The sequence below is a fragment of the Erythrobacter sp. genome (assembly GCF_039988855.1).
Taxonomy (GTDB): Bacteria; Pseudomonadota; Alphaproteobacteria; order Sphingomonadales; family Sphingomonadaceae; genus Erythrobacter.
Window position 1 is genome coordinate 54,151 of sequence record NZ_JBDXIY010000020.1, and the last position, 57,671, is coordinate 111,821.

Genomic DNA, 57,671 nt, shown 5'->3' on the forward strand with positions numbered 1-57,671 from the left:
GTGCGGTCTCGCCCAAACAATAAGGGCGCGCATCACGTGATCTGGTTCGGGAAGAAAAGGGGAGCGTAATCCTCCCCTTCGTCAAAACCCGTAAATCACCGTGATGCGGCTCAACGTGTCGGTCTTCACTGCTCCGGCGGGCGGATCGGTGTCGTGTTCGATAGTGTAGGACAGGCGCACAGATACGGCTTCGGAGATTGAAGCTTGAAGGCCCGTGTCCGAGGTGAATGTGCTCGAGCCGCTTTGGATAAAGGTGCTTGCATCTTGCGTGAGGGCAAGATTGTCAGAGATTGCCCAGTCAAAATCGAGCGCGGCCAGGCCCGCAAGATCGTTTGTGCTGGCACCGCCGATAAGCTCGGTCCGTCGCCATGCGGGACCCGCTTTGACAGAGAGGGTCGGGCCATCGGTCAGCACGTCATAGCCAAGGCCGCCTGACGCGGAATAGCGTGCTGAAAACCCTTGGAAACGGTCGCGCTCATATTGGGCAAGGCCATAGGCATAGAGGCGGTCGGTGAACTTGTAGTTGAGCTCATAGTTAGCGAGGAATTGTTCGCGGGTCGTGACCCCTTGGGAGCGCTGGTAATCAGCGCGCGCGCCAAGCTTATGACGCCAGTTGATGCCATCCTTGGTAAGAGCAAGGCTGGCAGTGATCCCGGTGTTATCGGCATTGCCAGAGGACATGAATGCACCAAGTTCGCCTTGCCCGGACCAGTTTTCAAAGAGGCCAGCAGAGCGGATCGCATCTTCTTTGGCGGCCGTTTCTGCGGCGTTTGCCGCGGCAAGCTTGGTTTCAAACCCGGCGAGCAATTGGTCGAGCTCTGATCCATCATCTGGGTTGGTCGTCCGAGCAATATCGATGACGTTACGCACTTTGGTCTCATCGCCTGTGGCAATGGCCGCATCGATCATTGCGCGCACCGGTTCTGGCAATTGGGCGAGGGCTGCTGATGGCATGGCGAGCAGTGTCAACGCCGCAAGTTTTGCGGGAAGAAAGGTGGAATTTGGCAAATCTGGCTCCTTGGTTGGGACCTGGCTCAAGCGCCAAGGATGCGCGGGATCCCTGTAAAGTCCCGCTTACCAAGGGCGACGCCTTTGTGACGCAAAATGTCGTAAAAGGTGGTCGCGTGGAAGAAGAAATGGTGTTGGTTGAAACCAAGAAGGAAGTTCTGCCCGGTCATTTCAAGCAGGCGTTTCCCGCCCAGTTCAAAGCCAATGGTCTTGTCAGAAATCTCTTCAAGAAACTCTGGCGTAACGGCTTCCAATTGGGAGACCGCGTCATCAACCATGGCGCGCATCGCGTCCCAATCGCCGGGAATGTCGGTAAGGTCGGGCGAGAAATACCCCTCTTGATAGAGGTTTATCGCAAAGCCCGAATGCGTCCAACAAGCACGTACATGCCATGGCAGCGACCACATATCGTCATGAAGCTTTGCCTCGATCAGTTCGCTATCGGCAATGCCATTGTCGCGGCAATGGCTTTGCGCTTTGTCAATAATACCGCGCATCCCACCAAGGATTTGGATTGCATTTGGAACGAACGCTTCGTGAAGGGTAAGGGCCATGGGTAACCTTCTTGTGGGTGATTTCTCTCAAAGAAAAAGACCCGGTTGCTTTACCAGCGACCGGGCCTTTGGAATTTGTCTCTTAGCGTACCCGAGGTCCGCCAAAAGGCAGAGGCGGCGGGGGTCTGCGGGCACCACGCGGCAATTGTGCTTGATAAGCCCGGCCACAGTGTTCGACACAATATGGGAAACCCGGGTTCACGGCAGTGCCACAAAAGTGGAAGTCCGGTTCGCCAGGGTGACCCATTGGCCAGCGGCAGACCTTGTCGGACAAATCCAGAATGCTGGTCTTGTCTTTGATCGACGGATCGGGCTTAGCCGGCACAAGGCGTCGCGGCGGTGCGGGTGGGATCGGGGCTTGTTGATCGCCAGGCCCCTGTCGCAAGAAGCCACCTGGACCAACGGAGACGATCTTTGGAAGATCAGGCGTTGGATTAGGGACCGGCTGGCTATTGACCGGAGCACTAGACTTTGCTGCCGGAGCAGACGGAGTTGCCGGTGCGGGTTTAGCCGCAGGCTTGGGCGCAGCCTTCTTGGGAGGTGCTGCCGCTTTGGCCGCGGGCTTCTTCGCCGCGGCTTTCTTCTTCTTGTCGCCGGACTTCACCGGAGAGGGCCGCGATTTGAGCCCAAGACGGTGCGCCTTGCCGATAACGGCATTGCGGCTAACTCCGCCCAATTCTTCTGCAATCTGGCTAGCGGTGGATCCGCCTTCCCACATCTTTTTGAGCGTATCGATCCGCTCGTCAGTCCAACTCATAAAACGTCCGTTCTTTCTTGGCGTTCTTCGCCTACTGCCTATAGATAGGTAGCTTGTCACATCTCGCCATAGGCACTAGGCGCATCTGTCATGGAAAGAGACCTTTCAGCCACACCAGACGGTGAGACGGCTCCCAATCAGAACAATGCAGCCGGGAGTACCCGGTTTCCCCCTCGCGGCGTACCGATGATCACCGGAATCAATCGCGTGGGGCTCTTGGCGCTCTATATGAAGGAGGTCCGCCGGTTTCTCAAGGTCCAGACGCAGACGATTTGGGCTCCTGCGGTAACAACGCTGCTGTTTTTGGTGATTTTTACCGTCGCTTTGGGGCGTGGCGGGCGAGAAGTGCTGGGCGTGGACTTTGCAAGCTTCGTGGCGCCAGGCCTGATTGTGATGGGAATGATGCAAAATGCCTTTGCCAATTCCTCGTTCTCGCTGCTCGGTGGCAAGATCCAAGGGACGATCATAGATTATCTGATGCCACCGCTTTCGCCCGGTGAACTTATGGCGGCGATCGTCGGCGCGGCTGTGACGCGCGCTGTCATGGTAGGCGCCGCCGTTGCTCTCGCAATGCTCCTTTGGCCCGGCGTATCGCTTGGCGTTGAGCATGCCTGGGCTGTTATCTGGTTTGGCCTGATGGGTGCCGTACTGCTTGGCCTCATCGGGCTTGCAACATCAATCTGGGCAGAAAAGTTCGATCACAACGCTGCGATCAGCAATTTCATCGTCGCTCCGCTATCGCTCTTGTCTGGCACATTCTACGTCATCGACAACCTTGCCCCGGCCTTTCAAGCGGTCAGCCGGGCAAACCCGTTCTTCTATGTGATTTCGGGCTTCCGATACGGCTTCTTGGGGCAGAGTGATATTGGCGCAGGCGATACAGTGATGGTTGCAGCAGTTGGACTAGCACTGTTCAATGCAGCGATCGCATTGGTTGTTTTTTGGGTGCTGCGCTCAGGATGGCGCCTTAAGAGCTAATGGCTCAGTGAGTGAGTGATCGGCGCATACGATAGCGACCGTTTTTAAACTGCTCAAAAAGTTGAGGAACCGTCGGGTGGTCGACTGGACCGCCCACGCTGTCATCAAGCAAATTGCCTTGGCTGACATAGGCGACGTAACTCGTTTCCTCGTTTTCGGCGAGGAGGTGATAGAACGGTTGTTCGCGCGGCGGGCGCATGTCTTCGGGGATCGATTGGTACCATTCTTCGCTATTTGCAAAGACAGGGTCGATATCGAAAACCACGCCGCGAAAGTCCAGCAGCCTGTGCCGCACCACTTCACCTATGCCAAAGCGGCTCTTGGTCAATCGAGGTGCATTGATATTGCGACCTGCTTGACTGGAGAAGAAGTGTGAGCGTGCCATAGTCGAAACAATATGGCCCCTCAAAGCGGCAAAACAAGCGGTTTACAGCGCAGCGTCCCAGATATGCCCGCATTTTGTCGCACGATAGGCCGGGTTTGCGATGCGCAAGGGCTTGGCATTTGCTGGCACGTAAGGTAACGGGCGCGCTCCTTGTGCAGGTTTGACCTTTTTGCAGTTGAGCAAGGACAAGCGGAGAGATGCCGGAGTGGTCGAACGGGGCGGTCTCGAAAACCGTTGTGCTCTCACGAGTACCCAGGGTTCGAATCCCTGTCTCTCCGCCACCCACCCCCAGCACTGGTCTCTGATTATTTTGGCTTCCCTGTAAGCCCCAGTTTGCGCAGGTTTGCGGCGCAAAGGTCTTCACTATCGCTAGTCTCTGCGGGATCATTTGCCTGTTTATGGGCGCATTTTGCGTGGCCGTCTCTTGGCCAACCTAACAAGGTTGGGTTTCCCTGATTAGGCCCGATTTACAGGGAAAATCTTCAAAAAGCAGGCAATACGCGTGCTAATTCGACCATTTCATGCAAATCGCTTTCCGTTTTTCATCACGAAAACAGCGCTTTGCAGGAGGTAAAATAGCAATTCCCTGATATCAAAAGAACAGGGAATTCAATTTGGGTATCAGGGAATTTTTCTAAACTAACAGGGAATGGATCAGGATGATCAGGGAGCTGCTGTTTCAACCCAACCAAGGGCTGAACGCTGTTCATCCAAGCATAGCGGAACATGCACCTGTTTGAGCCTTTGCAGATTGAGTGAAGGCGGTTGCAGCCCCTTCATGATGTCGCGTTGGATGTCTGGTGCTAGGAATGCCATTCGCAGTATTTTGCTTTCGTGGAGAGAGGCTGGCGCCCGCTTAACAAGGGGTAGGCCTTTTTGCATCTTGAGCATCTGGTGTGCCTTGCGCAAAGATGCGACGAGAGTTTTGTCTATTCTTGGTTTGCGTATCTGTGATGGGACAATCGTGCGCTGGCCACCACGCTTTGGCAGGCTGATGGCGATTGCAAATCGGGTGACCTGTTTGTTTTCGAAAACGATAGTCTCGCCGCTCTCCAGTTTTGAAGGTGTGCCATTCAGAGCATCTGATGCTAGATCGATTTGGATCCGATCGTAGTGGAGATGAACAGAAGTGACCTTATCGAGTGGCCGCTTCTTCGCATTCGAAACCCGCGAAGCAAACTCCCTGACGAGGTTCTCGATCTCGCTTGCTGGCACGCGCTGCGTGATACCGGCAGCCGACTTTGCGCCTTGCTGGAGTGATGCAGAAACATAGTAGCGGTAATGCTTGCCCTTGCTTCCTCGTGAAAAGCTCGGTGTCATGGGTTCGCCATTGGCATCGAACAGCTTGCCGGTCAGAGGAGATCTGACAACGCGGCGATTGGGACCGGCACGATGTCGCCTTGCTTGTGCATCAAGTTGGGGCTGAACCTTGTCGAAAAGTTCTTGCTCCAGAATGGCCCGATGCTCTCCTTCGTGGACCTCTTGCTTGAGACGGATGAGACCCAGATAGACCGGGTTGCGCAGCAGATGGAACAAGGCGCTGCGGCTGAATGGCAATCCTTCCATCACTTTACCCCTTAGGCTGGTCCAGTATTTCGAAAGTATGCCTGCATCACGCAGCTCGAGCTCAAGCGCATGGACCGACTTCAGCTCACAATAGCGCTTGAATATATGCCGGACTGTCTGCGCTTCAGCCTCGTTCACGATCAGAGTATGAGTTCCCTCCTTTGGCCGGTCATAGCCCAGCAGGGTGTTGTCAGACTAAATGTACCTGATTGAAAATCAGGCACGAACGGGTAGGGCAGAGAACATGCCTAGACGCATGAAACCGGCCGGTCCGTTCCGCTATTTCAACTCGTCTCCCGAAGTGATCCGCTTGGTCGTGATGTTGTATGTCCGGTTTCCTCTCTCATTACGGAACGTGGAAGATCTGCTTTCGGGACGCGGCATCGACATTTGCCATGAAGCCGTCAGGCATTGGTGGAACCGATTCGGCCCTATGTTCGCGTCGGACATTCGAAGACAGCGCATCAACCGAATGCGAGGCTTTCGGAATTGGCGCTGGCACGTGGATGAGGTTTTCGTAAAGATCAATGGTGAGACCCATTACCTGTGGCGGGCTGTCGACCACGAAGGTGAAATTCCAGAGAGCTATTTCACTAAGAAACGGGATAAAAAGGCCGCGTTTAAGTTTCTACGCAAGGCATTGAAACGACACGGCCAAGCAGAAGAAATCGTTACTGACGGTCTCAAATCATACCCTGCTGCGATGCGTGAACTTGGCAATCTGGACAGACAGGAAATGGGTCGCTGGAAGAATAATCGAGCGGAAAATAGCCACCTTCCGTTCCGACGAAAAGAGCGTGTTATGCAGCGTTTCCGGCGAATGAAATCGCTGCAAAAGTTCGCTTCGGTTCACGCCAACATCCACAACCATTTCAACTCGCAGCGTCACCTCGTCGACAGACAAACCTTCAAGGAAAGCCGCTCAGCTGCATGCGCTGAGTGGCAAAACCTTGCTGTCTAAATTTAGTTCGACTTTGCCATAGCTGTGCCAATCGGAGACAAGTTGCGATTAGACTGACAGCACCTTGAGTGTGGAAGGCGAACCTTATGGCCTGACATGCGCTTGGGTAAGCGCTAGCCGGACCAATCAGAGATGGGTTCCAGCTAGTCTGACAGCACCGCGCCAAACTTCAATCAGGTACGTTTAGTCTGACAACATCATCTGACAAGATCCCGCGCTGCGTGTTCACAAGCCGAAAGCCGATATGATCGGTGCCAAGATCTCTCTCTTGGAATTGACGAGCGGCCGGGCGATAGCGCGCGCAATAATTTGCAGCGCAAAGGAATGAACCACCCTTTATCACATTGACTGGCGCCATAGTGTCAGTTCTTCCCGCGCTACTCGTGGTCCATTCCCAGACATTGCCTATCATATCATGAAGGCCAAAGGCGTTGGGTTCAAAACAGCCAACTGGCGCGCGCGAAGTGTAGCCATCCTCACCCAAATCTCTGGCTGGGAAAACTCCCTGATAGTAATTTGCTTGAGGTTTCCCGGAGGAGTTTTTGGGTTCTGGAAAGGTCGCTGTTCCGGCCTTGGCAGCATATTCCCATTGTTCTTCGCTCGGCAAACTCATGCCAGCCCAATCAGCATAAGCAAGCGCGTCGCGATAGGTCACTTGAACCACAGGATCGTTGCCACGGCCTTCGATCGTGCTCTCAGGCCCCGAAGGCGACCGCCACTGCGCACCGATCGACCAAATCCACCAGTTGGGATTGTCCCTGCTTGGCACCCGAAATACCGCTGATCCCGGCTGCAACATTTCCTGCGTGGCTCCCGGTATTTCCGGTGGGTCACGTTCGGCCTCTGTTACATAGCCAGTGTCTGCAACGAACTCGCCAAACTGCGAATTGGTGATTTCGGTGCGTGATATCCAAAAGCCATCAAGGGAAACTTCGCGCGGAGGGCCTTCTTCGCGGTACAGTGGATCATCGCCCATGGTAAAGCTGCCGCCATCCACCCAAACCATTTCGGAGTTCGAAATGCCGCGGCATTTGTCTTCACCAGATGCAGCTTCACGCTCGTTCCCTGCATCGGAGCATCCCTGCAGCAGTAGCACGGCTATGACCAATGGACGCATCATGATAGGCTTCGCAAACGTTCAACTATGTCCAAAACCACCTGCTTCATAAGGTCGATTGCCACGTTAATCTAACACGGTCCTCTCTTGCACAAATAAGCCATATTAGTTGCGCCCTCTGACAGCAGCTTCTGCCCATGGTGAACGAGTTTCTTCCGCTCTCGCTTCATAATCAATGGCGGTATTGCGCGCTGATCGAGAACCGCTCTTAGCTGCGTCATTGACAGCTCGCCTTGTCGGAACATCGGGCATAGCCTCAAGCACAGCCGCCAATTTGGCAAGAATTTCAGGCTGCTCCCGCGCCAGATCCTCTTGCTCATACGGATCGTCTATAACGTTGTATAGCTGATGTTCGCCATCCGCTCCCATGCGCACCAGCTTCCACGGCCAGTCAAATACCGCCCTGCCGCTGCTTGAACCTAAAATCGTTTGAGCTCGGTCAATCTTAACCCCGCGGTCTATTGCCTGCCACATGCTCTGCCCATCAAGCTTCTCTAGATTTGATGAATTGCCGCCCACGGCATCAAGCAAAGTTGGCAGCCAATCTTGTACAACTATCTGCTGAGTTAACACCTCGCCTGCTTTGATATGGTTTGCCCACATAATAAGTCCCGGCACACGCACACCACCTTCAAAAGACGAGCCTTTGGCACCGCGCAAATCTCCATTGCTGGAGCCTAGGCTTAAAGATCCACCGTTGTCGCTAGAGAAAACTACAATGGTGTTTTCCAGAATCCCTTGTTTTTCTAACTCGTCAATTAATTGGCCTATGCCATCGTCGAGTTGGGTGACCATTTCGGCATAAACATATCTATTGCCTGGCTTAATCTCGGAGTTGAGGCCGCTATCTTCCGGTGTAGTCTGCAACGGCGCGTGCGGCGCGTTATAGGCTAAGTAGAGGAAGAAAGGGCTGGCAGTATCCCTAGTGTCAATTACCCGCTTGGCTTCAGCCGTGAATAGGTCTGTCGCATGGCCTTCTTCTCGGAGAGACACCCCATTTTTTTGCCAATCTAGCCCACCTGCATACACGTGGCTGTAAAAGTCTATAAAACCTGACAAAAACCCGTAATGGGAATCGAACCCCCTAGAAATTGGCCAATAGTCGGTATTGCTTTTACCCAAATGCCACTTACCAACCATAAAGGTCTGGTAGCCCAATTCTTTGAAATACTCGGGCATGATTTTTAGGTCGCGCGGCATACCAGTGTCGGCGGCCATTGGGCCGTCGATGCCGTAATCCAAAGGATTGCTTCCCGTTAGAAGGCCGGTTCTGGTTGGACTGCAGATCGGGTAAACATAGTTTCGATCCAGGGTCATACCGGCACTGGCCATCTGATCCAGATTAGGAGTAGCAATTTCGCTACCGTTGTAGCCAACGTCACCAAACCCCATGTCATCCACCAATATAAAGATCACATTGGGGCGGCTGACGGTGTCCCGATCAAGGCTGGCAATCGGGATCGGCGGACCTGCCTCAGTCTCGACAGGCACAGAACAAGCCGCTAGAAAATTGCCTGCGGCAATTAACAAAACAAAATTGCGCTTCTTCAAAGTCAGTTACTCCGTGATGAGAATGCATGGCTTCAACGACAATTGGGATGGAGCCGTCAGGCTAAGACACACATGTCCCCCATTGGCGCACAGATGGCAAGCTTGCGCCAAGGTCTGGAAATGGCACTGTCAAAGCAAATGCATCTAATTGACGACTGACGCACTTGGGGTAGACCGGGCGATGCCCAGCCCGTCCAGCGTCTGCTTTGCGGGCAGATGTGAGGGTGTTGTCAGACTAACGAGGCATTTCTTATTTGCCGTGCTACGGAACGGCAATGAGCCGCAAATCGAGAGCAAAACCTCCTAGCCCTTTTCTCCGTTTCAACTCATCGCCCGAAGTGATCCGCATGGCGGTGATGCTGTATGTTCGTTATCCGTTGAGCCTGCGCAATGTTGAAGATCTGCTGTTCAAATACGGCGTCGACATTAGCCATGAGAACGTCCGTTTTTGGTGGAACCGTTTCGGCCCGGTATTCGCGTCAGACATTCGAAGACAGCGTATCAAACGGATGCGGGGCTTTCGAAATTGGCGCTGGCACGTCGACGAGGTGTTCGTAAAGATTGATGGGCAAACGCATTACCTTTGGCGCGCCGTGGATCATGAAGGTGAGATTCTCGAGAGCTATGTTACGAAGAAACGGGACAAAAAGGCAGCATTGAAGGTCCTTCGCAAGGCGCTGAAACGGCACGGTCAGGCTGAGAAGATCGTGACCGATGGTCTCAAATCCTACCCTGCAGCGATGCGTGAGTTTGGCAACGAGAACCGCCGCGAAATGGGGCGGTGGAATAACAATCGTGCCGAGAACAGCCACTTACCGTTTCGACGACGAGAGCGGGTGATGCAACGATTTCGCAGGATGAAGTCGCTTCAAAAGTTCGCCTCAGTCCACGCCAACATCCACAACCACTTGAACTCCGAACGCCATCTAATCGACCGACAAACATACAAAACCGGTCGCTCAGCTGCATTGGCTGAGTGGCAGTTTCTTGCTGCCTAAACTCAGCGCGACCTCGCCACAGCTCTGTCAATCGGAGACAAGTTGCAGTTAGACTGACAGCACCAAGAGAAGGGATCAAACGACAAACACTCGAGAACAGGCGCTTGCTTCACAGAAAGCTTGCCGCCTAAAACACATCAACCAAATGAGACCAGACACTCGCTAAGCCAAACACTCAGCGTGTCTCAATTTATCTGACGACGGACAAACTGAAGTAGAGGCCAGGATGCTCTATCTCCAACGGAGGCAAGTCTGCGTTATCAGGGAAGGTCGTTCTGAGATACCGTTACTACGATGATGTCGTGATCATTGCGCGCGTTTGGCATGCGCGTGAAGATCGCCAGATCTGACTACTCGGGTCTTTTCTGAGATTCTCCTATCACTCTTAGTGTCTGAACAGAATGACTTTCTAGTGCCTTTATGGACTTGCCTTTGTGATGCCAAAAAAAGTCGAAAAAAGCTAAACTTTTTCACGACCCGATGGACCCTCTGATTGAGGGTAGTGCCGTGCTTTCTGTCCTCGAGCTTTTGATGTGATCCGAGGATGGAATAGATGGTCGGGATTTTCACTGGGTTTGGTGCTGGCGTTGAGCGGGGTTCTGCCAATATCTTAGGCGGGGCTGGCCAGTTGGGCGGTGCAGGACTTGGCCGAGGCGGTGAGAATGTCTCCGTCAATGCGGCGACCGGTAACCTTGTAATTTCTAGGCGCGATGAGTTTTTGACGGGCATTGGGCCTGATGCGGCAGTCTCGCGCAGCTACAATAGCCTTGTCCATACAGGCGACCGGGACAATGGCGATCAGTGGCAGCAGTCCACCACTAGGCGCGTCTTTGGTCTTTATGGTGATGTGAACACTGCAGGCAGCACTGTTCAGCGTCTTGGCGCAGATGGTTCTGTTATCAATTATGCCTATTCAGAGCGTGATGGGGAGCTTGCGTATTGGGCGATTGATGGTGCGGGCGCGCATGACCAGCTTGACTATGATGGCGCTAACAACCGTTGGACTTGGGAAGATGGCGATAGCCTAACACGTGAGTTCTATGATGCGGCAGAGGCGGCGGGTGAATATCGTCTGACAGAACTGATTGATGTAAGCGATCAGAAGCTGACTTACAGCTATGAGGCGAATAGCGATCGACTACACCGTATTACCACGCAAAATGGTGAGTGGATCGAATACAAATGGGATGTGACCAGAGGTCATATCACGCAGATCGATACGGGATATCTCGATTCTGAGAATGGCAATACTCAGAAATATCTGACCCGGGTTTATTACGGCTATGAGGCGAGTGGTGCTTACCGTCTGACCAGCGTAACCACCGATTTGTCGCCAGAAGATCAGGTTAAGGCCGATGGTGATATTTATACCATCTCATATCAGTATGTTGATGCAACTAGCAATCTGATCAGTAAGGTATCGCAAAGCGATGGTTCTGAGCTTTCGATCACCTACAATGCTGATGGCCGAGTTGAGACGCTAACGCAGTTGGTTGTGGCGGCTGATGGATCGACCCCGGCGATTACGCGTACCACCAGTCTTGCTTACCATATTGGCTACACGGTGGTGACGCATCCTGATGCAACCACTACGCGGATGGATTACGATGCGGGCGGCCGCCTGCTTCAGATCACCACCACCCCGCCGGATGTAGGTTTACTCAAGCAAATCCGTCAGTTTGAATATGATGATGACGGCAATGTTACTCGCATTATTGAGAGCGAAGGCAATGCGCCCTCTGATACGTCTGCGACGGGCGGGTTGGATGTGGCGCCTGCGTTAAGCGCAGGAGGGGGGTCTTCTGCAACATTCACCTCTACTGGGAGGGGCGATAATGAGATTACTGGAATAGAGCTTAATCCAGACCCTGGTCACGGCTTGGCAGATGGCACCTTGCCCAGCGGATGGGCGGGATGGAACCGCGCTGAAACGACATGGCAGACATTGGATGGTCCCTATGCTGAGGCGGGCGCGGGCAATGTTTCCGCACTAGCGCTGACGAACACGGGGAGCCCTGCCTCTGGCACTGATCACAACGGCAATGCGAACCTATCGCAGTCTGTCACGTTAGATGGGTCGAAGGCGTATGAATACACCTTCTATTTCCAGCGTAATACCAATAGCGATTTTCGCTTTCTAGCAGGTCCTGGCTATGCCCCGCGCGATGCGAACAACAATCTTGTCGCGACGTTCAAGAATGCTCACAGCGGCGCTGAGAACGTCTATTCCAAGCTTTGGGATCGAACCACCAACAGCCCGTACCAGCCCACCCCATATGAACTGGGCACTTGGTACAAGTTTGTCGGTTACATCCTGCCCGAAGGGACCGAAGCGCTTGGTAATTCTGAGAAGCGCGGAGGCATCTACAACACGCAAACTGGTCAGAAGCTCGCGAATAGCAATGCGCTTATTTGGAGTGAGAACCGGCTTAATGATGAGGTGAATTTCACACTTAGTGTTTCTGGCTTCACTCAGTCAGATGGCTCTGACCAAGCGCGGGTCTGGAAGCCGGAAATCCGCGAAGTTACCGATCTGAACGCCATTCTCAAGAATGATGACACACTCGATGTAACCGCAGATGCTGAGTTGAACGGGCCCGCTGCCGCAACTCAATCAGCTCCGCCTCTAACCTATGCTGATACGGGTCGCGGTTTAAATCTGTCTAATGTTGAGCTCCCGGAAGATTTGTCTGAGGCCCCTGCTGATGGGACTTTGCCCAATGGCTGGGGAGGCTGGAACACTGGCGAGACCAATTGGCAAACGGTTGATGCGCCCTATTCGGCTCCTGGTTCCGACGACAGTCTTGCGCTCAACCTGACAAACTTAAATGGCGATGCGCATAGCGGCAGAGCGGAGTTTGCGAGCCCGTTAGCGCTCGATCCCAGCAAGCATCACGAATACACTTTCTATTTCCAGCACAATTCAGACGATAATATTCGGTTCAATCTGCGTCCCGATCCTTATGCGACGGACGCAAATGGGACGTCTGTGCCCACATTTAAGAATGCTCAAAACGGTGGATTGAGCATTAACCACAATATGGTGGATCTCTACACCAACCCTGCATCCCAACCTGATGTGGAGCAGAACAAGTGGTATAAGGCGGTTGTCTATATTCTTGCTGATGGAAGCCCCTCGCTGGGCGGTGGCAAGAGGGGCGGCATCTATGACATTGAGACGGGCGCGAAGTTTGCTGATGTCAACACGCTGATCTGGAACGAGAACCGTGTTTCTGACACGACCTCGCTGCGCTTAAGGATGGGCGGTTTGACCGGGACCGACCCTGCAAAAGGCTTCAAGATCTGGCGTCCTGAGATCCGAGAGGTCGATCAAGGTGCGATCCTTGTCGATGGTGCCATCCTTGATGTTGCTGTTGATGAACAGCTTCTGACATCATCCAATGCTGCAACAGGCGGAGGTTCTGGATCAGGGGCAAATACACCAACAGGCGCGATCGTGGGAGCGCCTGTGATCGCCAATGACATGATGTCTCGCGAGACACTGCTGGCTTATGATGCCAATGGCAATGTCATTCGTACCACTGATGCGAATGGCAATGTCATTGAGCGGACCTATGACAACAACAACAATCTGATCAGCGAAACCTGGACCGGAACTCATGAGGGAGTGGCCGGCGTCACGCGGACTTCACATTATCTATATAATAGCGACAATCGTTTGCGCTTTACTGTCAATGCTGAGGGTGAAGTTACACAATTCTCGCACACTGACGCTGGCCTGCTTTTGTATCAGATCCGGTACCCAGAGCACAATTATGCGGTGGGATCGTCCGCGCCAACTTTCTCTCAGGTCAAGACGTGGATCGCAGATCTGCCGGACAAATCCTCATCACAGATAGTTCGCAATGAATACGATGCTCGCGGCAATCAAACAACTACCACTCGATACACATCACACCCAAACGGTGGAGCAGTATGGTCGTCCCAAGGTGGCCCAACGGCCTCGACAAAATTTGTCTATGATCAGGCTGGGCAATTGCTTGAAACCAGAAGTGGGAGCGAGAGTTTCGCACATAGCGTTTATGATGGCCTTGGCCGTGTTGTGGCTTCGAGTGATGGTGCAGGCAATACGGTTACCGTTGCCTTTGAAGATGCGGGATCGAAGACCATCATCACCAATGCAGCGGACTTTATCACCACGCAAGTTTACAATCTTGCTGGCGAATTGCTGACGCTGAGTGAAGGCACCAATGTGGCAGGCGATATCAATGCGGCTGACACATCATACAGCGAATATGATGATATGGGGCGTCTCAGTGTCTTCACTGATGCTTTGGGGCGCAAGAGTTACTTCTTGTATGACGAGGTTGGGCGTCAGACCGGCGTGGTTGATCATGATGGCTATCTAACAGAATTCTTCTTTGACGAAAGCAATCGTCAGATAGCAAGCGTTGCCTATGCGACCGCCTCTGCGATCCCAGTAAGCAGCTCAAGCCAGGACTATGTTCGGCCTGCTGGTAATGCGAGCGATGTCTGGAGCTTCACCATCTATGATGATGGTGGCCGGGTATTGCAGACCATCAATGCAGGCGGTGAGGTTACCGGCTTTGAGTATGACAAGGCGAACAACCTCACCCGCACCACTGCCTACGCTAATACTGTTGATATTAGCGGCCTCAAGAGTGTGGGCTCGCTCCCAACGGATATTCTTGTCGTCACTCCTGATAGCGCCGCAGACATCGTCACGCGCAGCTTTTACGACCTATCGGGTCGTCAGATCGCAGCCCTTGATGCTGAGGGCTATCTCACTGAGATGGTCTATGACAGCGCTGGTCAGATGATCCGGCAGACAGCTTATGCTGGTCAAACTCAGCAAGTTGACTGGGCAACCGGTACGCTCGCAGCGCTAAGAGCATCGGCAAATACGAGCGGTAGTCGCTCGGTACATTCGGTTTTTAATGGTCTGGGGCAACTGCGCTATACGGTTGATCAGCTTGGGTATGTGACGGGCTTTGAATATAACAATGCAGGCCAAGTAACCAAGACGACCGCCTTTCACACTGCGATCAGCACAAGTGATTATACTTTTGATGGGGTGAGCGGTCTGGTTGGAGTGCCTGGAGGAACTGATCGTTCCAGCACCACCACTTATGACAACGCTGGCCGAGTGGCGAGCACCACCGATGCAGCAGGGCTGATCACCTCATACACATACGACAGTCTGAACAATGTTGTGGCAACACAGCGCAATGACAATGGCGATATCCGCACCACTTACACCCATCATGATGGCCAAGGCCGGTTGATCTATGCGGTTGATGGTGAGGGTTATGTCACCAGCTTCCACTATGATGCAGCTGATCAGCTGATTGCACAGCGGCAGTATAATACGAAGCTCGGCGGCGGTGTGGATCGCAGTGATGCTGGCGCTGTCGCGACTGCTGTTGCCGGTGACGCCAACTTTGTTGAACAATCCTCATCGTTCGACGATCTTGGCCGCCTTCAAACCTCCAGCAATGCTATCGGTGATACTGTCACTTACAGCTATGATGGTCTGGGTAGGCAGACGCAGGTCATCGTTGGATCGGGCAATGATCAAACCACTACGACCAGCGCCTATGATGTCTTGGGGCGCGTTGCTTCTGTAACCCAGGCGGCCGACCAAACCGCTGGAAAACGCTATAAACAGGTCGATGTCCAGGCGACAGCTGCCGATCAAGTTGTGTCGGTCAAGAATTCCTATGCTAACAATTTTGCTGTTGAGGCAGGTGAGCAGCTAGCAGTCAGTGTGAGCCTTGAATCCACAGGTTCGATTGACAGCGCTCGCGCCGCGATTTTCTGGCTCAATTCTGCAGGGCAGATTCTGAGTTCGACCATTGTCGGCGATATCCAGTCCGATCCGATCCCCTACAACTCCGAAATCAGCGGCGTGGTCGAAGTACCTAGCGGTGCAACTAGCGCTTGGCTCGAGATTTATGCCCACACCAAAGGATCCGGTGCGGGAACTTTCCGCTTAATCGATCCCTCGGTTGTGCACTTGGCTGAGGATGGATCTCCAACCGAACTTGGCAACGTTATTGAGAACGCCGAGTTCGATGGTCTCGATGACTGGGTGATCGCCTACAATCCAGACGGCATTTATCAGACGAGATCTGTTGGCCAAGCAGGTGCACAGAAGAATGGTGCATTAGGCGAAGAGATCACTTCGCGTTCATTTTATGACAACTTTGGTCGAACGACCACGATGGTCGATGGCAAAAACAACACCGCATACTCACAATACGATAACCGCGGTCTTGTGATCCAAACCACGAATGCTGAAGGCGGCGTAACGACTTACGAGCACAACGCCTTTGGTGAGGTTATCAAAGCCACCGATGCGCGCGGTAACAGCACTTACACCTACTATGATGATCTCGGCCGCGTCACCCATGTGGTGGATGCTGAGAACTATGTCACTGAGACTACCTACACTAGCTTTGGTGAGGTTGAGACGGTCACGCGCTATGAGAACAAGGCGACCGGGACGCCAAGCGTCACCGCCATGCCGGCGATCAACACCGATGCCAATGAAGATGCGATCACCACATTTGGATACGATAATGCAGGTCGCTTGGTTCAGACCACTGACGCAGAGAACTATGTAGAGACCTTTAGCTACAACGCCTTTGGTGAGCGGGTCTTGATGACCGGCAAGTCTGAGACTGCCAATAGCGCCGATGGCTCAAACAACGTCACCACCTATGTCTACGACAAGCGTGGGTTGATGGTCAGTGAAACTATGCCAGCCACAGCGCTCAATGGGGCTGGTGTGGGAATCGCGATCACCAACTCATACATCTATGATGCGCGCGGCAACCGCGTGAGCATGACTGAAGGTGTGGGCCTCGATGAAGCGCGCACCACGACCTACATCTATGATGCTGCAAACCGCCTGATTGAAACGCGGGGCCAAGCGCGCGAGGTCTATAGCCAAGACACGCATCAACTGCTCGACGGTGCTTATGTCCCCAAAGAGTACATTTCCTATGATGCGCGCGGCAATGTTACGAAGACGGTTGATGCTTCTGGTGCAACTACGATCTTCTTCTATGACGACCTCAACCGAAAAGTGGTCGAGATTGATGCGCTCGGCACTTACACCGCTTACGAATATGACAAGAATAGCAATGTAGAACGCATCCGCATCTTTGAAAATCAGCTGAGCGTGCCTGCTAACGCGGCGAGCGATGCAAATTACGTGGGGGGCTCGCAGGAAGAGGCTCAGGATATCACTGATCCTGGCGTCAACCTCGGCAATGCGCGTGAGACGCTGTTCGAATATGATGCGCTCAACCGCATGACCAAAAGCTCGGTCGTTGGGGTTCATAATGGGTTTTACGACACCTCGCTGCAAAACCCAGCTTGGGTTGCCAATGCCGACAACTTTGAGACGCTCTATGAGTATGACGCCAATGGCAATGTCGTCAAAACCACTGATCCAATGGGCAATGAAACGCACGCCTATTACGACCATCTTGGACGCAAGATCGTCCAAGTTGACGCAGAAGGCTATGCGACCAAGTGGGAGTATGACAGCGAGGGCAATGTTCTAACTGAAACCCAGTTTGCTGATCCGATCAACAACGCGATCGTTGGAACCGTACCCACCACGCCAAGCTCTGGCGATGATCGGATCACGCTGTACACTTATGATGAGGTAGGAAATCGCCTAACCGAGACGCGGATCGGTATCGAAGTCTATGATGACGTTGCAGACAACGGCACCACAAAGACAGTCAATGGCACTGTCGTCTACACTTACAACGGCCTTGGTCAGGTTCTATCCAAAACCGAAGCAACCGGCGATGCCATCACTTACACCTATGATGATGGTGGACGCCTTGATTATGAGGAGCGTTCCTCCTTTATCGGCCATACTGGCGCTTCGGTCACGCCGCGTGTTGACTATGCCTATGATGGTCTTGGCAATCTCACCCAGTCCACCTCAGCAGGCGCTGCTGGCATAGCGGCACGAACAACCACTTACGAATACAACGATGGTGGTCTGCTGTCTCGCATGGTTGACGCGGAAGACAATGAACGCCTCTACTATTACGACAAAAGCGGACGGCAGATAGTTGAAGCCTATGACCGCACTGATCACGACACCACAACGCCTCACCGTGAAGCTGCGCTCACAAAGTATGACCTGCTGGGAAGGGTGATTGAGCAGAAGGTCGTGCGTGATATCAGCACGAGCGGTCCTGAAAACTGGCAAAGCGACACCAGCGCTATTGGCAATGATGAAACCATCACCCAGACCCATTACAACGCCTTTGGCGATGTGATCGCCACCGGGATCAATGTTGGAACAGGTGATCCATCGACCTGGCAGACTACAAACAAATATGACCTTGCTGGCCGCCTTTGGGCCACCAATGCCGGCGATGGGGTTTGGAAGTTCTTTGGCTATGATAAGAATGGCAATCAGACGTTAGCGCTCACAAGTGCGGGTGCACAATTTACAGATGCAACGACGTTCCAAAGCGCTTTCAACGGCATCGATGGTGCCGATGTAAACGCGACCTACACCCAATACGATGCTCGCAATATGGCCGTGCAAGTGGTTGAGGAAGGCCGCGAGCTTGCCGCAGGCACTGAGCAGGACTTGACCACAAGCCGTGAATACAACGCCTTTGGCGAGGTGGTGAGTGAAACCGATGCCCGCGGTGCAACGCTGAACTACACCTACAACACAATGGGCCGGATGATCCGTTCGACAAGCCCAGTAGTGAGTATCACGAATGAGGATGGGTCTACCCAGCTGGTTCGTCCCTCAGAAGACTTCTATTACGATCTCTCCGGCCGCCTTGTGGCGCAGGGTGATGCCAATGGCATCTATGACGTCGATGTGCCTGGTGAAACCTACAAGCTCAAAGCCGCGGATGACGGCAATCTCACCCGCCTCGAGCTTCTGGCGGGCACAGGCTATGACGGCACTCAGGCGCTCATCACGAAGCAAACCGCTTCAGATTTTGGTATCACACAAACCAGCTTTGATGTGCATGGCGATGCGCGCCAAGTCGATATGCTTGTTCTGGGTGATGGACAAAGCTCCACAGATGTATGGCGTACGACCAACCAAGAGTTCGATAAGCTTGGTCGTCTGACAAAAGTCACTCAGCCCAATGGTCTCGTTCAGCGCTTCGAGTATGACGAGCAAGGCCAGCGCATTGCCGAATGGTATGAGAATGTTGGTGTGAGTGGTTATGGCTCAGGCAACAAGCAAACCACAACTTACGACAAACAAGGCCGCGTCATCGGAACACGGGCCTACGGTGGTGACATCACCACTACGGCCTACCACTGGGATGGTTCACTTGAAGCGGATGAAAGCGGACTGAACGATACAGGGGGCTGGGTCCAAACAACCAAGTACCATTATGGCAGCCAGTATATCAGTAAATCACTCACTGAAACTAGCGATGTCTTTGGCAGGGCTATCTCGAAAAATGACCTTGGCGGTCACACCACCACATATGAATACGATAAGGCTGGGCGTCAAAAGAGCAGTTTGATGAATGGCGAGACTGCGAGCTACACTTACTTCAACACAGGTCAGATTGCGACAAACACCAACCTGAATGGTGTGGCGAGCTACGAATATGATGCAGCGGGCAATCGCACGCGCGAGGTACTTGCTGGCAAGAAAAATCAGAGCGCCGCTTACGATCTCCTCGGACGCCTGACGAGCTGGAGTGAAGCGGGTACTTCAGTTTCTCCAGCAGCCTCGGAAACCCATTCCTATGACGCCAATGGCAATATTAGGCGTACGCAGTCGGATTTTTACAGGCTCGGCCCTTCAGGCCAAACGCTTGGGGCACAATGGTCTACAGATGACTGGTTCGCCTTTGACAGTATGAACCGGGTGGTCATCGTCAACGGCATTCAGGAAGGCGATCATGTTGTTAGACGCAATCTCTCCAGCGCAGCCGGCGCTAATGCCAGCCTTGCGATTGCGTACAATCGTGCTGGCGAGCGGATGCAATCCACATCAGGGATCGAAAAGTCGTACACATACTGGGTAAACACAGATCCAAACATCAGCATTCAATCCCATAACACATTTGATTTGCTAGGATCTGCAACATCAGAGTTCAATTCTGGCTATTGGAACACCGTATATTACGACGCGGAACAACGCGAAGAGTACTCCTATGACGGTGCAGGACAACTTATTCAGATCGATCAGGCCGAGAGTGATTTCGATGCACAGGACTTCGAACTTGTCGTTCAGTATAGCCCCGCAGTCGATCCGCAAGCTTTCGTTAGCGCTCCCGGTACAGCACAAAAACTAAGCGAGTTCCAATATGACCGCTTAGGACGGCAGACCCGTCAGCAGGATTTCAAAAATGGCGGAACAAAAGAAGTGTTCGACAAGCAGTCCTTCTACAACGCCAAGGGTCAGCTGATCGAGGATGACACCAGTACAGCCAATGTCGAGAATGACACCAATCGCCGCGTCACCCGCTATGATTATGGCAATGCCTCCAACTACGCTTTGGGTCAGATCATCCATACGATCGTGGATGGTTACAAAAATGGTGATGATAGCAGCCGTCTGGATAGCGCCACCAAGTACATCTACGACTGGTATGATAACGCCGTTCAAAAAACGATCTATCACGATAATCGTTTCAAGAACGATCACTATGACACCGTCTACCCTGGACGGTTTGATGGTCGGGGTATTCAACAAGGTTTCGACCTCGATACACTGGTGCCCTCAAACCTATTCGACACAAACGATTTCGACCACGACTACACCACCACCCAAAGCTACAACGCCTTTGGCCAACTGACCTCTGCCTATGTCCAGGATGGGCTTGCCAAGAATGTAACCTTTACCCTCGATGAAACCGGGCAGATCATCCGGCGTCAGGAAAGCAGCCCTGCGAATGCCACCCAAACCGGTGCACCGGTTGATGTGTGGTACCGCTATGGCGGGGCTGAGATGGGCCATTCCTCCAACAATGGTACCAGCAACGTCTTCACTACCACCTCTATTGCCGAGCGCACAGCGCGGCCGCATGAGGAAGACCGCACCGGCACCTTCCTTGGCGGCAGCAACACAGGTTCCGCCTATATCGATGCTTCCGGCTTTGAGCAGCTGAACTCCTATGATCAGGGCTCACGTTCAGGCACTTACACCGTGCGCGGGGGGGAGAGCCTCCAACAGATCGCGGCCTCCACCTATGGCGATGCGAACCTATGGTACAAGATTGCTCAGGCCAACGGCCTCTCGGGCAGCGAGGCACTGTCTGCAGGCCGAACGCTCCGCATGCCAGCGGGCGTGGTTAAGTCTACCCACTCGGCATCCACCTTCAAGCCATACAATCCGGGCGAAGCTGTCGGTGAACTCTCCCCCACATCTCCCAAACCTTCCAAGGGCGCGAAATGCGGGGTCTTTGGGCAGATATTGGTGGCTGCGGTTGCTGTCGGCGTTGCAATCTGGGCAGGCCCTGGCGCTATTGCCTTCTTCGAAGGTCTCGGCACGGTGGGTGCTGCCATTGCCGGCGGTGCTGTGGCAGGTGCTGCTGGAAGTATCGCCAGTCAAGGCGTTGGTCTTGCCACGGGGATTCAAAACAGTTTCAGCTTTAAGAGCGTTGGCCTGGCCGCCATTGCTGGCGCGGTTGGCGGCGGCTTTAGGGGTCTTGGTGAGCTTGGAAATGCTGGCAAAGTCGGCAAGTTCTTGGGTGGCAGCGGCTTTGGCAGCGCGGTCACACGCGGGGTTGCCTCATCGGCGATTAGTCAGGGAATTGGCGTGGCCACCGGCCTGCAGGACAGCTTTAGCTTTGCAGGGGTTGCAGCAGCAGGTGTGGCAGCAGGCATTGGCAACGCGCTTGGCGGCGATACTCTTGATGCGCTCAAAGGCGATGGGCTTACAGGTGCTAACTTCGCCAGCCATCTGGGTGTAGGCGCTGCCCGCCTCTTCGCCAGCGCCGCCACCCGCTCCGCGATTGAGGGTTCAAGCTTTGGTAAGGCCATTGAGGCAGGGCTGCCTGATGTCATCGGACAGGTCGTGGGACAGGTGATTGGGGGAGCGGTTGTTGGGACGCCACGACCCATAACTGGGAGCTTGGTCGACGGCTATTCTCGCGAGAGAGTCGATGCGTTTGCACTCGATAGGAGGTTTGATGGACTCTCGCGATCGGAAATAGAGCAAGTGATACTGGAAGACTATGGCAAAACGGCGGGGGACCCCGCAGCTATAGCTCAAATCTATGAAGAGTCTCCGGAGTTCCGCCAAGTCATTGAGACGACTGCTTTGGGTGTTGAGGTAGTCCGTCAGAATGGTGGGGCGCCTGAGACAGTGGGAGATCTGCTCGCGTTACGACCGCGTGTTGAACAATTAGTCAGCGGCGAGCGCGAGATATTTATTCCAGGAAACAGAACCTTTGGTGATCACGTGATCGTCGCTGGGGTGGGACTGAACGAATGGTATGAGCGGCAGTCAACCGGCACGCAGTTTCTAGCCGACTATGGCGCAGATGCGATCGGAGGTCCATTTAGAGCGGGACTCAGTTTCGTTGCTGACAAGGGCATCGAAGCTGTGATTGCGAATAGCGGGCAAGGCGAACTCGTGGCAGCGCTCATTGGCGAACTTGGCGTGTTTTCAATTGGAAGCATGGGGTCGACAACAGCCGAATTCGAGAAAGACTACCACTTTGAAGAAGGCAACGCTGACGCCATGCACATCGTTGGCGGTGCTTCGATCATCCTGGGCCTTGATTCACTGCGAAAGCTGAGTTTGGATTATCAAATCCCAGGAGGTGCAGATAGTGTTGATATTGAACCACCGGAGCAAATGGCATCCAACGCGGCACTTGGCACAGCACTTCGAGAGGTCTTGCGGGTCACCGAGGCAGCCAATCCGCTTGTAGATAGCCTCCGTGCGACTGGAGGATTGCCATCAAATTTTGTTACGAAAGCTCAAGCTCGTGCCGCAGGTTGGGCGCCGGGCAAAGCGCTGGATAACTTCATTCCCGGCGCTCAAATCGGCGGCGATGTGTTCCGAAATTCACCCGCTGTGCTTCCCAGCGCCAATGGGAGAGTCTGGTACGAAGCTGACGTAGGTCTTTCGGGAACAATGAGCCGTTCCAATCAGCCCGGCAGTCGATTGCTCTATTCAAATGATGGCCAATTGTTCATAACTACAAACCACTATGAAAGTATCCACTCAATCGGGACATGGAAGTAAAGATGATCGCAGAGATAGACGGCAGTAACATCCAGTCAGAGGCCGATTTTCACAAGGAGATCGCCGGGGCTTTGAGCTTGGGACCTTACTATGGTCGAAATCTGAATGCTCTTTGGGATGTTCTAAGTTGCGATGTGGAACGACCCGTAACGCTCGTGTGGAAGAATGCAGATGCTTCGCGGAAAAGCATGCCTGCCGACTTCGAAAAAATCACAGACCTTCTTCGAGATATCGAAAAGGAAGATGCTGCCTATGACGTAAGCGCAAGGTTCAGTTTTATCGCTGACTAATCGCCGTTTTCCGAATTGACCAAGGATCAGTAGTTGGCAAAACCAAAGATAAAACTGAGATGTGAAACGCGTTCGGACTTTACTGATCCAGCAATTGCACTTGCGCTGTTGAGCTGTTTGGAAGCCCAAAGCAGTCTTACACCTGACAAGGTTTCGCATTCTGAGCCAATAGACCAGCCTTACGGAGGTGTAGAGAAATTTATTCAAGATTGGTGGGGTAAGCCAGCGAAGATGTTGCTCCAATCAGGGCAAGGCGGCTCCATCGAATTTTTGCAATCAGTGATGCTCAAGCGGAGCAAGAGGCCTGCTTATTGGGCTAAGATTGAATTCAGAGATCCAAATGACCCCCGACATGGGGTGCCTGGAAGCATAATGCTTGAAAGCATCTGGGAACCTAAAATAGATTACATGGTTGTTTTGAAAGACTGGTGCGAAGCGCTCAATGCTAGTTTTGGGAGTCTTCATATATTTGCTGATGAAGAGGTAAACGGGTATCATAGGCTTCTGGAGAGCCTGCCCACGGAAGATGAAAAAGATGAGCTTTATCGAGGAATCAACTTCTTTCGAGCAGGCCTTTTTGAATCGCCGCTAAATGGTGCCATTCCGAATCTAGGCTGGGCGACGTTTATCTCGGATGAGAAGCTGCAGAATATCTCTTTCCATGACTGCGGTCAGTTAGAAGGGCGCGTTGAAAAGGTAAGGCACGGCAAGATTTTCTGTGTCAGCCACGAAATTAGCTCAACCATCGACGATTTCTCGACATTTTCACGCCAGCGACACGCACTAAAATCGTGCTTTCCCGCAGATTTCTTTATGATCAAGGACGAACCCATACTGAGTTGAGACCTTTGGTTTTGTCTGACGGTCTTGTCAGTCCAGCGGGGCAATTGTGACCCGACGTGCTAACAGTCCGGCATGAAACACAAATCCAGAGATAAACCACCAAGCCCTTTCAAGCGCTTCAACTCATCACCTAAGGCCATCCGGCCAGTTTTCCTACACCCAGATCCCCTGCTACCGCTTGAGCCATGCCCCAAGCGCCTGCCAATCCTCTCTTTCACATTCAATCGCCAAACCCGATCAAAGCACCCCTAGCTGATCGATTGAATTTCACCCCCTGGACAGTGTGCCAAGTGTGCCAAACTTCCTACATCGCTCGCGATTCTTGCTCAGTACTCGCTAGGGGAGCGGGAACACACAAGGATTGCGACTAGGCTTTCCCGCTGCGCAAGTTGTTCATCATGGCGCTGATTTCTCTGTCGCTGGAAAGGCTCGCAGTGGTCCGGTCAATAACGCTCTGGAAACCGGCAGAATTGGCAACGCTTTCCCCAAACTCTTCTGTGAGCAGCGCACGCACAAACCCCTTCGTAAAGTCCTCCTCGGACAGCCCCTCAATCGCTGCTAGAGCGTCCACCATCTGGCGGGTGTTCATCGAACGGGCCTCAGGCTTGGCGGTCTTTGAACTTGCATCGGCCTTGCTGCGCTTGGCCATGCGCTGGAGCTGCGCGCGGATCGCGGCGATCACCTGATCGGAATTGGTTATCCGGGTCATGATGCAGGCCGCCTAGGGGCCAAGAGAAGCAGGGTGAGAACCATGGACCTTCGCATCAGTGCTTTGTGGAGTTTCCGCCAAGCTGACCAAGGAGCAAAGAGGTGGCAGACGTTGCACCGCTATCCCCATCTGCATCTTCATCGGAAGTCGCCTTTGGCTGAGGCGTTTCGGAAGCCATCTTGGCCTTCAATTCGCGCATCAAAAGCTCAATATCGCCATTCATCGGCAGGTTCTCTTGGTTGAGCGCAATGCCTTGCTCAAATTTGGCAAACGCCTCGCCAAACTCATCACGGATGACATGAACAAGACCCTCGACAAAAACACGCAGGTAGTTGTCTTTGGGTGCCCTTAAAAGAGGACCCAAGGTAGCAAGGGCTTGGTCCGCTTCCCCGCTGGTAAGCTCGAAGAACCCCAGCTGATAACGAGCAATGGCATAGTCAGGGGCAATCTCAACCGCTTGCGATAAAGATGCATGGGCTCTGATATTGTCTGACATCCCTGCGAGGACAGAGCCGCGCATGAAGTGCAGACGTGGGTCCTCTGGAAACTGGCGCAGTAGAGTGTCTATCGGTGTCAGATCATCACTATCTGGAGCAGCGAGAGTGGCAACAAGTTGCTCTAAGTCTGCATCTGGTGCGAGTTGGTCGGCCATTGGTTGATGATCCTTTATCGGAATTTAGCAATCGACTTGCGCATATGGGCAAGGGCTTTGGAATGGATCTGTGAAATACGGCCCCGCGACAACCCCAAAAGTGAGGCAATTTCGGAGAAGCGAAGGCCTTGCTTATAGTGATAATTCATTACGCTGTGCTCGGGATCTGGAAGAGCTGCAAGTTTTGCCCACAAGGCATTGACCATCTGCTTCCATGCAGCCCCATCAAAGGCGGATGGGGCACCGCTTGGAACATCAGAAGCTTCGCTTTCGGCATTGTCCTCAAGAATAAACCCGAGCGCCATGCCGACGACGACCTCACGCAAGGCCTCCATCTGATCTTCTTCGGAGCCAGGATCCAACTTTCGCTTCAATGATGCTAGTCTATCGCGTTCGGCGCGGTTACGGGCGTTGTAGGAGGCGCGTGCCTCGGTCGCCTTGGCCAAAGCGTTACGGATTGCTCCTTGAATTCGGGGACGTGCATAAGCTGTAAATGGAGTGCCAATGTCGGGGTCGAACCGTTCAATCGAAACGATCAAAGCCTCATGGGCCTCGTTGACGCAGTCGCCACTTTCTAGCCCCATTCCCGAAATGCGTCGAAACTCTCTTAGAGCTGCTCGCCGGGCGAATTCACGATAGCGGGCGAATAGGGCTTCCCTTGCATTAGTGACACTACCTTCGCGAAGGTGACGCCATTCAGCTGCTTCTTCCCGTTCTCGATCGATGAGCAGGCGCATACCTTCGCCTTGCCTTGGAGCAGTGCGCTTACCTGATGCAGTTCCAGAGCGAAGAGCCGTCACACAAAACTGCCTATCAATCCTTGTAACACCAAACTCCATCCATCGATCAGAACGAACATGAGGACCTTGATGGGCAGAGATATTGTCTGTGGCGGAACCATCATCATGCCGAGCGATAGGAGGATTGAGGCGACCACCAGATCGATCAGAAGGAACGGCAACATGATGACAAAACCGATGGTGAAGGCCACGCGCAGTTCATTCATAACGAATGCTGGGATTAGCTTCAAAATCTCGATGTCTTCGGCCGTTTCAGGAAGCGGCGTGCGAGAGATCGAATAGACCAGTTCAATATCGCTTTCCCGTGTGTGGCGAAGCATGAATTCCTTCATGGGTTCGGCTGCGTTTTCAAGGGATTGGGCCGTTGTTGCGCTGCCATCGAGGAACGGGGTGAGCGCTTCATCGTTCACCCTATCGAACGTGGGACCCATCAAAAACGCACTCATAAAAAGGGCGAGGCTGACCAGCACTATGTTGGGCGGGGTTTGTGGCATGCCGAATGCGTGGCGCACCATTGCGAGGACGATGATGATGCGGATGAAGCTGGTGGTGCTGACGATAAGCGCGGGGATGACTGCAAGCAGCCCTAAAAGAAGCGCTGTTCGGGTTACTTCTGTCTCACCATTGGTGCTTGGCGCGATCGTTGGGATCACTGCATCGACCAAAGGAGCGGCGGACACCATGGAGGTTGGGAGGATCATGCCAATAAGGGCAAGGATCGCGTAGACGAGAAAACGCGTCATGCCGCTTCCCCTTTCATTGGCTCCGTCTCTTCGTTTTCGCTGGCGGGCACTTCCGAATATTGATCGATCACGGTCGCACCGTGTTGCGCGATGTGAATAAGGTAGCGCCTTTCCCCCCGACCTAGCACCAGGAACTGGCTTGATGGTCCGGCGGCCAAGCGATCTTTGATTTCAAGCTTCTCAGCTTGAGTGTCGCTGGGAAGGCCCCTGCTGGTGATCGGGTTTGTGATCCGGTCCGGCAGGAAAGGCAGACCATAGCGAATGCGCAAAAACCCAACGGCGACAAAGGCAAGTCCGATGCACAGTAGCATCACGAGAGTGATGCGAACCCACGGGATATCGGGTGCGCTTCCCTGGCTAAGTGTACCGACACTCAGCACTGCAAAAGGATAGATGATCGAGGCACTCATTTTTGCGTCAATTCTGGTCCGACTTAGCCGATCTCAGTGAGGCGGATGGCGAAACGGTCATCGACAGTCACGATTTCACCGCGCGCGATGGTCTTTCCGTTGACGCGAATATCAACCGGGTCGGCTGGGCTGCGGTTAAGCGCAACCAGATCGCCTTTGGTCAGCTTCGAAAGCTGGCCTATGGTCATCTGACCTGAACCAAGCAGTGCTTCGCAATCGACGGACACATGATCAACAAGTTCGACCGGATCTTTGGCTTTGGCCGTATCGGCCTTGCTCTCGGCAGTTTCTTTTGAAGGCTTTGTCATTGTTTTTCCCGAAACTCCAAGTTGTATTGGGAAGATGTTTCGCTGATCATGAAGGCGAGGGCAGAGCGCCGCCCTTCAATCATCAGTTCGGCAGCGTCCGCTGGTTTTGTATCAAGGATAAGAAGGTCGCCGACCTCAAGGCCCGCCAGCTCTTTCAAGGTGATCGATGCTGATCCAAGGCGCGCTGAAACGCCTACGGAAAGATTCTCTACGATGCCCCTGGTGGTGGTTAGTCCACCGCGATTGGCCGTTTGCGGATAGGTGTCAATGGTCATCGCAACGAGCTGAGTGAGCGAGCATTCAAGAGCGATCTGCGCTTTGCCCAACGGTCCGATGAGGAGCGAGAATACACGCGGAAATGCCACTTGAAAGCGGGACGAGACTGTGTCGCTTTCCGCTGGTAGAAACTCTGCAATTCGATCTTCCAAGTCTTTGAGCGCCCGCTTGCCCAGCTTCGCAAATAAATCCTTATCGTCATTGGTCCTAGGCGTTTCATCCCCAGCGTTCAAAATGGCGAGAGCAAGAGCGGTTTCCATTCCTGCTTTGCCCGTGATCTCCAGTCCTTTGGCACGGCCAAAGACTTTGTAATCGTCCGAAGTTTGGGGCGATGCCTCATCCCAATTGCCAAGCACTTGCCAAGGAGAAGAGGCGAACCACTCGTTCGCCCAGCTTTCAACGACTTTGGTGATCGGTTCGGCCGCTCTTCTCGTCGTTAAGCTGGCATCAGGTAACCAGATTTGTGCCATGTTCAGCTCCGCTGCCCTTAACCCTGTCCGCGAATGCCAAAGAGCTGCTGAATCATATCGTTAGAAACCGAGATGATCTGACTGCTCGCCTGGAACCCGCGTTGGATGAGGATGAGATCGCCAAACTGATTGCCCAGATCGACGTTTGATGCCTCGAGACGGCGGGAAAGGATTGAACCGACGCGCGTGTCTTCAGCGCCTAGGAATTGCACCTGACCAAACCCGTTGAATTCGAACAAGGCATTGCCGCGCTGTTCAAGCGATTGCGGATCGCGGAAGTCAGCCATAGCGATTTCGCCAAGTTCGAGCGTCTCTTCATTGGTGTAAGTGATTTCAAGTTGCCCGGATTCGTTAACCGTCAAAGTGGTTAAGGAACCGGTACCATGACCTTCCACATCGCTTGCACGAAGCGAGGAGACCGTGCCTGCCGAGAAGCTTGTGACCCCTTCGGAAAAGTCGAAAGTAACATTTAAGCCTTCGTCTTCATCTGCGAAGGTCAGCTCTGTTGTATCATCTGAAATCTGACCGTTTTCAAAGATCAATGTCTCGCTGCCTAGCTGATCGCCTGTTCCATTTGTGACGGTGACAGTCCACCTGTCGACTGCGTCCTGATCCCGCTCAAACTCAACCGTCCAATTGTTTTCTTCACCATTGGGACCAAACACGGTGAGATCGGGAATGGTGAAAACATCGGCGGTGGATGAAAGGTTGTCCGCGAACGTCACGCGGGTTGTTGGCTCTGGCGGATCGGTGCGAAATTCATCTATATTGAGTTCTGTTGGACGACCCTCTTCATCGAGCACGCCGAGGCGAAGATCGGTGTTCTGAAGGACGATAAAGCCGTCATCATCGACAACGAAGCTGCCTGTTCGCGCAAAGAACTGTTGGTCGCCATCGATCAGAACGAAGAAGCCATTGCCATCGATTGAAAGGTCCAAGTCGCGACCTGTCTGACGAAGCTCGCCTTGGGAAAAGTTGATCGAAAGCTCATCCAAGCTCACACCATAACCGCTGCCGGACTGAGCATTGCCGAACTCAAGGCCGCCTCGGCTGCCAGCACCAAAGACGTTCTGGAATGTTACGTCATTGGCCTTAAAGCCGACTGTGTTGAGATTGCTGACGTTGTTACTGACTGCTTGCAGACCGTCGGAATAGGACCCGAGGCCAGACAGGCCGATATAGATTGCTCCAAACATTATGGGGTCTCTCTGATTTGTGAAATATTGGTGAGAGGCAGGCCGCTGATCGTCTGCCCATTGGGTGTTTCAAGAGTGACTGTGCCGGTGCCGTCTTCAAAGGCGACCGCGCGCACAATTCCGGTTAACGTCGTTGCACCCGCTGTCACATCGACCGTTCGGCCGAGCACAGCAGAGCCTTGCGCGGTGGTTTGAGCCGCCACCAGTCGCTCAAGATTGTCATTAGTTGTCTGGCTCAGCTGGATTTGAGAGAATTGCGCCAACTGCGAGACGAACTCAAAGTTGTCCATTGGTTCCAGCGGATCCTGAAAGGTCAGCTGGGTTAGCACGATCTGGAGAAGGCTCTCAAAGCTGAGACCGAACTGATCGGTGGCATCGCCCGGATCGACCGCTGGGGTCTCAGGCGTGTTGGTGCCAGGGGTAACGGGGGTAACCTCTTGCATCTTAGCGGCGCCCCTCTTGGTCGAAGACAGCAAGCGGCATTTGCGGGAGGCCATATTCTGCCAATCCACCGCGAACCGCGCGCATCACAAGCTCGCGCATATCTTCGGACAAGCGATGCCCTCTGATTACGAGGCGATATTCGGAAGGAGTTGCTAGCACTTGAGCAAGGGTAGGACTCTGGGCTGCAGCCATTTGTGTCGGCAACAACGGAGCAGCGCTCGCCGTGCGAGACGAATTGCGTACATTTGCCTCACTATTGTTGCCAAACTTCGCAGTATCGCCGCCGACCAAGGGTTGAACCGGAGCATCAACCACAGCAGCCCATCCACCTTGGGTGGGTGCAATCGCGCTACCCGCCGCGGCCGCTGAACGCGGTGTTGCAGCGGAGGTCGGTTGAACACCGCCAGCACTATCAGGCGTGGTAATAGCATGTCTGCCCTCAAGCCTAATCGAGCCCGCGATAGCAGCGCGTGCTGCTGCAAACTCCTCTCCATCGATGCCGTCAATTGCGGTGAAGATTTCGTCTGGCGAGTGGTTGAAGGATGCAGGGCCCACTATTGGCCGCGCATTAAAGGCTATCGCTTCATCGCTCACTTGGGAAGCAGCGCTATAGCCAAGCTGTCCTTTTTGCATTGCAGCGAAGAATACCGCCGCACGATCAATGCTCGAGGTCAATGCATTGCGCACACCCGCGCCTGCCCGGTCGACGGCGCTGTGATCCGAAGCGCCCAGTGGAACCACCGCAGAACCCATTCCACCGCCATCGTTATCGCCAGATAGGAAAGCAGTGAAATTTGCCCTATTGTCGGTTGCATCATCCGTCTTTTTCGGTTGTGAATGCGCGGGTTGGGAGGCGTTCTTTGGCTGTAGCCAGCTGACCTCATTCATCGCTTTTCTCCCATTGAAGCAGCGCGCTGCGACAAGAACTCGCGCGCCTTTTTGTCTTCGGCCTTTCGGCGTTCTTTCGTGAGGGCCTGCGCGTGGCGGGTGGCCAATTGTTCGGATTGCTTTTCGGCGCGCACCCGCATTCGTGCAGCTTGCGCCTCATGTTCGTCCGCCTCAGCTTGTGTGTCTTTTCGAGCCAGCAATTCCGCCTCGCCTTCTGTGATCAGCTGCGCGAAAATCTGGAAGCGGTCGATTTGCAGTTGGCCTTGTGATGCGTAGTGATCGAGCGCCTCATTTTGCGCCCTCAGTTTCGCAGCCGCTGCCTCTGCTTCTTTCACCGTCTCGCGTTTCGAGCGCACCGCTTTGGCATGTTCGGATTTGCTTCGATGCTCACGCAAGGCTTGGAGATCGCGCAGTTTGATAAGGCTCTGGGACGCGCTCATATCGCACCTCCTCCAGCCAAGACCTGGCTCAAGGCGCCATCACTTGCGGCAAGCGTCGAGCGCGCGCTTCCGGATTGCATCAGGAATTCCTGGATCTTGGGCCAGAGTGCGACTGCGCGGTCAATCTCTTCGCTCGCGCCGGATTGATAAATGCCGCTTTCAATCATCGCGCGCGCCTCTTCATACACAGCGATATTGGCTTTGAGACGCCGGGCACTCTCTTGCTGCGCGTTTGTTAACACTTGATCGGCCACCCGGCTTATCGAGGCGCGTACATCGATGGCGGGGAAATGCCCACGCTCGGCAAGCTTGCGTGAAAGGACAATATGACCATCCAAAAGCGAGCGCATTGTCTCAGCAATAGGGTCATCCACATCGTCTGTTTCACTCAGCACAGTGATGATCGCAGTAATTGCGCCTTTGCCGGAAATTGCACCGCATCGTTCCACAAAATCGGGCAGGGCGGTAAAAACATTGGGTGTGTAAGAGCGAAGTGCTGGCGGTTCTCCTGCGGCTAAACCAATGTCGCGCAAAGCCATGGCAAGGCGGGTGACAGAGTCGACGAAGAACACCACATGTTCGCCCTTCTCGCGCCAATATTCACACAGCGCTAAAGCCTGCTGCATGGCTCTGATGCGAACGCTTGGCGCCTCATCGCTTGTTGCTGCGACCACCGTGACAGGCGCGGAATCTTCAGCTCTCGCGTGAATATTCCAGAGTCGCTCAACTTCGCGTCCACGCTCTCCGATTAGACAAATGACCACCTTGTCGCATTGCGCCCTCGTGGACAGTTGTTCGACGAGAGTGGTTTTGCCCACGCCGCTTGCTGCAAAGACGCCAATACGTTGTCCTTGGGCCAGTGGCAGAAGTGTATCGATGGCCCGCACACCGGTTTCAACGCGTTTGGAAACAATGGTTTTGGCCATGCTTGTCTGGCCCGAATTGATCTGATCTGTGCGAGCCGGTGCTTTGGTCGATAGGATGGTCGGTTTGCCGTCAATCGGCTCACCAAAGGCGTTCACCGCGCGGTCTGCAAAGCCGTCTCCAACCGAAAAGTTAGAATAGTCGCGGCTGAGCGTGACGCTTGCGCCCGGTTTCACAGCGTGCATATCGCCGAGCGGGACAAGCTCCACCCGCTCTTCGCCAACCGCCACGACTTGTGCCAAGCTGTGGTCTTCATCAGAGCCCAGCTTGCACACATCCCCGACCTGACAATAGGGACCATTGGCGCTGAATGACTTCTGGCCGATCGAGGTGACCTGAGCTTTGAAATCAGCAAAAGTGGCGCTTTTGACCATGTCTAGAAGGGCGGCGGTCTGCTGCACTTAATGCACCTCTGCCGCTTGCGGGCTTTGGTCCAAAAGGGTGTCCGCCTTTGCAAGCTGACTGTCTATCGACGCATCAAGCGTGCCGAGCTTCAGATCGAAGAAACAGGCACCCGGTTTGAGATCAAGCTGCGGAACGATCTCAACACTGGGGAGCGTTTCGTGCAGAGCATCGAGAGCAGCCTGATCAGCGAAGTCATCGGCGCATACGCGCACTCTGACGATTGATCCGGAGCAGAGCGTCTGTTTCCAGTGCTGAGCGGTACTCGTTACATGGGATGGCAACAGATACGCATCGCCCAGCACATGGCTGAGGATTGTGCGCGCAAGATCGACGCCAAGATCGACTTGATCTCCGAGACTTTCCTCGAGCGTCTTTGCACCTTTTTTAAGCGAGGCCTTTAGCAGCTCAAGCGCTTCATCCGCCTTAGTCGTCGCAGACTTCTCACCTACTTTTATGCCTTCATCATAGGCGGCTTTCTTTGCATCCTCGATTGCCTTTTCCTTATCGGCAAGCTCTTTTTCGAGAGCCGTGATCTGATCGAGAAAATGTGCTTCTTTAGCGAGCGATTTATCTTGAGTAAGCGCCGTTCTAACAGTGGTTTTCGCGCCTAGAGGAATGCTCGAACTTTCTTGGCTCTCGTCTGGCTTAGGTTGTTCGAAAACATAGCTTTCAGAAGGCGGTTCCGGTGAATTGGCCGCTTTAAGAATGGTCATGCTTGGGTCTCCCCTTTGGTGGCAGCGGCATTGCTACCTGCGGGGGAGAGCCACTCATTGAACCGTTCGACAAAGCTCTGCCAACCGGTGCGCGGTGTGCTCATGCCGTCGCCCACTTTAGTCGAATGGATATCCCACAGCGCGACTGAGCACGTCTCGCTCAACCCGCTTGCCGTGCCTTCTTGTGCATCTTCGACAATCGAGGCGAGCCACGGCGAATATCCTAAAAACTGTTGGTCGATTCGTTGTTGGCGCTCTTCTTCGAGGCGTTCTTCCTCAAGATATTTCGAAAGCGCATTCTCAACATCGCCGCGCTCTTCTGGAGCCATGCGGGACAGCACCGCATCTCGGTCCTTTTCACCCAGAGCGGCGAGCCGATCGATCAGCTGTGTCGCTGTGTTCTGCACCTCGCTCATCTCAGCTTGCTCCCCGTTCAAAATCGCGTTCAAGGTTGGTGCTGCGCAAAAGCTCAGCGAAGCTGTCAGCTTCGTCTTCAGAAAGTTTGCGACGCGGACGCGCTGCAAAAAGGGCAATCATTACGATCCCAAGCGGGATGAGGAGCCATATCCAGGGAAATCCGCCAATCCCGCCAAATGGATCGCTGCTCGTGGCCCAATCCCCTTGCGGTGTTTGGTCGGTGGCTGGCGAGGCTGGGGACGCGCTGGGTGCTAGCGCGTGCCCGGGGGATTGAAATCCAGTTTCTCCTGCTGATGCGAGCGCGCCTGTGGTGAAGTCGAGCATGTCACCGCTTGCACTGGACAAAGAAATCGCATCGGCAAGCGCGTCGGAAATAAGGGTGCGTTCTTCCGGGCTTAGCTCTTGTGGTGTCCGGATTATGACCCGCAGTGCTTGCCCTTCGAGACCAAAGGTTTGACGGTTCGAATTGGCGCTGCTCGCGGCGTTCTCGCCGTCCTCGGACGCTGCCGGAGCCTGGCTTTCAACCTGTTCAAAGGCAGACACCTGAAGGTCGAATAGCTGCTGGGGAAGGACATCCCCGATTGCAGCGCGCGCGCGGATGCCGACCAATTGTTCGACCGCTTCACGCTCGCTTCGGGCAGGGGCTCCGGCCGTCACCTCTCCAACGGCAGACGCGCTGACAAGTCCACCTGTTTCATTGAGCACTGCCACATCACCAAGTGATAGACCAGGTACAGAAGAGGCAACCAACTGACGAATTCCATCGACGCGCTCAGCGCTGAGCACTTGCGATGGCTCCATCTCAACGGTCACAGCGGCTGTGGGATTTTCCTGCTCAGAACGGAACAGTGTGCGCTCTGGCATTGCCAAATGCACTCGGGCAAATTCGACCCCGCTCATCATCATGATGGTGCGAGCAAGTTCGCCCTGAATTGCTCGTTGAAGGTTGATCTTCTGTGCGAATTCGGTGAGGCCAAGCTCGTTCTCGTTGAACAGTTCAAAGCCGGTCGTCCCGCCCATAGAGATGTTCGCGCCTGCCACAGCTACGCGTGCATTGGCCGCCTCGCTCTCAGGGACGAGGATGTCGTGCCCATCATTGGCAAGCTGGTAAGCAATTCCGGCTGTGTCGAGTTCAGCGACAATTTGGGAGGCATCGCTTTCTCTGACGTTCTCATAGACGGGCACGTAATCTGTGCGCAGAACGAAGAACCAAAGGCCTGCAAACAGAGCCACAACCCCGACAAAGATCAGAGCAAAAAGGCGCAATTGTGGTTGGTCAGTGAGCATGGGTTTGAGGCCCGATCTAAAGCTGCATGTTCATAAGCTGGCGGTAGCCTTCGGTGAGGCGCTGGCGCACTTGGGTTGCCAGTTCGACCGCCATGCGTGCCTCTTCCAAGGCCACTGTCACGTGGTGAATTGGAGTGGTGTTATCGACAACGAATCGCGCAACCAGATCATCGGCTTTCGCGACTTTGCCATCCATATTGGTGAGTCCATCGGACAGCATTGTCGCAAAACCGTTGCCTGCAACATCGGTCACCTGCTCGGCTGCATTTGCTTGGGCTGCCACGGGAAGTTGGGCGGCCTGCGTTGCACCGATATTGCTCATCGTGGCCTGCGTCACCGAAGTAACAGACGAAATCGCCTCAATGCCGTTCATCCTTGCCTCCCAACTTGAAGAGCCGAGGAGAACATGCGCTGTGCCGCCTGGAGGGCGACAAGGTTGGCCTGATAGGCGCGCTGCGTCTTGATCATCATGCTCATTTCATCGGACTGCGAGATATTGGGATAGCTCACAAAGCCATCCTCATTGGCGTGCGGGTGGTCTGGGTTGAACACCTGCCTAGTGCCAGAATTAGTCTGTGTGATTTGGTAGACCATAACCCCGCGCTCGGGCGGCGCATCGGGATCGCCTGCGGCGCGCATTTCGGCGGCGAAATCGCCAACAGGACCAGAAACCAAACGCTGAGCGGCGTAGGTTCCGCCATTGTCGGTTCGCGTGGTATTCATATTGGCAAGATTGGTCGCAATGACCTGAAGGCGCTGCCATTCAACGTCCAGCGCAGAACGGCTGATTTGTGTGGCTTCCATTCTATTGACCTCTCACAGCTGCACGCGCGATCTGCATCTGGCGGCCCATTAGGTCAGCCAGTGCGGCATAGCGCCCTGCGGTTGATGATGAGCTTTGCATTTCCAGATCAAGGCGGATGTCGCCGCCCGCGATCTCAGGACCTTCGGTTTCGATGTTTACGACCAACGAGCGTACGGCCTCGGGTCCATCCTTGGCTGCTTCGCGTAAAGCGTCTTCAAAGCTGACCAAACGGCGTTGAATTGTTTCAGAGCCAGCATTGGCGATATTCTGTGCAATCGCGGTCTGGCGCATTGTCAAAGCGTCCATCGCTTTCATCGCTAGAGCTTGCGAAATCTCTGACATGATGTGCTCCTTGGTACCTGTTACTGAGTAACGATTTCGGCATGAAGCGCACCGGCGGTCTTCATGGCCTGAAGGATGGAAATGATCCGGCGGGTGTCGACGCGCGCTTGGGCCAGCCCTTGCACGAGCGCTCCCACATCGGTGTCCGGGAAGCTAGCGACCGTGTCATTCTCACCTTGCTCGACCGCAAGATCTACGTTGGTAACGATCAGGCTGTTGACCCCGGTGTTGCGAACGCCTCCGACAAAACCGGGTTGGCTTGCCTCATTATCGCTCTTGACAGTGATCTTGATGTCGCCCTGACTGATGACGACACTCGAAATGCGGACATTTGAGCCAGCGACAATCGTGCCAGTGCGTTCATTGATAACAATCCGTGCCAAACGGTCCGGCACAATGCGCAGGCTTTCGAGCTGAGAGACAAAGCGAGAGAGGTTGCGCGCATCTCCGGGATATTGGATCACGACCTCATCGGCATTCTTCACATAGGCTAGATCAAAGCCTTGCAGTCGGTTGATCGCCTGCGCGATCCGTTCGGCAGTGGTGAAGCTCGCGTCTGAGAGAAGGAAGGAGAGCTGGCCATTATCTTTCAGAATATTGGCCTCAACCGGATATTCGATTGTCCCTCCGTTTGGAACGATAGCGGTTGTCGGGAAATTGCGTTGCTGCCGCTCCAGCTCTGCGTCAAAGGCATATCCCCCAACCGCCAGTGGGCCTTGCGCGAGCACATAGGCCTCGCCATCGGGACCTTTGAGTTCAGTCAAAATCAGGGTGCCGCCAGCAAGCGAACGCGCATCACCCAGTGTGGAGACATTCACATCGATCCGGTCGCCCGGATTAGCCGATGGAGGAAGCGTTGCTGTGACCGTGACAACCGCGACATTGCGCGTGTCGATTTCATCTTCGGTCAGTGTCACGCCAAGATCTTGCATCGTGTTGCGCAAGAGCCTGCGCGCCATGCGGTTGCGCTGTCTGTCTCCCGTTCCCGGCAGGCCAGTTACAAGGCCAAGACCTGTCAGCGGGTTGTCCCTCCAGCCATCAAATCGACCCAGCCCATTAAGCGCCACATCCTGTGCAAAAACAGGAGCGGGTGCAAAGGTCAGCACAGAGGCTATGGTTGCGAGACAAATGAGGATCTTCTTCATCATGATCAAAGGCCCAGAAAGCTGAAAATGCGGTTGAGTAGGCCGGGTTTTGCACTGCGCGTGGCAAACCCTTCACCGTCATAATTGATCTCAGCATTGGCGAGCCGGCTTGAGGTGATGGTGTTGTCAGAAGAGATATCGATAGGACGGATACGACCCCGAATTTCGATGTCGCGTTTCTCTCCGTTCACCAGCATGTTTTGCCGGCCTTCGATGATGAAATCGCCATTGGGCAGCACTTCGACAACTTGGGCAGCAAGGCTCGCTGCAAACCGGTCAGAGCGCTCGGTCTCACCAATACCGCGATAGCTGCTGCCAATACCAAAGCTTAGCGTTTCACTGATGCTGCCAGCGCCCAGATTGCCATCGAGTGATGTGTCTTTGCCAGAGCGTGTACCGACCCGGTTGGTGGCGCTCGCGCTCTCGAAAATCACCACGGTTACGATGTCGCCAACGTTTTGCGGCCGGTTATCTGTGGCGAGGCTAACAGACCGATCCCGGTCGTAAAGCTGCTCTGCCAAAACCGGCTGGCAGACGCTCGAAAGCACAATTGTGAAGCCCAGAAGAACGTGTTTTTTCATTGCGCTAAGTCCTCAGAGAGGTGTGAAACAGGTACGGTGAAGACCTTGCCATCGACCGTTTGAATGACGACATTACGTCCTTCCTGGCCAGCTTGGAGGGTGGTGACAGACCGCGTGATGGTGACGGGACCAGCGTCGATGGTGAGCAAGACATCGGCATCCTTGGCGATCCGCCTGTCGGTGATGGGGCTAATGGGGCCGAGGTAAGTGCCAGCAGCGATTTCATCGGTTGCAACGGGCGCGCGCGCATCGCGGTCATAGCCAACTTTTGCGTTTGATCGTCGGCCTTCGCATGTCGTGGGCTCGACCAAAGACGCTGAGATGAACTGACCTTTGACGACCCTGTTCGCCGCAGCGAAGCAAGTGCCCAAATGCCGCATCGAAGCATGCGTTGGCGCGACAAGTGTCATGCTCTCTTCAAACCTTAACTCGACATGATTCATGGGCAGGCGATTGCGGATCAGCCTTCGTGCTTGATCCTCATCCAGGGCAAGCCGGATTGTTCCGCGCGGAACCCTTGCAATCACGGGGTTCGATTGTCCGTCACTCACCACTGCTAGGTCGCTCAAATGAACGTCGCGTGATTGCAGCTGCACCTCAGCAGGCGTGCCAGACGCCGCTACGAGAAGTACCAGACTTGCGATTTCGATTTGCATGTGTGGGATCACTTGAAACGATGGGAAAGGTGAGGGTTATCTGCTCAAACTGTTGGTGATAGAGGCGACTTGGTCGGCGGTTTGGATCACCTGCGCGCTGGCTGCAAAAGCTCGCTGCAATATCAACATCTCGACCATAGCTTCGGTCATCTCGACATTGGATTGCTCAATCATTCCTTGGCGAATGAAACCGGCTCCATCTTCGCCCGGCACCCCATCGAGGAGGCGTGCATTCTCGGCCATCCGATATTGGCCCGTTCCCATCGGGATGAGATCATCATCAGATTGCTGACGAACAAGCATGATCTGCCCGATATCGAGCAATTCACCATCCTCGATTTCGGCTTGAACTGTGCCGTCAATCTCAATCCAAAGAGAGCGGGCATCTTCGGGAACGGATATCATGGCCTGCAAAGGTGCAAGGCCTTGAGCAGCGAGGAAGCGATCGCGGTCAATCTCAAGCTTGCCGCCGCGCCACAGGAGGCTCTCGCCGTCCGGGCCCATCAATTCGATGAAGCCAGAACCATCGATGGCAATATCGAGGCTTGATCCGGTCGCCTGAAGTTCGCCATGGTCGGAAAACATGGTTCGAGTGGTCATTCGCACACCGCCGTTTTGCGCCGCCGATTGTTGAGCGAGACGCTCGTTCTCGCTCGTAGGATTGCCTTGTGTTGTGACAATCTCAGAGAACTGAACTTCCGCGCGTTTAAAACTCGGAGTGTTGATGTTTGCGACATTGTTCGCGTGCGTTTCCAAAGCTCTTTGATGAGCGCGAAGGGCAACCGCCCCAACTTCGTAAGCACCGTTCATTATCCACTCCTTCCGAAGGTGTTGATGGCTCGGTCGAGCAACTGATCGTAGGCTCGGATGATTTGCGCACCGCTTTCGATCTGCCGCTGAGCTTTCATGAGTTCGACCATTTCATCCGATAAGGTGACGTTTGAACGCTCCAGCATGGCCTGCCGGATTTCACCGTTCTCAGCCTCGCCAAGATCCGCGATTTCATCAGCGCTGAGCGCGCGGCCAAGTGCGCCGAAACTGTCTTGAGCGTGTTCAAAAAGACCGATTGTTCCCATGATTGAGGTGCCATCCAACATGGTGCCATCGGGCAAAATTTCGAGCGCATAAGTCGAAGTTGTTGCATCGCCACCAGAAGCGAGTTGGAGGATGCGTCCGCTTGCATCAATCAGTGCGCCGTCCGCTGCAATTCCGAATTTACCGGCTCTTGTTAGGCTGAAGTTATCGCCGTCGCGTACGAGAAAGTATCCCGTGCCGTCGACCGCGAGATCAAGCGCCTCACCGGTGTCGAAAATCGCACCTTGTGTGTTGTCGTGAGCGAAGCGGACTTGCGGCGCATTTAGGTCCGAAGTCGACGAGTTTGCTTCGGACTGGACCTCACTGAACGCGATGTGCGCTTTGTAACCCGGTGTCTCGGAATTCACCGTGTTCTGCGCCGCAATTTCAATGCGCCGTTCTCCCCCACGCATGGTGGTAGACGCAATATCTAACAACCCCACTTAGCAACCCCCTTGGAAATGAATGCCCTTTAGCATGGAGCAACTTTGATTCGGGTCAAGACATGTTTCTGTTCGTCTCAGATTTGACTGCCAATTGGTTACCAAAAACTGAGATAAATCGCGATAGTTTTCGATTCGAATCACAGTTTTCGTGGGACAGATAGTTCTAGCGGGATTTGATTTTGTTTATGTGAGAAAAGCTGTTGATAAAAAAGTTGAACTTGAAACTGAGTTTTGATGTGCTGGTAAATCTTGGTCAATAAATTTGAAGTCAAAATATCTTTTCTGTGGCGTGTGATTTCTCATGTGTCCTTCGGTGTTCTTTGGGTATTGTGCAGCACAGCAATATTGCTCGGATGTCGTCAAGAACGGCTGTCAGATTTGGCCTTCTGATCCGAATAATTCTCTAATCATGTGCGATCCTGAATGATCGATACAGCACTTTTCAACAGATTTGTGCACAGACTTATCCAGACAGGCCCTAGTACCTGGTTTGCCAACAGAGCTGTCCTTGATGTTGTTACAACTTGCTTATTTCTAGGCAAAGGGTTGCAATAATGTCATCTGAAATCGCGTTAGATCTTCTAACGAGTATGCTGTGGTCTGCAGCTCTGGTCGCTGGACCAGTAATGCTGGCCACACTTTTAGTTGGATTGACTATTTCCGTCTTCCAAGTTGCCACACAAATTCAGGAGATTACACTCTCCTACGTTCCCAAGATCGTCACCGCTGGCACGATGCTAATCATACTTGGGCCGTGGATGGTGTCGCAGTTCGTTGGTTTTGCGACTGACCTTTATCTGCTTATTCCGCAGCTCGGTCGTTAGAGGCCGCTAGCAAGGGGCAATTGGGGGTTAAGCCATGGATAACTTAAGCGATACGATCCTTGCGATCATGCTGGTCACGCTGCGATTGGGGCCCAGCATTGCTTTTGCGCCGCCGTTTACGCTGTTCCGCGTGCCGATCACAGTGCGCGTGCTGTTGTCCATCAGCCTTTCGATATGGCTCATCGTGGCGCGGCCCGAATTGGTTGCACGAGTGAGTGAGGCGGAGAGCTTTGTCCTCATGGTCTTTGGAGAGCTGTTGGTTGGCGTTGGCCTCGCACTTGGCCTTCAACTCGCTTTCGCGGCGATTGTTTGGTCGGGCCGAGCGCTCGATGTTCAGGCCGGTTTTGGCTTGGCGACGCTGGCCGATCCCACAACCAATGCCCGCATTCCGCTGGCGGGTACGATCTTGTCCTACGGGGCAGGGATTATCTTCTTCACCATCGGTGCGCATTACGATTTGATCGCGCTTTGGGCGGCGTCTTTTGATGCGCTGCCGATCGGGTATCAGCAGCTTCAACCCGATATTGGAGCCATCGCAAGCGTTCTATCCACGCTCTTTCTACTGGCGGTTGGCCTCGTTGGTGTGTCGATGTTGTCGATCTTTCTGACCGACCTCACCATCGCGTTTCTCAGTCGCACATTACCTCAGATGAATGTCCTTCTTCTGGGTTTCCAGGTGAAGGCGATGGTCATGCTGGTGACACTCCCGATCTGCCTCACCTTTGCCATGGGCATTTACCTGCGCATCATCCGGATAGCGGTGACTGAGCCCGCTGCCTTTTGGCAGGTGATCCCATGAGTGAGGGCGGCGAAGAGCAGAATAAGACTGAAGAGCCCACTGATTTCAAGCTCAAGAAGGCGCGCGAAAAGGGCCAGGTTGCGCGCGGGATGGATTTGGGCTTTGCGGCAGGTCTTATCGCGCTTGCGCTTGTTGCGTCTTTCCTCGGTCAGCAATTCGTCACTCAGGTCGCCGATTTGATGCAATTGACCTTTGCCACTGGCATCGATGGGCGAGGGGACGCCAATGAGGTTTTGGAATTGATCGGTTCGATCTATTGGTACCTTTTCCAGCCGCTCATCATCTTTGGCTGCATAGTTGGGATCATGCTGATCACGCTGGACCTTTTGCAATTGCGCGGGCTGATCTTCACCATTCACCCACTTAAGCCAGACTTTAAGCGACTAAATCCAGCCAAGGGTTTGAAGCGCATTTTCTCGCTTCGCATGGTGAAAGAGACGATCAAGAACATCGTCAAATTCACCACTTACACCGTTGCCGCCTATTTCGTCATCAGCACTGCGATTGAACAGTTTGGTATTCGCCTCGTTGATGCGAGCAAGCTCGCCATGACGATGGAGCAGGCGGGGCTGCGGATGCTGTATGCCTTCATTGGTTTTGCCCTGGTCTTTGCTGCGATTGACCAGATCATTGTGCGCGGTGAGTTCCGCAAACAGATGCGGATGAGCCGCCGCGAACTCACCCGCGAGACCAAGGACCGGGAGGGCGAACCGCGCATCAAGCAAAAGCGCAAAGAGCTGCACCAGAAAATGAACCAGCAGGCTGAGAATTTGGGTGCTGTTCCCGGCGCTGACATGGTGGTGGTAAACCCGGCGCATTATGCCGTCGCGCTAAGCTACGATCCTGCCGTTGATAGGGCTCCCAGAGTGTGCGCTATCGGGCGCGGATCGATGGCGCAGTTGATCAAACGCAAGGCTGGCCTTCACGCTGTGCCGATCATACCCAATCCGCCACTTGCAAGAGCGCTTTATGCCGATTGCCGGCCTGGTGGTGAGATCCCCCCAGACCATTATCGCAAAGTGGCGATCCATTATCGCCAACTACAAACTAAGGGCCTCCAAGAGAACAATCGGAGACCCCAGACTGAACTATTACAGCCGCAAACGGCTAGCTCGGAAAATCAAGCATGATTGCAAAACTGTTCAGCAATAACAAAGATCTGGCTCTCGTTTTCGGGACCTTGGCGATCCTGATCATCCTGTTCTCGCCCATTCCCCCTGCGGTTTTGGATTTTGCAATCATCGTGAACTTTGGCTTTGCCTTCACGATCCTTTTGCTGACCTTTTATGTCCAGAAGCCGGTTGAGTTTTCGACCTTTCCCTCGATCCTCTTGGTGGCGACGTTGTTCCGCCTTTCGCTTAACGTAGCGGCAACGCGGCTCATTCTGACAGGAGCCGATGCGGGTGAAGTGATCGATTCCATTGGCTCTTACGCGGTGCAGGGCAACTTCGTCATCGGCCTTGTGGTCTTCGTGATCCTCGTGGTTGTCCAATATGTCGTGGTCACCAGCGGTGCCCAGCGTGTGTCAGAAGTGGCCGCGCGCTTCACGCTCGATTCCATGCCTGGACAGCAGATGAGCATCGATGCCGATTTGAACCTCGGCATTATCACTCAGGACGAAGCAAAGGCGCGGCGCGAAGAGCTTGAGAAACAGGCGAACTTTTACGGTGCGATGGATGGGGCGTCGAAATTCGTCAAAGGTGATGCAATTGCTGGCGTGATTATCGTCCTTGTCGATATCATCGCAGGGCTTGTTGTTGGTGTGGCGCAGATGGGGATGAGCTGGGGCGAAGCGATGCAGCGTTTCACTTTGCTCACAATTGGCGATGGTATCGCAACCCAATTGCCCGCTTTGATTATCGCGGTTGCAACCGGTATTATTGTCACACGCTCAGCAGCAGATAAGCAGCTCAGCACTGAGATTTTCAAGCAACTCGCCTCTGTTCCGCGCATTCCTTTGATCGTCGCAGTAATCCTTGTGTTCATGCTGCTGCTCCCAGGCATGCCGAAATGGCCTATTGTGATCGTTGGCGCAGTGGCGTTCTTTGCTTGGTGGCGGATTCGCAAGAATGCGAAGCCGTCCTCTATCGAGGAAGACGACGAGGACGAGAACGACAAAGCGCTCAGCATCGATGGGCCAAATTCTCTCGAGCTGCGCCTTGGCTCTGAGCTGATGGAGACTTGGCAGACCCAGCAAGCGCTATTGCTCGACCGGATAAGCAAACAGCGCGAGTCTATTGAGCGTAACCTGGGCTTCTCCCATCCCAAAGTCTCGATCCTTGCGAATTCGGATTTGGGCGGGCTCGATTATGAGATTGCCGTTTATGGCGATGCTTATGGCAAGGGCATGGTCCATCCCGACCGTTTGCTCGCCCTAAAGCAAAACGACCGAACGGGGCCGATAGAGGGTATTCCGGGTAAGGACCCGGCCTATGGACTTGAGGGCTTTTGGATTGAGAAATCGCTGTCCGACACCGCGCGCCGTTCCGGCTACAGCGTGGTTGAACCAGAGGCCGTTGTGACGGCCCATATCAGCGAGGTTGTGAAGTCAGAGATTTCCGCGCTCATGACGCGCGCGGCGACGGTGGAATTGCTGGACCAAGTGCGTGGACGTCAACCGGGTCTGATTGAGGAGCTGGTGCCTAACATTATGACCGCCTCCGACGTGCAAAGGGTGTTGCAGAACCTTCTTCAGGAGCGTGTATCCATTGCCAATATTGACCTGATCTTGGAAACGCTTGTCGATATTGGTCGCCACACCAAAGAGCCCGCGGTTTTGAGCGAGCGGCTTCGCGAACATCTGGCGGTGTCGATCTGCTCATCCTTGCGCGGTGTCAATGCGGACCTTTCTGTTCTCAGCCTTGATCCGCGTGTCGAAAACCGCATTCTTGCCAATCTCGGCGAAGGCGGAAGCGAGAACTTGATTTCTTCTGATCCGCGTTTGGCAGAACAATTGCTCCAAAGCTTGGGGCCTATGGTGGACAATATGGTTCGGCAAGGGCGCAATCCAGTGCTCCTTTGCGCAAGTCCGATCCGGCGTGCCATGGTGCGGCTGGCACAGCGCACGATCCCGCATCTGTCTGTCATTTCGGTCGATGAAATCCCGCTTCGCACAGCGCTCAGCAGCTTTGGTATTGTCAAATTGCCCGAAACTTTGCCAGCTTAATTGGGTTAGCATCAATCGGCTGCCATAGGTGAGACAGCGTATGTCACGAGTAAGAAGAGAAGATAACCATGGATAATTCGGCAGCTGATCGCCTCAAAAGTCTCTCGCAGTTTCTGGAAAGCGATCGTGAGAACCCGGCGCTCTTGCGTGATGTTGCGGAAACCGCACTCGAGGCGAATGAATGCGATGTGGCCATACAGGTCTTTGAGCGCTTGAACGCAGTTGAACCTCTGGAAGGGGAGCTCGCCAATCTTGCCGGGATCGCGGCCATGCGCGCAGGTGATCAGTCCACCGCGCGCGAATGGTATGATGTGGCATCCAAAGACATGCCTGATGATGCGGGGGTGATGTTCAATAAAGCGTGGAGCCATGCACTTTCAGGCGAGTTTGACGCTAGCGTTGAGCTGCTTAACGAAGACGTGACCAAACAGCTTCCACAGGCGGCTATGCTCGATATGCAAATCGCACATGAGCGCGGCGAGTTTGAGGACGCTGAAGCCAAGATGGACGCCTATTTAGAATTGCACGCTGATTACCCTCCACTTGCTGCTGCTGCATCGGTCCTCGCGATGGATGTTTATCGGCCTGATTTGGCCCGTGAGGCGGCGCTCAAAGGAGGCGGACACCCGGATGCGGTCACAACACTAGGCACACTTGATCTGGGTGAATTCAAGGTTGATCAGGCAGAGGCTCAGTTCACGCAAGCCTTGGCCACCGGTCACAATAATCCGCGTGCGGAGATTGGACTCGGCCTCGTGGCTTTGGCGCGCAAGGATTACTCTGGCGCTGCTGCTTGGATCGACAAAGGGGCCGAGCAATTCGGCGATCACTTGGGTTCGTGGGTTGCTGCGGGATGGTCGTATCTTCTGGCCGATGACAAGGAAAAGGCGCGCGCGCGGTTTCAAAAGGCACTCAACACTGATGACACCTTTGGTGAAGCGCACGGCTCGCTTGCGATTATGGACATATTGGATGGCGATATGGAAGAAGGCCAACACAAAGTGCAGATCGCCCTTAGGCTAGATCGCGAGAGCTTCTCAGCTTCGCTCGCCAGCATTCTTATCGCCAACTCAAAAGGGCAATCCGAAACGGCACAGCGCATTCTTGATCGCGCCCTTCAAACGAGCGTCCTACCTAGTGGCGGAACTCTGGAGCAGGCAATAGTTACGGCGGCATTGTCCGACTAACTGTGCCTGATTGACGGACGTTGAGGCCAGGATAGAGCGGATTGATGCCATTACGCTGCAAGCCAGACAGCCCATTCAAAAGGTTCAACTCTTCACCCGAGGTCATTCGGCTCGTAGTGATGATGTACGTCCGCTTTCTGCTGTCATTGCGCAATGTGGAAGACCCGCTGTTTGAACGTAGCATCGACATCTGCCATGAAACTGTTCGAATGAGGTGAAACCGATTTGGTCCACTGTTCGCCGCTGACATTCGTTGCCAACGCATTTCAAGAATGAGAGGCATCCGCGTCAATTGGAGACGAGTTCGCGTTAGTCTGGCAGCGCTAGTCTGACAGCACCTCATTTAGACCCCGCAGATCTTAGTTGCATCTGTGTCGGGCGCGAGTTTGATCTCCGAAATACCGATTGAGGCAGGGGCCGCGCTGAAGATTGTCAGGCCTGTTTGCAGGCTGGAGAGATCAGCGCCTTGATCGGCGAAGCACGACAGGCTGATGCGGACTTCGCGCCATTCGGGTCCGCTCACCTCCACTGCTTGTCCATCACCGCATGGGCCGCCTTCACAGCCCATTCGCAATATCAGTCGGGCAGGGTCAGCGCCAAGGTTTTTGACAAAGAATGACAGCTCCATCGCGCCGTTGGACTGACGTGATAGGTCAACGGGATCGTGGGTTGCAAAGCGAACGACTTGACCACCTGATCGCCAGTCGATCCGCAATGAATCTTCTTGTGCTTCGCGGTCGGTTCCCGAAAAGGCGAGCTTCCCGCCATCCCAAGTCAATCCGTTCATGCGGGTTTGGTTTCGATCAACAATTCCATAGAGCGACCACGGCGTTGCCACTCTACCATCGGTGAAAAAGACATCTCCGCTCGAACTTGAACTGACTTCGACGCCTGAAATTTCGCTCAATTCGCCAAGATTATTCGAATCTTGCAGGCTTAAGCCATAACCGTACGCAAAAAGCGGATCATACCCATCCATGCCATGGTGAAGTACTGTTTGATCGGCGCTTCTAGGCCACGAGAAGGATAGCTTACCGGTAAAATCATAGCTTGGCTTAGTTTGGAACAGGAGGTCGGCAACCCCGCCTCCTTCGCTTCCTGGCAGCCAAGCGGCGACAAAAGCATCTGATGCATTAATTTCGGGATTTACCCAAAGCGGCCGTCCGGAAAGGAAGACAGACACAACCGGTTTGCCTTCGCCTTTGTACCGGTCGAGCAGTTTTGTATCGAAAGCGCCGTCATCGAAGTCGACATTTCCCCTGTCACCTTGGAATTCCGCATAGGCGTCTTCGCCGTAAACTGCGACAATGACATCGGCATCATGCTGACCGGTCCCTTCAGGATCAAAGATGACCGAACCACCATGCTGTTCAACAATGTTCTGAATGCCGGAAAGGATGGTTTCCCCGTTGGGAAATTCATCATTTGCGTGAACCCCGCCTTGCCAAGACAAGGTCCAGCCGCCTGACGCTTTGGCAATGCTGTTCGCACCATCACCAACGACGAGAACAGTCTGCGCGCCGGACAAGGGCAAAATCTGATTGCTGTTCTTTAAAAGGACTAGAGACTTGCGTACCGCCTCTCGAGCCAGGGCGCGGTGTTCTTCAGAGCCTAGAATAGAGGTGTCACCAGCCATCTGTCGCGAGCTTGGCTTCCCCCGATCGAACAAGCTGTAATGCAGTTTTACCCGCAAAATTCTGCGTACTGCATCGTCCAACCGCTCCATGGATATCCGGCCACTCCGAACATGATCAAGCGTGCTGTAATACAGACCTTTCCAGCTGTCCGGTGCCATGTACATATCAATCCCGGCATTGATCGCCTGCGGACAATCGGTGTTTGTGCAACCGGGAATTTGGCCATGGGCATTCCAGTCGCTGACCACAAACCCATTGAAGCCCATGCGGCCCTTTAATACATCCGTGATGAGGCCTTTGTTGCCGGTCATTTTGACGCCTTGCCAGCTTGAGAAACTGATCATCACAGTTTGAACTTGTGCCTCTAATGCAGGCAAATAGCCAAGTGCGTGGATGTCGCGCAGTTCTTCTTCGCTGATCGACGCATCGCCTTGATCGCGGCCACTATCGGTGCCGCCATCTGCGATGAAATGCTTGGCAGCTGAGAGGATTTTTCCCGCTGCCAAAAAGCCAGATGAACCGAAGTCGCCTTGCAACCCTTTGACGATTCGATCGGAGTAAGAGATCACCACTTCTGGTGTTTCTGAGAACCCTTCATACCCGCGCCCCCATCGGTCATCACGCGGTACAGCAAGCGTTGGTGCAAAGGTCCAATCATGCCCGGAAACAACCAGTTCACGGGCGGTTGCTTCCATAATGCGTTCGATAAGGTCGGGATCACGCGCTGCACCAAGTCCTACATTGTGCGGGAACACCGTCGCGCCAAGCAGGTTTGCGTGACCATGAACCGCATCGATACCCCAAATAACCGGGATCGCAATTTCAACGCCGTCAGGATCCCTTGAGGCTTCCCAATATTCATCAGCGAGTGAGAGCCAGCCTTGCGTATCGGCGTAAGGTAAAGGTCCCGGAGCGGAGTTTCCGCCGCTGAGAACAGAACCAAGACGGTACTCCTTGACCTCCTCTGGCGTGACCGCTCCTGAGTCCGCCTGGAGCGTCTGCCCAACTTTTTGCTCTAAAGTCATTTTTGCCAGAATGTCATCAATGCGCGCTTCTGTGGCAGGATCTAAGGGCTCACGCGGTATGGAGGGCCAAATTTCGGGGTTAACAGACCCCGGTTCTGGCGTAGCTGCTTCTGATGTTGCTGCGAGAGGAGCATCAGACGATGCAGAAGCCGCGGCCGGCCCATTTGTAACTGCACAAGCAGTCAATGCTGCAATTGTAGAAAGTGATGCAGTGCCCTTAGCAATTCTAGTCAGCATCGGATTCCCCCCTCTTTGGCGATTTGTTGTCTATATCGCAGCGATTTTTGACAAGGTTGTCAACCTTAGATTACTAGGATTTCAGGAGGATTTGGGAAAATGGTTTTGACACGGCGGGACTTTGTCATTGCAGGAGCAGCTACAGCGGCTAGCGCTTGCGCCAATACGAGTGTGGCTTTGCCTCTTGAGCAGTCCTCAATCGTCACCTTCGAGCCGTTTTCCAGCGAGTTTGCCAAAGTGATCGCGACTAAGGTTCCCGCGACCACGCTTGGCGAAGGCTATCGGTGGGCCGAAGGGCCAGCTTGGGATCACATCCGCCAAGCGCTCTATTTTACGGACGTTCCTACCAACCGAGCATATCGTTGGAGCAAAGAGGTGGGCGTTGAGGTCTTCCTTGATCCTTCTGGTGTTGCGCCAGAAATGGCCGGTGGGTTGCGCGAGGCAGGGGCAAATGGCTTGCTACTGTCCCGGGATGACAAACTCATCATTTGCAATCATGGAAAACGTGCAGTCGAAAAATTGGACTTAGATGAAGGCACCCGCGAAAGCATAGTCGCTGACTTCGAGGGTGCGCGCTTTAGCAGTCCCAATGATGTCATCGAGGCTAGCGATGGGACATTGTATTTCACTGACCCACCATATGGGCTCGAAGGGTTGGACAACTCTCCGATGAAGGAAACGCCCTTCAATGGTGTCTACCGATATTCAAAGACGGCGGGCCTTGCGCCGTTGGTGTCAGATATGACCTTTCCCAATGGCGTTGCTCTTACGCCCGATGAGAGAAGCTTGCTGATCGCGCAGTCAGATCCAAAGCACCCAATCATAAGAAAGGTCGATCTGCAAAACGGTTCTCAAGAGGCAGCCTGGTTTGATGCATCGCCCTACATGGTTGGACATGATGGCCTGCCGGACGGTTTGGCGGTCTCGACGACTGGACATGTTTTTGTCGCAGGACCGGGAGGCGTATTAGTTCTCACCTCTAAAGGGGAGTGCATTGGACGCATTGGAACAGGACGTGCCACGGCAAATTGTACCTTCGGTGGCGATGGACAGACCTTGTTTATCACCGCAAGAGATATATTGCTGAGGGTCGAGACCTTCGTTCGAGGAGTTGGCCGTTTCTGATTCCAGTTCATCTGCAGACACATCTGCGGCACCGAAACCGGCTCAGCGGGTCAAAACGACCACTGTCAAGCGGTTGGTGGGGTATGGAGTTGGAGACCTTGGTCTCAACATATATTGGCACAGCCTTTCATTGATATTGGTCTTTTGGTACGCGGAAGTCGTTGGCCTCGAACCCAAAGTCGCTGGGCTAATTTATGCCGCTGGGCTGTTTTGGGATGCAATTTCTGATCCGTTAGTTGCCTCTTTCGCTGCTGCAAATCGCAGCCGTTGGGGATCATACAGACCCTTCATTCTTTTTGGGAGCTTCGCATTAGGAGCCAGCTTTTGTCTGCTTTTTTGGAAGCCCCCTTTTGAAGGGGTCGCGCTGCTAATCGCTTTGCTCGGCTCTGGCATCCTGTTTCGCACTTGCTATACCATTGTCGCGGTTCCCTATTCTGCATTGTCCGCAAGAATTACCTACGACAGCAATGAACGCGCTGAGCTTTCCGGTGTCAGAATGTTCTTCGCCTTTTGTGGGATGCTCTGCGTCTCAAGTTTTTTCTTTCCGCTTAGCCGTTTGATTGGTGGTGATGAGAATAGCGCTGAGGGATTTCTGCTAACAGCGGGATTGGGTGCGATCGTTGCAACATCTGCATTGTTGGTGTGCTTTTTTTCGACACAAGAGAAAAGCGCGGTTGGGAAGGTCAGCGAAAAAACCAATTTTAGCCTGCGGACATTTGTCGATTCGTTTGTTCGCAACGATGCGTTGCGGTTTTTGATGCTATTATTGATCATTAACTCGGCGGCTGGTGCCTGCTTGTTTATCCCTATGGCGTTTTATCTAGAAGCAAACGGTCAGAGTTTTGCCAACAAAGAGGTCGTTCTCACGGGTTTTGCGTTGAGTTCGCTTGCCGGCACGCCATTTTGGACTGTTGTTGCGCGAATGTTGGGCAAAAAAGTGTGCTGGTCCATTGCTGGTGGCATGATGCTCTTATCTGGCGGCGCATTGCTTGTGTTCGGACCAATAATGATCGAAGGAATTCCCGTTCAGATATTGGCCTATGGGTTTGCAAACCCTGCGTTTGCGGTTGTCATTTGGGCCTTGATCCCAGACACGGTCGAATACGGCCAATATACCTATGGCCGAAGAGATGAAGGACCTGTGTTCGGTGCAAGCATGCTGGCGCAAAAATCTGCCAGCGCTTTGACAGGGCTAGGGGTGGGATATGTCTTGTCGGGCATTGGCTACGATCCAGCATTGGCAATTCAAACAGAATACACTGCGGCGAGGCTTGAACAATTCTTGGCAATTGCGCCGCCGCTTCTGATACTTGTGGCAGGCTTCGTAATTTGGCTATTGCCGCTTAGCCGCAATGTTCATGCGCGTATTGTGGACGAATTGGGAATTTGAGGGGGCGGTATTGACCAAGATGAAATCAGGTGGGTCAGCCAAGATGAAAGACGTCGCAGAGCTTGCAGGCGTCTCTATTAAGACTGTCTCACGAGTTCTTAACAACGAACCGCATGTGCAAGACAAGCTGCGCCGCAAAGTCAAAGAGGCGGTGGAACGCCTGAATTATGTGCCCAGTCAATCCGCAAGGTCGCTGAGGGGCAATCGCTCTTACGACATCAACTTAATCAGCCACTCTCGTAACAGCCCCTATATCAACTCAATCCAGTTCGGGGCGGTGATCGCCTGCCAGAAATTGGGGTATCAACTATCGATCAGTCTGTTTGAGGAATTAAACGGGAAGCCTATCGATGCCATTCGCGCGGCATTTGAAGCCTTGATGCTTCACCGCAAGCCCGATGCCGTCATGCTGGTCGCGCCATATGCGGGAAATGAGAAGATTGATTACGTGCTTCAAGAGCTCGGCATTCCTGTGGTTCGCATTGGCCCTGTAGACATCTCGCATCGAGGCGTTTTGGTCGAAATCGATGATCACAAGGCCTCGATCGAACTAACGCAGCACCTGATTGGATTAGGGCACAAACGCGTGGGTTTTGTGCGGGGCATTGAAGATCAGCGTGCTACGCATGTCCGCTATTCAGGGTTCTGTGTTGCAATGGACGCAGCAGGTCTTAGCGTCGAGGAAAGCCTGGTGCGTAAAGGCGAATTTGATTTCGAATCGGGTTTTGAAGCTGGCGAGTATTTCATAGGGTTGGAAGCGCCGCCAACTGCGGTGTTCTGTTCCAACGATGATATGGCCGCAGGTGTGGTTTCCGCCTGCACGGTGAGCGGCGTGAAAGTGCCTGAAGAGATGTCAGTTGTAGGTTTTGACGATGCAGACGTAGCCACGAGAATGCGGCCTCTGCTGACGACAATCCGTCAACCGCTTGACGAATTGGGAGCGCTTGCTGTTCGCGAACTCATTGCGCAGCTTAATACCAATGGAAAGGCCGAGCCAAAGCGTATTGTACTCGGACACGAGTTTATCGAACGAGACACAACAGCACCTTCGCCGGTAGACTAGTCTGTTAGCGAAGCAAAGCTTCGCCCCAGCGAGGCGAGGGCGTCCTGAGGATTGTCATGTTCAACATAAAACCGCTCCATCCCCGCAGTTTGTGCATGCTCAAAAATGGAAGTAAAGTCGATAACCCCATCGCCAACCGGTACCATTTCGCCTTCGGCAGTGCTGTCTTTTATATGGCAAGATGTGAAGCGACCGGGGGCTTTGTTGAAAAGCTCCACTGGATCGACTTTCGCAAGGTGCGCCCAGAAGAAATCGAGTTCTAATGTGACCAATTCAGAATCGGTTCGATCAAGCAGAATGTCATATCCAGTCGTCCCATTGTCTTCGATGAATTCAAATTCGTGGTTATGGTATCCGATTTGAATTCCCGCCGCTTTGGTCTCTTCACCGCGCGCATTGAGCAGGTCAGCAAGGGCACGATACTTATCGAGTGTGCGTTCTTCCTCGGGAATCCATCCAAGATACATCTTGTCCTGACCCAATGTCTCGGCGATCTCCAGGTCTTTTTCCAGACCGTCTCTCAGCGCGGGCAGGCGGATGTGTGCAGAGCGCGAGACCAAACCCAGATCGTCCATCATCATGCGGACATCTTTAGGGTCGTGCTCGAATAAACCAGCGGTCTCACAGTCTTTATAGCCGATCTCTGCAAGCGCATTAAGAGTCGCTCGGGCATCTTTCTCAAACAACTCTCTCACGGTGTAGAGCTGCAAGCCGAGGATCCCATCAAAGACACGTGTGGGCTTATCTGAAGCCGATTGCGTCGGTTCATTGCAGCCTGCCAATGCGAGAGCTGATGCACCAATGGCGCTTCCAAGAAATTGCCTACGGGCAATCGCTGCGATGCTCATTAAAGCGTCCCTTCTTTCATCTTCTGTGCGGCGTAGTCGACTGCACGCGCAGTCAATGCCATGAATGTCAGTGACGGGTTTTGGCAGGCGACCGAGGCAAAGGCAGAGCCGTCGGTTGCAAACACGTTTTCCACCTCATGGCACTGGTTGAATGCGTTGAGCACCGAGGTATTTGGATCATGACCCATGCGTGCCCCGCCCATTTCGTGAATACAATGCCCGGGGATCGCTTCATTCTCGAACGGTTCAATTTCGGTTGCTCCTGCCGCCCTGAGCATTGCCACTGCATCTCGCTTCATGGCGACTCGCATCTTCTGCTCATTCTCGCCCCAACGAACGTCCATGTGCACTTGGGGGATGCCAAGGGGATCGACTTTGTCAGGGTGCAGGGTGACGCGGTTATGAGCTTTCGGCAAATGTTCGCCAAAGGCTTGCAGTCTCAAGTACCATTGGCCGGGTTGGCGTAGTTCCTTCTTAAGCCCGTCGCCAAATTCGCTCCCGCCCAGTGAACGCGTCCATGAAGGACGACCGCTGTTGCCTTGATACCCAAACCCACGCAGGAATTCGCCATCTGTCTGGTTATTGAGATTAGAATAACGAGCGACATAAATGCCGTTCGGTCGCCTTCCAGCGAAATAATCCTCTTCGAAGCCCGGCATTTGACCAACCGCGCCAATCCGCGTGTGGTGATCCATAACATATCGTCCAAGAACACCGCTCGAGTTGGCGAAACCGTTTTGGAATGTCTCGGAAGTCGAGTTGAGCAGAACCTGCAGGGTTCCGATTGTTGATGCGCACAGGAATATGACTTTGGCCGTGATGTCCTGTCGCTCTTTGGTCTGGCGGTTGACCACCCGCACGCCGGTCGCGCGCTTGGTGCCCGGGTCGTAAAGGATACGCTCAACCATACTGTCTGGCTGAATGGTCAAATTGCCCGTGCGTTCGGCTGCGGGTAGAGCGCCTGCGACGCTGGAGTAATAGCCTCCAAAAGAGCATCCGCGTTCGCATTCGTTGCGAAATTGGCAGCTCCCCCGGCCAAGCGACAATTGCTCTTCAGTTGGTTCTGTGAGGTGTGCCGCACGGCCAATCATGACGCGCCGGTCGGGAAACTTGTTCTCGATGCCATTTTTTGCCGCTTTCTCGACACAGGTCATATCCATGGGCGGCTGGAAAATGCTGTCAGGAAGCTGGGCTAGACCCTCGTTCGAGCCGCTAATGCCAACAAACTTCTCAATATGTTCGTACCATGGGACGAGTTCATCGTAGCGGATGGGCCAGTCCGTTCCATTTCCGTCGGCTTTGTTTGCGCCAAAATCCGTATCGCTCCAGCGATAGCTTTGACGCGCCCACATAAGCGATTTGCCCCCGACTTGGTCTCCTCGTAGCCAAGCGAACGGTGCGTCCTCGGCTTCGGAATATGGGTTTTCTCGGTCGTTGATGAAGAAGTTCCGTGTGCTTTCGCGGAAGGCATAGCAAGTGCGCTGTTTGTAATAGTCGCTATCGATCAAATTTGGATCGACGCGGTCGCGGAACTGCATGTCCCAGGGCTCTTTGTTCTCGCCCACATAATCGACCGATCGCTCGGTTTTCTTTCCTCGTTCAAGGACGAGCGTTTTCATCCCGCGTTCGCAAAATTCCTTCGCGGCGATACCACCCGACATGCCGGAGCCGACAACGATGACATCAAAAGTTCCGTCTGCAGACATTCGTTTTTCCTTCAATTCCGGGACGGATCAAACGCCACGATCGAGCCAAGCTTTGCCAACTTCTTCGAGCGGCTTGCAGGCTTCGTAGCGACCGGGGATCTCCTCATAGGCAAGCTCTTGCGAGGCCTCTTCCGAGGTATAGAATCCGAATATGATCATCTCGCGAAGCTGTCGCCAAGTGGCACGGCCGGGAGCCGCTTCGTTACCGGCCTCGAGTGCTTCGAGAAGCGTGTCTTGCTCTTCGGGAGAGGCATTCGCGAAGCCTCCTACAGCCAGCTCCGCAATACTTGTAAGACCTCTTACAAAATCACTTTGTTGGTCTTCGCTGAAGTGCGTGTCGAATACTGAGGAAATGTACCCTGGCACCTTTGCCGCTATCGCGCCCGATGTATCGGTTTCTGGGATCACCCTGTCTGAAATTGCGCCGATCAATGACATTTGATCTTCGAGCGTTGCAGGCAGCGTGCTGCATGCTCCAAGGCTTGCAAAAGTAGGAAGCGCAACGCCAATCCCGGCGATTTTAATGGTCCGGCTAAGCAGTGAGCGGCGGTCCATAGAGGCGGTATCGATCATGGCTGAATTCGCTTTGCTTTGGATTTGATCAGGTCTTCCTGTGCGGCTCGGCGCATTCGATCGAACAACCAAATCGCGCCAAATATCACCAAGAGCGGGAAGGAAAGCTGTGCCACGAACTCGAACGCTTGCGGAGCGGCCTGCGCTTCGATCAGTTGCAACTGTGCGGCGGTCTCCTGAGTGCCCGCTTCGCGCAAAGCTGCCAAGTTGGTTTGACCACCTGCAGCCTCTGCCATGGCTGCATCATAATGACGGCCAAGAACGGGCAGTAGGAAGTTTATCGTCAAGGCACCGGCAGAGCCGATAAGGCCAATGAACCAACTGCCTCCTCGCGGATAGCGTTCAGACACAGACGCCATCATGGTTGGCCACAAGAGGCTCACCCCAAGGCCCCATATAGTGGCTGCGAGAATAACCATGGCGGGTGATTGCACACGGGCCATCATGAATAGGCCGACTATCGCCAAGAGACTGCAAATCCAAAGGACACCGGCATTAGTGAACATTCGTGAAAGCGGACCTGCAAAATGCCGCATGATGAACATGACACCAGCCACATAGACGAGCAGCAAAACAGCGTTGAACCCAACCTTGGCGGACAATGCAGCGTTGATCCAAGCCCCTGGCCCCAGTTCAAGCGAAACCGTAAGAAGCATTGCGCCAAGCCAAATCAGGAATGTTGGGGCCCGAATAATTTCAAGCAACATGTCGCCAAGAGAGATCCCAACAGCGGCGCGTTCAGTCGGCGGGAATTGAACTCGATAGGAGAGCAAGAGAACCCCCAAAGCCGGGACGATTGCCGTTGCCATGGCAAGGCGCCACGGAATTTCAAAAGTGCTGACGCCAAACCCAATCAAGCCTCCGACTACGATCCCTGCTGGCCACCATGCATGAAGCACATTCAGGCGGTGGGTTTTGTCCTTGGGGTAAAGCGCGGTGGTCATGGGATTAACTGCCGCTTCCATTGCTCCCCATCCAACCCCTTGGATTAGAAAGCCTGAATAGAAGAGGGTCTGTGCGGTTTCAGCTGTCGCAAACGAGCTTCCGCTCACCGCGAGCAATACGCCTGCCAAGAAGCAAATACCTGCTCCTCTCAACACATTTCCAATTCCAACGGCATCGAGCAGTGGACTTGCTGCGAATAGCGTTATTGCAAAACCAAGAAACGCTGCGCCAAGTGCCGATCCAATAGCTTCTCCCGGATTGGAGACACCCGCATAGACATCTGCGGTCATTTCTCCCGTCAACCCTACACGAAGCGCAAACAACATTGCGGCGGTGAACAGCGTTAACACGCCAATCCAGAATAGTTTTCGACGTTGGTATGGTTCGGCGCCTGTCATGTTTCCGTCTCCCATATGCGAACGGCCTATTTGGCTCTATTCGCTTTGTGCGATCCCAAGGACCCGTGCGTTGTTCGCGTGATCGGTTTCACCTCCGGCAAAATCGTCGAAAGCGTATTCGGTTGGTGTGATGATATGATCTGCAATAAATGGCGCGCCTTCTGCCGCGCCTTGCTCTGGATGCTTGTAACAGCATTCCCATTCAAGAACGGCCCATCCATCAAACCCGTAGTGCGTGAGCTTGCTGAAAATCTGGCGAAAATCGACTTGGCCATCGCCGAGAGAGCGGAAACGTCCGGCGCGGTCCTGCCAGCCTTGATATCCGCCATAGACCCCTGTTCTGCCATTGGGCAGGAACTCTGCGTCCTTTACATGGAAGGCTTTGATCCGGTCGTGGTATAGGTC

General features: G+C 53.9%; 52 protein-coding genes and 1 tRNA gene (2 of these 53 only partly in view). 17 read left to right on the forward strand and 36 right to left on the reverse strand.

Going from position 1 to position 57,671, the window contains the following annotated elements:
• Positions 1-69, forward strand: the final stretch of a protein-coding gene (locus tag ABJ205_RS15425; RefSeq protein WP_348157716.1) for a spermidine synthase. 618 nt of this gene lie to the left of the window's left edge; the window shows 69 of its 687 coding nt (coding positions 619-687); its start codon lies beyond the left edge, outside the window; the stop codon is at positions 67-69.
• 12 nt (positions 70-81) lie between these two features.
• On the opposite strand, the gene ABJ205_RS15430 is transcribed toward ABJ205_RS15425, so the two are convergent.
• The 3 genes from ABJ205_RS15430 to ABJ205_RS15440 all read right to left on the reverse strand — a co-directional run bounded on the left by ABJ205_RS15430 (position 82) and on the right by ABJ205_RS15440 (position 2,319).
• Positions 82-1,008 (reverse strand): DUF481 domain-containing protein, encoded by a 927-nt coding sequence (locus tag ABJ205_RS15430; protein ID WP_348157719.1) that lies wholly within the window; start codon positions 1,006-1,008, stop codon positions 82-84.
• A gap of 26 nt (positions 1,009-1,034) precedes the next feature.
• Complete coding sequence (locus ABJ205_RS15435; protein WP_348157721.1) at positions 1,035-1,562, reverse strand: DUF1993 domain-containing protein; 528 nt, start codon at positions 1,560-1,562, stop codon at positions 1,035-1,037.
• Positions 1,563-1,644: 82 nt separating this feature from the next.
• The gene (locus ABJ205_RS15440) at positions 1,645-2,319 is read right to left on the reverse strand and encodes a GcrA family cell cycle regulator (protein WP_348157724.1); all 675 of its coding nucleotides are present in this window, start codon (positions 2,317-2,319) and stop codon (positions 1,645-1,647) included.
• A 186-nt stretch (positions 2,320-2,505) separates the two neighbouring features.
• Between ABJ205_RS15440 and ABJ205_RS15445 the strand changes: the two genes are divergently transcribed.
• Positions 2,506-3,297: an ABC transporter permease gene (locus tag ABJ205_RS15445; RefSeq protein WP_348158063.1), complete on the forward strand. Its 792-nt coding sequence runs from the start codon at positions 2,506-2,508 to the stop codon at positions 3,295-3,297.
• Between the two features lie 4 nt (positions 3,298-3,301).
• On the opposite strand, the gene hspQ is transcribed toward ABJ205_RS15445, so the two are convergent.
• Complete coding sequence (gene hspQ, locus ABJ205_RS15450; protein WP_348157727.1) at positions 3,302-3,682, reverse strand: heat shock protein HspQ; 381 nt, start codon at positions 3,680-3,682, stop codon at positions 3,302-3,304.
• Positions 3,683-3,873: 191 nt separating this feature from the next.
• On the opposite strand from hspQ, the gene ABJ205_RS15455 reads away from it, so the two are divergent.
• Positions 3,874-3,963: transfer RNA gene (locus ABJ205_RS15455), tRNA-Ser, on the forward strand.
• Positions 3,964-4,345: 382 nt separating this feature from the next.
• Here the strand turns inward: ABJ205_RS15455 and ABJ205_RS15460 are convergent.
• Complete coding sequence (locus tag ABJ205_RS15460; RefSeq protein ID WP_348157729.1) at positions 4,346-5,386, reverse strand: recombinase family protein; 1,041 nt, start codon at positions 5,384-5,386, stop codon at positions 4,346-4,348.
• Between the two features lie 118 nt (positions 5,387-5,504).
• Here ABJ205_RS15460 and ABJ205_RS15465 point away from each other — a divergent pair, with 118 nt between their 5' ends.
• Entirely contained in the window at positions 5,505-6,209 is a 705-nt protein-coding gene (locus tag ABJ205_RS15465) for an IS6 family transposase (protein WP_348158065.1), read from the forward strand.
• A 169-nt stretch (positions 6,210-6,378) separates the two neighbouring features.
• Here the strand turns inward: ABJ205_RS15465 and ABJ205_RS15470 are convergent, their stop codons facing one another.
• Together ABJ205_RS15470 and ABJ205_RS15475 are read right to left on the reverse strand one after the other, a co-directional pair.
• Positions 6,379-7,329 (reverse strand): formylglycine-generating enzyme family protein, encoded by a 951-nt coding sequence (locus ABJ205_RS15470; protein WP_348157732.1) that lies wholly within the window; start codon positions 7,327-7,329, stop codon positions 6,379-6,381.
• 102 nt (positions 7,330-7,431) lie between these two features.
• Positions 7,432-8,877 (reverse strand): arylsulfatase, encoded by a 1,446-nt coding sequence (locus tag ABJ205_RS15475; RefSeq protein ID WP_348157735.1) that lies wholly within the window; start codon positions 8,875-8,877, stop codon positions 7,432-7,434.
• A 275-nt stretch (positions 8,878-9,152) separates the two neighbouring features.
• Between ABJ205_RS15475 and ABJ205_RS15480 the strand changes: the two genes are divergently transcribed.
• From ABJ205_RS15480 to ABJ205_RS15495, 4 genes are all read left to right on the forward strand, one after another.
• The gene (locus ABJ205_RS15480) at positions 9,153-9,875 is read left to right on the forward strand and encodes an IS6 family transposase (RefSeq protein ID WP_348157738.1); all 723 of its coding nucleotides are present in this window, start codon (positions 9,153-9,155) and stop codon (positions 9,873-9,875) included.
• Between the two features lie 553 nt (positions 9,876-10,428).
• Complete coding sequence (locus ABJ205_RS15485) at positions 10,429-23,079, forward strand: ribonuclease domain-containing protein (protein WP_348157741.1); 12,651 nt, start codon at positions 10,429-10,431, stop codon at positions 23,077-23,079.
• Positions 23,080-23,081: 2 nt separating this feature from the next.
• Positions 23,082-23,369, forward strand: a complete 288-nt coding sequence (locus ABJ205_RS15490) for a barstar family protein (protein ID WP_348157744.1) — start codon at positions 23,082-23,084, stop codon at positions 23,367-23,369.
• A gap of 33 nt (positions 23,370-23,402) precedes the next feature.
• The gene (locus tag ABJ205_RS15495; RefSeq protein WP_348157747.1) at positions 23,403-24,212 is read left to right on the forward strand and encodes a hypothetical protein; all 810 of its coding nucleotides are present in this window, start codon (positions 23,403-23,405) and stop codon (positions 24,210-24,212) included.
• A 367-nt stretch (positions 24,213-24,579) separates the two neighbouring features.
• Here the strand turns inward: ABJ205_RS15495 and ABJ205_RS15500 are convergent, their stop codons facing one another.
• From ABJ205_RS15500 to ABJ205_RS15610, 23 genes are read right to left on the reverse strand one after another with little or no spacing between them, the layout of a single operon-like run.
• Positions 24,580-24,921: a hypothetical protein gene (locus tag ABJ205_RS15500; RefSeq protein ID WP_348157749.1), complete on the reverse strand. Its 342-nt coding sequence runs from the start codon at positions 24,919-24,921 to the stop codon at positions 24,580-24,582.
• A gap of 55 nt (positions 24,922-24,976) precedes the next feature.
• Positions 24,977-25,573, reverse strand: a complete 597-nt coding sequence (locus ABJ205_RS15505) for a tetratricopeptide repeat protein (RefSeq protein ID WP_348157752.1) — start codon at positions 25,571-25,573, stop codon at positions 24,977-24,979.
• A gap of 14 nt (positions 25,574-25,587) precedes the next feature.
• A complete protein-coding gene (locus ABJ205_RS15510; protein ID WP_348157755.1) occupies positions 25,588-26,373 on the reverse strand; it encodes a sigma-70 family RNA polymerase sigma factor in 786 nt (261 codons plus the stop codon).
• The gene (gene fliP, locus ABJ205_RS15515; RefSeq protein WP_348157757.1) at positions 26,370-27,116 is read right to left on the reverse strand and encodes a flagellar type III secretion system pore protein FliP; all 747 of its coding nucleotides are present in this window, start codon (positions 27,114-27,116) and stop codon (positions 26,370-26,372) included. Before fliP ends, ABJ205_RS15510 begins: the two co-directional genes overlap by 4 nt.
• Positions 27,113-27,526 (reverse strand): hypothetical protein, encoded by a 414-nt coding sequence (locus ABJ205_RS15520; RefSeq protein ID WP_348157760.1) that lies wholly within the window; start codon positions 27,524-27,526, stop codon positions 27,113-27,115. Before ABJ205_RS15520 ends, fliP begins: the two co-directional genes overlap by 4 nt.
• A 23-nt stretch (positions 27,527-27,549) precedes the next feature.
• Positions 27,550-27,834 carry a FliM/FliN family flagellar motor switch protein gene (locus ABJ205_RS15525; RefSeq protein ID WP_348157763.1) on the reverse strand — a complete coding sequence of 95 codons (285 nt, stop codon included), beginning with the start codon at positions 27,832-27,834 and terminating at the stop codon, positions 27,550-27,552.
• Positions 27,831-28,580, reverse strand: coding sequence for a FliM/FliN family flagellar motor C-terminal domain-containing protein (locus ABJ205_RS15530; protein ID WP_348157766.1), 750 nt, complete (start codon positions 28,578-28,580; stop codon positions 27,831-27,833). The genes ABJ205_RS15525 and ABJ205_RS15530 overlap by 4 nt, the downstream gene beginning before the upstream one ends.
• 17 nt (positions 28,581-28,597) lie before the next feature.
• Positions 28,598-29,776, reverse strand: a complete 1,179-nt coding sequence (locus ABJ205_RS15535; protein WP_348157769.1) for a flagellar hook-basal body complex protein — start codon at positions 29,774-29,776, stop codon at positions 28,598-28,600.
• Positions 29,776-30,219 carry a flagellar hook capping FlgD N-terminal domain-containing protein gene (locus ABJ205_RS15540; RefSeq protein WP_348157771.1) on the reverse strand — a complete coding sequence of 148 codons (444 nt, stop codon included), beginning with the start codon at positions 30,217-30,219 and terminating at the stop codon, positions 29,776-29,778. Before ABJ205_RS15540 ends, ABJ205_RS15535 begins: the two co-directional genes overlap by 1 nt.
• Before the next feature lies 1 nt (position 30,220).
• A complete protein-coding gene (locus ABJ205_RS15545) occupies positions 30,221-31,108 on the reverse strand; it encodes a hypothetical protein (RefSeq protein WP_348157774.1) in 888 nt (295 codons plus the stop codon).
• Entirely contained in the window at positions 31,105-31,548 is a 444-nt protein-coding gene (locus tag ABJ205_RS15550; protein ID WP_348157777.1) for a hypothetical protein, read from the reverse strand. Before ABJ205_RS15550 ends, ABJ205_RS15545 begins: the two co-directional genes overlap by 4 nt.
• Positions 31,545-32,873, reverse strand: a complete 1,329-nt coding sequence (locus tag ABJ205_RS15555; protein ID WP_348510080.1) for a FliI/YscN family ATPase — start codon at positions 32,871-32,873, stop codon at positions 31,545-31,547. Before ABJ205_RS15555 ends, ABJ205_RS15550 begins: the two co-directional genes overlap by 4 nt.
• On the reverse strand, positions 32,874-33,590 hold the full coding sequence (locus tag ABJ205_RS15560) for a hypothetical protein (protein ID WP_348157783.1): 717 nt from the start codon (positions 33,588-33,590) through the stop codon (positions 32,874-32,876). It lies immediately after the preceding gene.
• Complete coding sequence (locus tag ABJ205_RS15565) at positions 33,587-34,006, reverse strand: hypothetical protein (protein ID WP_348157786.1); 420 nt, start codon at positions 34,004-34,006, stop codon at positions 33,587-33,589. The genes ABJ205_RS15560 and ABJ205_RS15565 overlap by 4 nt, the downstream gene beginning before the upstream one ends.
• A gap of 1 nt (position 34,007) precedes the next feature.
• Entirely contained in the window at positions 34,008-35,294 is a 1,287-nt protein-coding gene (fliF, locus tag ABJ205_RS15570; RefSeq protein ID WP_348157788.1) for a flagellar basal-body MS-ring/collar protein FliF, read from the reverse strand.
• Positions 35,295-35,310: 16 nt separating this feature from the next.
• A complete protein-coding gene (locus ABJ205_RS15575; RefSeq protein ID WP_348157791.1) occupies positions 35,311-35,667 on the reverse strand; it encodes a flagellar hook-basal body complex protein FliE in 357 nt (118 codons plus the stop codon).
• Positions 35,664-36,098: a flagellar basal body rod protein FlgC gene (gene flgC, locus ABJ205_RS15580; protein ID WP_348157793.1), complete on the reverse strand. Its 435-nt coding sequence runs from the start codon at positions 36,096-36,098 to the stop codon at positions 35,664-35,666. The genes ABJ205_RS15575 and flgC overlap by 4 nt, the downstream gene beginning before the upstream one ends.
• Before the next feature lies 1 nt (position 36,099).
• Entirely contained in the window at positions 36,100-36,441 is a 342-nt protein-coding gene (locus tag ABJ205_RS15585) for a hypothetical protein (RefSeq protein ID WP_348157796.1), read from the reverse strand.
• A gap of 20 nt (positions 36,442-36,461) precedes the next feature.
• Complete coding sequence (locus ABJ205_RS15590) at positions 36,462-37,589, reverse strand: flagellar basal body P-ring protein FlgI (RefSeq protein WP_348157799.1); 1,128 nt, start codon at positions 37,587-37,589, stop codon at positions 36,462-36,464.
• A gap of 2 nt (positions 37,590-37,591) precedes the next feature.
• Complete coding sequence (locus ABJ205_RS15595; protein ID WP_348157802.1) at positions 37,592-38,167, reverse strand: flagellar basal body L-ring protein FlgH; 576 nt, start codon at positions 38,165-38,167, stop codon at positions 37,592-37,594.
• Entirely contained in the window at positions 38,164-38,823 is a 660-nt protein-coding gene (locus ABJ205_RS15600) for a hypothetical protein (RefSeq protein WP_348157805.1), read from the reverse strand. The genes ABJ205_RS15595 and ABJ205_RS15600 overlap by 4 nt, the downstream gene beginning before the upstream one ends.
• Before the next feature lie 36 nt (positions 38,824-38,859).
• The gene (locus tag ABJ205_RS15605) at positions 38,860-39,633 is read right to left on the reverse strand and encodes a flagellar hook basal-body protein (protein ID WP_348157808.1); all 774 of its coding nucleotides are present in this window, start codon (positions 39,631-39,633) and stop codon (positions 38,860-38,862) included.
• A complete protein-coding gene (locus tag ABJ205_RS15610) occupies positions 39,633-40,340 on the reverse strand; it encodes a flagellar hook-basal body complex protein (RefSeq protein WP_348157811.1) in 708 nt (235 codons plus the stop codon). Before ABJ205_RS15610 ends, ABJ205_RS15605 begins: the two co-directional genes overlap by 1 nt.
• A gap of 557 nt (positions 40,341-40,897) precedes the next feature.
• Here ABJ205_RS15610 and ABJ205_RS15615 point away from each other — a divergent pair.
• The 5 genes from ABJ205_RS15615 to ABJ205_RS15635 all read left to right on the forward strand — a co-directional run bounded on the left by ABJ205_RS15615 (position 40,898) and on the right by ABJ205_RS15635 (position 46,319).
• Positions 40,898-41,167 carry a flagellar biosynthetic protein FliQ gene (locus ABJ205_RS15615; protein WP_348157814.1) on the forward strand — a complete coding sequence of 90 codons (270 nt, stop codon included), beginning with the start codon at positions 40,898-40,900 and terminating at the stop codon, positions 41,165-41,167.
• A 34-nt stretch (positions 41,168-41,201) separates the two neighbouring features.
• Positions 41,202-41,966, forward strand: a complete 765-nt coding sequence (locus ABJ205_RS15620; protein ID WP_348157817.1) for a flagellar biosynthetic protein FliR — start codon at positions 41,202-41,204, stop codon at positions 41,964-41,966.
• Positions 41,963-43,096, forward strand: coding sequence for an EscU/YscU/HrcU family type III secretion system export apparatus switch protein (locus ABJ205_RS15625; protein WP_348157820.1), 1,134 nt, complete (start codon positions 41,963-41,965; stop codon positions 43,094-43,096). Before ABJ205_RS15620 ends, ABJ205_RS15625 begins: the two co-directional genes overlap by 4 nt.
• On the forward strand, positions 43,093-45,132 hold the full coding sequence (locus tag ABJ205_RS15630) for a flagellar biosynthesis protein FlhA (RefSeq protein WP_348157823.1): 2,040 nt from the start codon (positions 43,093-43,095) through the stop codon (positions 45,130-45,132). Before ABJ205_RS15625 ends, ABJ205_RS15630 begins: the two co-directional genes overlap by 4 nt.
• A gap of 68 nt (positions 45,133-45,200) precedes the next feature.
• Positions 45,201-46,319, forward strand: a complete 1,119-nt coding sequence (locus ABJ205_RS15635; protein WP_348157826.1) for a tetratricopeptide repeat protein — start codon at positions 45,201-45,203, stop codon at positions 46,317-46,319.
• A 343-nt stretch (positions 46,320-46,662) separates the two neighbouring features.
• Here the strand turns inward: ABJ205_RS15635 and ABJ205_RS15640 are convergent, their stop codons facing one another.
• Positions 46,663-48,981 (reverse strand): exo 1,3/1,4-beta-D-glucan glucohydrolase, encoded by a 2,319-nt coding sequence (locus ABJ205_RS15640; protein ID WP_348157828.1) that lies wholly within the window; start codon positions 48,979-48,981, stop codon positions 46,663-46,665.
• Between the two features lie 58 nt (positions 48,982-49,039).
• Between ABJ205_RS15640 and ABJ205_RS15645 the strand changes: the two genes are divergently transcribed.
• From ABJ205_RS15645 to ABJ205_RS15660, 4 genes are all read left to right on the forward strand, one after another.
• A complete protein-coding gene (locus tag ABJ205_RS15645) occupies positions 49,040-49,327 on the forward strand; it encodes a hypothetical protein (RefSeq protein ID WP_348157831.1) in 288 nt (95 codons plus the stop codon).
• Positions 49,318-50,343 carry an SMP-30/gluconolactonase/LRE family protein gene (locus ABJ205_RS15650; RefSeq protein ID WP_348157834.1) on the forward strand — a complete coding sequence of 342 codons (1,026 nt, stop codon included), beginning with the start codon at positions 49,318-49,320 and terminating at the stop codon, positions 50,341-50,343. The genes ABJ205_RS15645 and ABJ205_RS15650 overlap by 10 nt, the downstream gene beginning before the upstream one ends.
• A gap of 76 nt (positions 50,344-50,419) precedes the next feature.
• Positions 50,420-51,733, forward strand: coding sequence for a glycoside-pentoside-hexuronide (GPH):cation symporter (locus tag ABJ205_RS15655; protein ID WP_348157836.1), 1,314 nt, complete (start codon positions 50,420-50,422; stop codon positions 51,731-51,733).
• Positions 51,734-51,752: 19 nt separating this feature from the next.
• Positions 51,753-52,796 (forward strand): LacI family DNA-binding transcriptional regulator, encoded by a 1,044-nt coding sequence (locus tag ABJ205_RS15660; protein ID WP_348158068.1) that lies wholly within the window; start codon positions 51,753-51,755, stop codon positions 52,794-52,796.
• Here ABJ205_RS15660 and ABJ205_RS15665 read toward each other — a convergent pair.
• The 5 genes in view from ABJ205_RS15665 to ABJ205_RS15685 are tightly spaced (at most 36 nt apart) and all read right to left on the reverse strand, a layout consistent with a single transcriptional unit that may run on beyond the window.
• Positions 52,793-53,644: a sugar phosphate isomerase/epimerase gene (locus tag ABJ205_RS15665; RefSeq protein ID WP_348157839.1), complete on the reverse strand. Its 852-nt coding sequence runs from the start codon at positions 53,642-53,644 to the stop codon at positions 52,793-52,795. The two genes, ABJ205_RS15660 and ABJ205_RS15665, sit on opposite strands and share 4 nt — an antisense overlap.
• On the reverse strand, positions 53,644-55,350 hold the full coding sequence (locus ABJ205_RS15670; RefSeq protein WP_348157842.1) for a GMC family oxidoreductase: 1,707 nt from the start codon (positions 55,348-55,350) through the stop codon (positions 53,644-53,646). Before ABJ205_RS15670 ends, ABJ205_RS15665 begins: the two co-directional genes overlap by 1 nt.
• Positions 55,351-55,377: 27 nt before the next feature.
• Entirely contained in the window at positions 55,378-55,923 is a 546-nt protein-coding gene (locus tag ABJ205_RS15675) for a gluconate 2-dehydrogenase subunit 3 family protein (protein ID WP_348157845.1), read from the reverse strand.
• Positions 55,920-57,266, reverse strand: coding sequence for an MFS transporter (locus ABJ205_RS15680; RefSeq protein ID WP_348157847.1), 1,347 nt, complete (start codon positions 57,264-57,266; stop codon positions 55,920-55,922). The genes ABJ205_RS15675 and ABJ205_RS15680 overlap by 4 nt, the downstream gene beginning before the upstream one ends.
• Before the next feature lie 36 nt (positions 57,267-57,302).
• Positions 57,303-57,671, reverse strand: partial view of a sugar phosphate isomerase/epimerase gene (locus ABJ205_RS15685; RefSeq protein WP_348157850.1) — the final stretch only. 696 nt of this gene lie beyond the right edge of the window; only the last 369 of its 1,065 coding nucleotides appear in the window; its start codon lies off the right edge, out of view — the gene reads right to left on this strand; the stop codon is at positions 57,303-57,305.

Coding starts and splice junctions, on each gene's coding strand:
- ABJ205_RS15435 (WP_348157721.1), bottom strand. CDS start 1,562: ATGGCCCTTACCCTTCACGAAGCGTTCGTTCCAAATGCAATCCAAATC.
- ABJ205_RS15440 (WP_348157724.1), bottom strand. CDS start 2,319: ATGAGTTGGACTGACGAGCGGATCGATACGCTCAAAAAGATGTGGGAA.
- ABJ205_RS15445 (WP_348158063.1), top strand. CDS start 2,506: ATGATCACCGGAATCAATCGCGTGGGGCTCTTGGCGCTCTATATGAAG.
- hspQ (WP_348157727.1), bottom strand. CDS start 3,682: ATGGCACGCTCACACTTCTTCTCCAGTCAAGCAGGTCGCAATATCAAT.
- ABJ205_RS15465 (WP_348158065.1), top strand. CDS start 5,505: ATGAAACCGGCCGGTCCGTTCCGCTATTTCAACTCGTCTCCCGAAGTG.
- ABJ205_RS15470 (WP_348157732.1), bottom strand. CDS start 7,329: ATGATGCGTCCATTGGTCATAGCCGTGCTACTGCTGCAGGGATGCTCC.
- ABJ205_RS15480 (WP_348157738.1), top strand. CDS start 9,153: ATGAGCCGCAAATCGAGAGCAAAACCTCCTAGCCCTTTTCTCCGTTTC.
- ABJ205_RS15485 (WP_348157741.1), top strand. CDS start 10,429: ATGGTCGGGATTTTCACTGGGTTTGGTGCTGGCGTTGAGCGGGGTTCT.
- ABJ205_RS15490 (WP_348157744.1), top strand. CDS start 23,082: ATGATCGCAGAGATAGACGGCAGTAACATCCAGTCAGAGGCCGATTTT.
- ABJ205_RS15500 (WP_348157749.1), bottom strand. CDS start 24,921: ATGACCCGGATAACCAATTCCGATCAGGTGATCGCCGCGATCCGCGCG.
- ABJ205_RS15505 (WP_348157752.1), bottom strand. CDS start 25,573: ATGGCCGACCAACTCGCACCAGATGCAGACTTAGAGCAACTTGTTGCC.
- fliP (WP_348157757.1), bottom strand. CDS start 27,116: ATGACGCGTTTTCTCGTCTACGCGATCCTTGCCCTTATTGGCATGATC.
- ABJ205_RS15520 (WP_348157760.1), bottom strand. CDS start 27,526: ATGAGTGCCTCGATCATCTATCCTTTTGCAGTGCTGAGTGTCGGTACA.
- ABJ205_RS15525 (WP_348157763.1), bottom strand. CDS start 27,834: ATGACAAAGCCTTCAAAAGAAACTGCCGAGAGCAAGGCCGATACGGCC.
- ABJ205_RS15530 (WP_348157766.1), bottom strand. CDS start 28,580: ATGGCACAAATCTGGTTACCTGATGCCAGCTTAACGACGAGAAGAGCG.
- ABJ205_RS15535 (WP_348157769.1), bottom strand. CDS start 29,776: ATGTTTGGAGCAATCTATATCGGCCTGTCTGGCCTCGGGTCCTATTCC.
- ABJ205_RS15540 (WP_348157771.1), bottom strand. CDS start 30,219: ATGCAAGAGGTTACCCCCGTTACCCCTGGCACCAACACGCCTGAGACC.
- ABJ205_RS15545 (WP_348157774.1), bottom strand. CDS start 31,108: ATGAATGAGGTCAGCTGGCTACAGCCAAAGAACGCCTCCCAACCCGCG.
- ABJ205_RS15550 (WP_348157777.1), bottom strand. CDS start 31,548: ATGAGCGCGTCCCAGAGCCTTATCAAACTGCGCGATCTCCAAGCCTTG.
- ABJ205_RS15560 (WP_348157783.1), bottom strand. CDS start 33,590: ATGACCATTCTTAAAGCGGCCAATTCACCGGAACCGCCTTCTGAAAGC.
- ABJ205_RS15565 (WP_348157786.1), bottom strand. CDS start 34,006: ATGAGCGAGGTGCAGAACACAGCGACACAGCTGATCGATCGGCTCGCC.
- fliF (WP_348157788.1), bottom strand. CDS start 35,294: ATGCTCACTGACCAACCACAATTGCGCCTTTTTGCTCTGATCTTTGTC.
- ABJ205_RS15575 (WP_348157791.1), bottom strand. CDS start 35,667: ATGAACGGCATTGAGGCGATTTCGTCTGTTACTTCGGTGACGCAGGCC.
- flgC (WP_348157793.1), bottom strand. CDS start 36,098: ATGGAAGCCACACAAATCAGCCGTTCTGCGCTGGACGTTGAATGGCAG.
- ABJ205_RS15585 (WP_348157796.1), bottom strand. CDS start 36,441: ATGTCAGAGATTTCGCAAGCTCTAGCGATGAAAGCGATGGACGCTTTG.
- ABJ205_RS15590 (WP_348157799.1), bottom strand. CDS start 37,589: ATGATGAAGAAGATCCTCATTTGTCTCGCAACCATAGCCTCTGTGCTG.
- ABJ205_RS15595 (WP_348157802.1), bottom strand. CDS start 38,167: ATGAAAAAACACGTTCTTCTGGGCTTCACAATTGTGCTTTCGAGCGTC.
- ABJ205_RS15600 (WP_348157805.1), bottom strand. CDS start 38,823: ATGCAAATCGAAATCGCAAGTCTGGTACTTCTCGTAGCGGCGTCTGGC.
- ABJ205_RS15605 (WP_348157808.1), bottom strand. CDS start 39,633: ATGAACGGTGCTTACGAAGTTGGGGCGGTTGCCCTTCGCGCTCATCAA.
- ABJ205_RS15615 (WP_348157814.1), top strand. CDS start 40,898: ATGTCATCTGAAATCGCGTTAGATCTTCTAACGAGTATGCTGTGGTCT.
- ABJ205_RS15620 (WP_348157817.1), top strand. CDS start 41,202: ATGGATAACTTAAGCGATACGATCCTTGCGATCATGCTGGTCACGCTG.
- ABJ205_RS15625 (WP_348157820.1), top strand. CDS start 41,963: ATGAGTGAGGGCGGCGAAGAGCAGAATAAGACTGAAGAGCCCACTGAT.
- ABJ205_RS15630 (WP_348157823.1), top strand. CDS start 43,093: ATGATTGCAAAACTGTTCAGCAATAACAAAGATCTGGCTCTCGTTTTC.
- ABJ205_RS15635 (WP_348157826.1), top strand. CDS start 45,201: ATGGATAATTCGGCAGCTGATCGCCTCAAAAGTCTCTCGCAGTTTCTG.
- ABJ205_RS15640 (WP_348157828.1), bottom strand. CDS start 48,981: ATGACTTTAGAGCAAAAAGTTGGGCAGACGCTCCAGGCGGACTCAGGA.
- ABJ205_RS15645 (WP_348157831.1), top strand. CDS start 49,040: ATGGAGGGCCAAATTTCGGGGTTAACAGACCCCGGTTCTGGCGTAGCT.
- ABJ205_RS15650 (WP_348157834.1), top strand. CDS start 49,318: ATGGTTTTGACACGGCGGGACTTTGTCATTGCAGGAGCAGCTACAGCG.
- ABJ205_RS15660 (WP_348158068.1), top strand. CDS start 51,753: ATGAAATCAGGTGGGTCAGCCAAGATGAAAGACGTCGCAGAGCTTGCA.
- ABJ205_RS15665 (WP_348157839.1), bottom strand. CDS start 53,644: ATGAGCATCGCAGCGATTGCCCGTAGGCAATTTCTTGGAAGCGCCATT.
- ABJ205_RS15670 (WP_348157842.1), bottom strand. CDS start 55,350: ATGTCTGCAGACGGAACTTTTGATGTCATCGTTGTCGGCTCCGGCATG.
- ABJ205_RS15675 (WP_348157845.1), bottom strand. CDS start 55,923: ATGATCGATACCGCCTCTATGGACCGCCGCTCACTGCTTAGCCGGACC.
- ABJ205_RS15680 (WP_348157847.1), bottom strand. CDS start 57,266: ATGACAGGCGCCGAACCATACCAACGTCGAAAACTATTCTGGATTGGC.